We start from the raw sequence: 54589 nt of genomic DNA, 5'->3' as shown, positions 1-54589 counted from the left end.
CCGCGGCCGGTGCGGCGGTGAGCAGGATCTGGTGGGTCCTGGGTGCGGTCAGCGGGGCCAGGCCGATTTGGTCGGCGAGGGCGCGGATCTCGGCCCGGCGCTGCGCACCGGTCAGGCCGCCGCCGGACGGGGGGTGGCCGGTGTCCCGGTTGGTGCGCGGGCAGTGTTCTCACGCGTGCTGTGGCGTCGCGTGCAGTCCTTCGAGGAGTGTGGCCAGGTAGCGGTGTGCGGTGTCGATCCGGTCGGCGGGTGTGCCGCCGTGGACGTTGACGGCGTAGGCGATGCCGCACATGAGCGGGACGAGGTCGGCGGCGGCCAGGTCACGTCGGACCGCTCCGGCATCGCGAGCCCGGCCGAGGAGTGCGGTGCCGACCGACCGAAGCGTCTCTTTGAGTTCCGTGGTGCGCGGCAGGGTGTCGGTGGCTGCGGCGGCGACCGGGGCCAGGGACGCGTCGGTGACCTGCGCTTCGACGGTGCGGAGCAGGAAACCTTCGAGCGCGCGCCAGGGGTCGGTGCCGGTCAGAGCCTGCTGGCCGTGGTCGGCCAGGGCTTCCAGGCAGGGAGTGGCGACGGTCTCCAGTAGCGCCTCGGGGGTGGCGAAGTGCCGGTAGACGGTGCCGACTCCGAGTCCGGCGCGGCTAGCGACGTCGTTCAGTTGCAGGGGTATGCCCTGGTCGACCAGGGCACGGGCGACCGCGACGATCCGGTCCCAGTTGCGGGCCGCGTCCTTGCGCAGGGGCATCGTCATGGGGGACATGCTAACCGGATTCTCCATCCGGATGATGTCGCCGACAGCACCCGCACCGCCTGGCGGGTCAGGAAACCGTGAGAGGTGCGTACCGTTCACTGAGCCGGCGCACGTCCTGGGCGATGCGGGGGTCGGTCGCTGCTCGCAGCGGCGTCACCGGGTGCGCCTGGGCCCCGATGACGATGCCGGTCCGGCCCGCGAGGGCTTCGTCAGTGGCGGCGACGATCGAGGGCCGGGCAGCCACGGACGCCGGACCCGAGGTGGAGCGTTCGAACTTGCGACGCACCAGCGGCCACAGCAGCCGCAGGGCTGGTGAGACGACCTTCGGGTCGGTCAGGGTCCCGTTGGTCATGTCGGTCGCGGCGCCTCCCGGGTCGGCGGCGAAGACGGAGGCGGCCGTGCCCTTCAGCCGGTTCGCCAGGTCGAGCGTGTAAACGAGGTTGGCGAGCTTGGCGCGGCCGTACCAGTGGAAGCCGTAGTAGCCGCCGGGGGGCTCGACGGCGTCGAAGGACCTCTTCGCGAGCCCGACCGCGCCCGAGGTCACGTTCACGATCCTGCTCGGCGCCCCGCCTGTCAGCGTGGGCAGCAGCAGTTCCGTCAGCAGGTACGGCGAGAGGTGGTTGACGAGGAACGACGCCTCGATGCCATCCAGGGTCTGTCGCTGCGGGAACATCGCCCCGACGTTGTTGACCAGCACGGTCAGCGGGTCGCCGGATGCGGCGTGCTCAGCGGCGATCCGGTCGGCGAGCGCGCGCACCTGGTCCAGCGAGCCGAGGTCGGCGGGCAGGAACCGTCCGGGATGCGCCGGGTTCGTTGCGTTGATTCGGTCGACCGCCCGGGCACCCCGGTCGGCGTTGCGTCCGACCACGGTGACCGAGAACCCGGCGCCGGCCAGCCCCAGGGCCGTCTCCAGTCCGATGCCGGCCGTCCCCGCCGTGACCACAGCCGTCTTCGCCATGTGCTCCTCCACCCAGTCATGCGGATAGTTCATCCGCTTGTCGGGGACCGTAGCACAAAATCGGATGAGCTATCCGCTTAGTGGTGTCGGGTGGCGGGACAGGCAATGCCAGGCGCCATGAAGCCGCGCCGATCCGAGCACGCCGGACGGCCCGGGCCCCCATCGGCCACTGCCGCTTCACGCCTGCCCCAGGCCTCTGCCTCCTCCACGGCGTGTCACCGCACAAACAGCCCCACGGTCGATGACCGGCTGCCCACCCCAAAGCGGGCGTGCCGCATCGCAGGAGTCCGCCGGCGTCCGTCACCATGACAGGTCGTCCCCTCCGTGCCGGGGGGCACCTTCATTCGTCGCTATCCGGCCGGTGTTCGGATGCGCCACAACGACGTGACCGTGGCCCGGCTGCCCGACGTCGCCGCCTCCGGCACGATCCCGGACCTGCGCCCCTAGCTGCTGGCCTGGTCTATGAGCTGGTGTCTGCCGGGCACGTGGAAGCGTTCTTGTCCGCCGGGGCGGGGTCAGGGGGTGGTGCGGCCGGCGATGCCCCCACCGGGGTCGTCGGCCAGCGCGATCACGGCGGTGACGCGTTTGCCGACCGGTTCCCGGCGCACCTCGTACGCCTGGCTGACGGCGAGCGTGATCTCCAGGCCGTGCCGGCCCACGCGCCGTGGATCGGTGACGGCGACGTCCGGCAGATCCGGGCCGCTGTCCCACACCGACACCCGCACCGCGCCCTCGGCGATCTGCAGGTCGAGCACGAGCGGGCCAGGGGCGTACTTGACCGCGTTGGTGACCAGCTCGCTGACCACCAGCTGTGTCATGCCCATCGCCCGTTCAGACACCGGCAGGCCGTGCACGGCTTGCACCTCGGTGAGGAAAGTGGTCGCCAGGTGGCGAGCAGCCCCGATGCAGGACGGGTCGCCGTCGTAAGCGGCGGACGCCGACAGCACGCTGTCGGCGTCCGCTTTTTGTCCCTCGTCTCCCGCGGCCTGCTCCATGCGCCCCGCCCCGCCCTGTCGCACGCGATCGTCACGCGAGCTTCACATCGTGTCCGCGAAGCATCGCACGGTCCCATTCCGGCTGCCCCGATCCGAGAGCTTTGAGACTTGCCTGACACAGTTGACACCGTGCTGGGACATACGTTTGCGTAGACAGCGTGGCAGCAGATGCCCGCCCAGAACTGAAGGAGGAGACGGTATGAGTCAGGCCCTGCTGTCCGTCTCCCAGCACATCACCGCCAACGGCGTGCGCGTCGTCGCCCTGGCCGGGGACATCGACCACACGACAGCCAGTACTCTCCGCCAGGCTCTCACCGCGCCGGACGGCTCCGCTCCGCACATGGTCGTCGACTTCCGCGACGTCACCTTCATGGACTCCAGCGGCATCAACATCCTCGTCGCCGCCAACAACACCGCCCGCTCACACGGCGGATGTCTGCGCCTGGCCCGCACCCCCACACCGGTGCTCGACCTGCTGCGCATCGTCGGCCTCGACACCCTCCTCCCACTGCACCCCACCCTTGAGGACGCCCTCGCACCCCAGCCCGCCCCCTGACCCCCGGCTCCCGGCTCCCGGCTGTGCCGTTCGGATGCCGCCGTCGCGCTGGCGTCCATACCGGCATCGATTCGCGCGCCCATCTGGCCTGACCGGCTGGTTCGCCCCGCTGACGGCTTGCAGCAGCGCGCATCGGCAGCGCCCTGAGCAAGGCACCCTCCGGGCCGGCGCCGTCTGCGCGCCGTAGATGCGAGACCCCGGCACGTTCGAAGATGACGATCGACCGGCTCATCGCGTGTTTCGGTTCAACCACCAGTGCCATATTGGCTGATAAGGTGCCCAGTGCAGGCGAGCCACTGGGAACAGCGCGATCCAGACGGTCCCGATAACGATTGCCGATGCGCTGATCTTGGCCTCTGTCTGGTCGGGGCCCGCATGGGGTGTGCTCAACCAGTTAAGTGCAAGCACCTCTGCCAGGACTTGCGCCAGCATCACGAGACTCCACACCAATCCAAAGGTGGCCCTGGCGAATTGAGTCAATGCCTTCGGCCACCGTCGGCGCAGCGATTCTCGTATTCGCCTTCTGGCTGATTCTTGCCGTGCGCCGGCCGTCGAGCCCTCACCGACGGAACCGAAAGCCTCCAGAACGGGAATAGCGGCCTGCCGACTCCAATCGCGCAAGTGGTTCCCGTAGATAGCCAGCTCCACTGATCCAGCCACGATGATGACTGGGGCAACTGCTGCAACAGTCGCAGCGAACGGCTCGGTCATCTGCATGACTTCACCATCTCAGATGATCGTTGAGCGTCGCAGGTGAATCATGCCGCTGCCTGGCCCGCCGATTCCCCTGACCGCCACGGCAGTTCACTGACGGGTACCTCCGGCACGACGGTCGAGGACGCTTGGCACAGTGGCGACCGCGAGCCCGCCTCACGCCCTCTACGGTTCCCCCGCTATCGCCGTGTCGTCCCCAGACGAGATGTCTGAGCGCGACGCGCTCCCCCGCTGGGCATTTACCGGATGTATATATGCGGTTGATGTACTCCTATCCTGGTCTGGTCAGCGGATAAGAGGCCCTGTTCGAGAAAGGCGCGAGTCGGATGAGGAGTGGACATGCTGATCGAGAAGGTGTTCCGGAGCAACGACGTCCCCTCGGCCGACCGCGTCGATGCCTGGCGCAAACGGTTGGGCAGGGACATCTCCCCTCTCGACTCCGGCCGTGACCAGGGGGATGGTTTCCGGGCGGAGACACGCTCGCTCAGGCTCGGTGGCTCGCGCGTGTGGTCCACAGCCGTGGATCCAACCACCGTCCGGCGCACACCCGAACTCGCCCGGCAGTTCGGCCCTGGCCTTTACACGCTGATCCTGCCGATCAGCGGCCGAATCGAAGTGGCCCAGGCCGACCGGGAAGCTGTCCACGGTCCCTTCGACATGCACGTGCTGGACTCTTCCCGGCCCTTTCAGCTTCGTCTCCTCGGCAGCCCATCGGTGTACCTGATCGGGGCCGACGTGCCCAAGGCCGGACTTCCGCTGCCTGCTCCTTGGATGGACCGGCTCCTCACCCAACGATTACCGGGCCGGGAAGGAGTCGGGGCCCTGCTGTCGGGATTCCTCCTGCAGCTCACCAACGACACTGGCTCCTACCGGCCGTCCGACGGTCCGCGACTGGGGGCGGCACTCCTGGAGCTGCTGACCGCGCTGTTCGCTCATCACCTCGACGTGGACGACAGCAGCACTTCCGACCGCGCCCGGCGCGCCCTGGTCCTGCGGATCCAGGCGTTCATCGGCCAACACCTCCGAGATCCCCAACTGACCCCGCCAGCCATCGCTGCCGCCCACCACATCTCCGTCAGCTACCTGCACCGCATCTTCCAGGGAGAAGACATCACCGTCTCATCCTGGATCCGCGAACAACGTCTGGCCCACGCTCGTCGCGATCTCGCCGACCCCACACTGCGCAGCACTCCCATCCACGAGATTGCCTCTCGGTGGGGCTTCCCGCGAGCCGCCGACTTCAGTCGGGCGTTCCGTAGCGCCTATGGCATCCCTCCCAAGCACTACCGGCACCACGCCACTGCCCGGGATGAACTCACCTTCGACGGCCTCCCCACAGGTGGCACACATGAGTAGACGCGTCGCTCACTCCGGCGTCCGTGTGCGATCCCTGGGGCCGCCGCTGCGCCTGTTGCTCCAGGCGTAGATCGTGATCTTGCTGGTTGTCACTGAGCGCGGCAGTTGGCAGGTTAGTGCTTCAGTCGGCGGACAGGAGAACCTCAGAGTCCCATGGCCTTGGTTGCCGGGCGACGCATGAGGTGGTCGGACTCCCGGCGAACGGAGGGCCGGGAAACTGTGCTTTCGCCCAACAGCACCTGCGCCGACTTCACCCGCGCCTTCCGCACTGCCTACGACATGCATGTCAGACATGCCGCCCCGCGACTACCGCCGCCACGCACCCGACAGCTGAGTAGACGTAACTCCAAGCAGGTGTGGACTCTCTGCTGACGACACGCTGATGGTTGACCGGCACGCTGAGGGTGACGCCGATGCAGGGGTTCAGCGTCGATGACAGCGACTACCAGAAGGTGGCTCTGACCATGAAGATCTTACGTTTGCTGACCGCTCTCTCCGTGACTGCAGCAACTGCCCTCGGCACCGCGACAATCGCGTCGGCAGCAGCTCCCAGCCAGGACTCCGAGCGGATCATTACGCACCCCTTCTACATACGCAACGCTCACAGCAACAAGTGCCTGGAGATCGCGGATGGCAGCCAGGCCAATGGGGCAAGGGCGCAGCAGTGGAGCTGTAACAAGCAGGAGACGTCCAAGTGGGTCAGCGCGCACTGGGGGGACGGTCTCAACTACCAGATCCAGAATTTGAACAGCGGTAAGTGCCTGGAGGTCGAGAACTCCTCCAAGGCCAACGGTGCACGGGTCCAGCAGTGGACATGCACCCGCGTGGGGGGCCAGATGTGGCGCAGCATCGATGCCGGCGACGGTACCGATGTCCTCTACAACGCCCACAGCGGGAAGTATCTGGAGATCTCGAATTCATCCAAGGCCAACGGTGCGCGAGCGCAGCTGTGGGAAGGCGTCGGCCAGGGTGGGGCCTACTTCACGTTTCTGAGCGCCAGGTGATCGGTTGCTGTCTGCCAGATGCACTGCGACAGGGGTGAAGACGGCAACCTCGGCGTGCGGCGCGGGATACACAGGGGATCTATCTATCAGCGCCGCGATGGTTCATGCGGCGTTCCACAACTGGCACTCTGCCCCGCCCGATTGAGTGGAATTGATCCCAGTCGGGACCGCCCATTCGTGTACGCCGGCATCAACGTCACCGACACACCCCTCTTCACCGGCGTGAGAGGTGCCCAGCTCGCCGGCCGCGCCACCCTCATCACCTGCGGCCCCCTACCCGCCCGCCACGGCACCTGCCAACCCTTCCGCGACGTCATCACCGACATCGAGAACGCCCTCGCCACCACAAACCCGGCACCCTCCCCCGCCACACCCCCTACCTCCACCAGCGCACCGCCGCCCGTCTCGGATCCCTCACCCGCCTCATCCGCCAAGCCGCCATCACCGCCATACAACCCCAGCTCACACCCCGAACTGCCCGCCGGAACCGCACACCCGGCCACTCTCGACGAACCCACAACACACCAGGCCGACAAGCCGGCGAGACACCAACAAGCCCCCCCTCCGAGCGTTATCTCTTGACCTTGCGGTGTGGGGGTGCCGCCACCCGCCCGCCCGTCTGCGCGCTCATTGCCTGGTAACCGGCGTTCGCGCGCCGAACCGGTCGGCCGCCAGTGCGCCGGTGGCCGTCAGTGGCGTTCGGCGGCGAACGGCCCCTCGTCGACGAAGCGGCGCAGCTGGCGTGCGAAGGCTTGGGCGTCCTCCTGGGGCCAGGTGGCGAGTGAGGACTCGATGCCGGCCGCCAGTCGCTGCCTGGTGACCGACACGGTGTTGTGACCCTCCTCGGTGAGTGCGAGGAGGGTCGCGCGGCCGTCGGCCGGGTCGGGGTGGCGCTGGATCAGGCCGGCCTGTTCCAGTCGGTCGGCTCGGCGGGTCACGGTGGTGCGGTCCAGCCCGATCTCACGGCCCAGGTCGGCGGCGCTGCACGCCCCGGTACGGGCCAGGCCGCTGAGGACAGGGTAAGTGAGGTCGTCGACCGCTTCCCCCAGCCCCTCGGTCAGCTGGGTGTAGAGGCTGGCGCGAGTGCTCCGCCGCAGGAGCAGGCCCAGCGCATCGGCGATGTCGTGTCCCGTCGAGTTCTTCACCCCTCCAGATTAGCGTGCGCCGCGCACGCTTTTCCTATACGGTAATAAGCGTGCTTGAGGCACGCATCTCCGGCTGATCCGCGCCGGGCCACTCCCGCACCCGCCGAAGGGATTCCCATGAACCGCACCGACGTCCGCACTGCCCTCACCGACCTGCTCCTCACCCCGGGCCTCGACCTCGACGAGGCCGCCGACCGGCACTTCGCCCCCGACTACCGCCAGCGCACCGACGGAAGCTGGGACAACCGCACCGAGTTCCTCGCTCACATCGCCCACCTGCGCACGGTTGTCGCCGGCGGCTCGGTCGAGGTCCACGACGAGCTCTTCTCCGGCCACCACTACGCCGACCGCCACACGATGGAGGTCATCAAGACCGACGGTTCCACCGTCCGCATGGAGGTCTACCTCTTCGGCGAGTTCGCCCCCGACGGCCGTTTCCGCCGCATCGAGGAGACCACTCTCATGCTCGAAGGCACCGACGCCGACCGGAACCTCGGCAGCGCCCGATGAGCCGCACTGCCCACCTGACGCCACCGGGCCCCTGCCCCAGCACATCGGCGCGCCGCCGTCACGGCGCAGCATCCGAAAAGTGAGAGGAAGTGGTCGTCGTGCTCGACGTGCTCATCGCCGGGGCCGGCCCGGTGGGGCTCTGGCTCGCCGCGGAGTTGCGCCTGCACGGGGTGGAGGTGACCGTCGTGGAACGCCGGACGGCCCCGGACGGACGGTCCCGCGCGGTCGGCATGCAGGCCGGCACGCTGGACACCTTCGCCACCCGCGGGCTCGCGGAGAGGTTCATCCAACGCGGCACCCCGGTGCCGACCGGCCACTTCGGCGCGGCGACCACCCGGCTGGACTTCTCCACGGTCGGGGCGGTGCACCCCTTCATGCTGGCGCTCGGTCAGTCCGTCACCGAACAGCTCCTGGAGGAGCACGCACTCGCCGTGGGCGCCCGAGTGCTCCGCGGGGAGGAGATCGTCTCGCTCACCCAGGATCCGGACGCCGTCGAAGTGGTGATCCGGGCCGGCGGCACCCACCGGACCGTGCAGGCCCGCTGGGTGGTGGGCTGCGACGGCACCCGCAGCGCGGTGCGCCAGGCGGCCGGCATCGAATTCCCCGGTCAGGACACCACCCTGACCGGGTGGCTCGCCGACGTCGAACTCGACGATCCGCCCACCGCGCCGCTCACCGCCACCGGGCCGGCCGGTTCCTTCCTGGCCGCCCCGATCGGCGACGGCGTCCACCGGCTGGCGGGCCTCTCCACGGCCACCATGCACCGCGGCACCGGCGAACCGCTGACCCTGGAGGAGGTGCGCGAGCAGATCCGCACGCTGCTGGGACGGGACCTGGGCATCCGCACCCCCCGGTGGCTCTCGCGCTACGGCAATGCCAGCCGCCAGGCCGCGCGGTACCGGGCCGGACATGTGCTGGTGGCCGGGGACGCGGCGCACATGTTCTTCCCGGCCGGCGGGCAGGGCATGAACCTCGGCATCCAGGACGCCACCAACCTGGGCTGGAAGCTGGCCGCCACCCTCCAGGGCCGGGCGCCCGACGGACTACTCGACAGCTACGACACGGAGCGCCGGCCGGCCGGCCGCGCCGTCATCGACAACACCCGCGCGCAGCTCGCCCTGTTCGCCGCGGCGAGCCCGGAGCAGATCGCGCTACGCGAGGTCTGGTCCGCCGCGCTGACCGAACCGCGGACCAACCGCCGGTGGGCCCGCCGGATCGCCGGATTCGACGACCCGCTCCCCGCCGAAACCGAACCCGGCGCACACCCTCTGAACAGCACCCGACTGGCCGGCCTCGCCCTGGACACAGCCGGCGTACCCACCGCCCACCCGTTGATGCACCACGGCCGACCACTACTGCTGGACCTCGGCGGGACGCGGACACCGTGCCCCGCGGATGGCCTGGAGCGGAGGGCCGGAAAGATCAACGCCGAGGCGGCGCATCCGATCTGGCGGAACGTCACCGCCGTCCTCATCCGGCCGGACGCCCGGATCGCCTGGGCCAGCACCGACACGGACCCGCAGCGGCGGGCCGCGGACTGCCTCACCACCCTGCGCACCCTGTACCGCTGAACGGCGCTCGGTGAGCCCACCCGCCGGCCCCTCAAGGGCCTCCGCTGCCATGGTGGACGACGACCGGGACGGGTGGTGGTCGCTCCCGACGGTGCTGGAAGACCACCCTGTGCGGGGAGCGAAGACCCACAGCCCGACGACATAGCCGGCGACGGTCCGCTGACGGAGGCACTGGAGGCACGGCGCACGGGACGGATGCGTGCGGCGGTGGCGACGCTGCAAGCGGAGCAGGACGCGATCGTCCGCTCCCCGCACCAAGGGCTCACGGTGGTGCAGGGCGGCCCCGGCACAGGAAAGACCGTCGTCGCCCTGCATCGAGCAGCCTATGTGCCGTACGCCTTCGCGAGGGCCGCCGAGCGCGGTGTCCTGGTGCTCGGGCCGAACACGCGGTTCCTCGACTACAACTCCCAGGTGCTGCTCGCGGGTGCGCTGTCTGACCAACCGGGTCCCGCGCGTTGGCGGGGTAGCGCGAAAGGTCAGGCCGCTGTGGCGAGTGCCCGGGCGGGCTGCGTCTGCTCGTAGGCGTGGCCGATCCGCAGGAGGGTGGGCTCACCGAGGGGCCGGCCGAGCAGCTGCATACCGATGGGCATGCCCGCCGAGTCGTGGCCGACCGGAACAGTCAGAGCGGGCACTCCGGTGATGTTGGCAGGGGCGGAGAGGCGAACGTAGGCATCAGAGACGCCCTCGACCGTGCCGTCGGGCCAGGTGACCGTCTCCTCGTCGGCCCCGACCGCGGGCATCGGGACGCTCGGGGCGGCGACCACGTCGACCTCCTCCAGCATCCGGGCCCACTCGGCGCGCATGAGCGTGCGGGAGCGTTGAGCGCGCACGTAGTCACCGGCGCTCATCAACTCGCTTGCCTCCAGGAGGACGCGGACGTCCTCCTGGTACAGCTCGGGCACCGTTCGCAGGCTGCCCTCGTGGTAAGCGCCGGCCTCCGGCACCATCAGGCCCCACTGGGTGGCCTGAACGTAGCGGGTCATCGGGATGTCGACCTCGACGAGCTGTGCGCCCAGGGCTTCCAGCTGCCCGATGGCGTGCCGGACGGCGCTCTCCACCTGCGGCTGGACGTTGTCGAAGTAGTAGGTGCGCGGCAGGCCGATGCGCAGCCCCGTCAGGTCCGTGTCGGCACAGGGCCGGTAGTCCACGACGGGAACGGACAGCGAGGCGGGGTCGCGCGGATCGTGTCCGGCCAGCGCGGTCAGGACCAGGGCGGCATCCCGGACGCTGCGGGTGACCGGACCGACGTGGTCCAGCGACCAGGACAGGGAGGTGACGCCGTGACGGGGCACGAGACCGTAGGTCGGCTTGAGACCGACGACTCCGTTGAGCGCGGCGGGCACCCGGATCGACCCGCCGGTGTCGGTGCCCAGGGCGAAGGTCGCGGTGCCCGACGCGACGGCGACCGCCGAGCCGCCGCTGGAACCACCCGCGACCCGGCTGCGGTCCCAGGCATTACGGGTCTGCGGAGTGGTCAGGCCGAACGCGAACTCGTGGGTGTGGGTCTTGCCGAGCAGGATCGCGCCGGCTGCGCCCAGCCGCTCGGCGACCGTGCTGTCCGCCGTCGCGCGATGGTCGGCGCGGACCCGGGAGCTGGCCGTGGTGGCCATCCCACCGACATCGATCAGGTCCTTGAGCCCCATCGGGATGCCGTGCAGGGGTCCCCGGTAACGGCCTTGCGCCACTTCGTGTCCGGCTGCCCTCGCCGCCCGGCGCGCCTGCTCCGCGGCGACCGTGACGTAGGCGCCGAGGTGCGGCTCCACCTCCTCGATACGATCGAGGACGGAGTCGACCAGTTCGACGGGGGACAGTCGCCGGCAACGTATCGCGTCCGACGCGGCGTCGAGGGACAGCTCATACGGCTGCATCGTGCTTCTCCTCTCCGGCGCGGTAGGCGGCGGCGGGCGGGACGTCCGCGAAGTCCAGCTCTCGCAGTACCGCGACGACACTGTGGATGTGGTTGGCGACCGCGGCGACCGCGGCGTGGCGCTCGGCGGGCAGCACAAGTCCGGCGCGGGCGGCCCAGCGGGCGGCCTCCGGCGGTGTGAGTTCGGCGGCGGACATGGATGTTCTTCCTCTCGGTGGACGGTGGAGCGGCGGAGTGGACCGACGCACTGAAGGCCAGGAGTTCGCTCGGGACAGCTGCAGACGCCGCGGCAGCTCGGCGGCCCGTGCAGGAGCGGTCGAGCGGGGCCGGTCGCGCGGTCAGGCCGTGGAGGCCGGGATCTCGACGCCGTGCTCGGCGAGGAGCCGGTAGCGGCCAGCCTCCCGGCGGACGGTGCCGGCCGTGGGCCGCGGGAAGTGGGTGCCGAGGAGCAGCGCGTCGGTGTCCGCCAAGGCGTCGAGCAGCCGGGCACGGGTGCGGATCGCCTGCGCGGGGTCGATGTCGACGCAGCTGTTCACGTGCGGGTGGGACAGCTGCACGGGGTGGTGGATGCTGTCGCCGGTGATCAGGGCGCGGCGGTCGCTGCCGCGCAGTTCCACGGCGACCTGTCCCGGGGTGTGGCCCGGGGCGGGGATCAGGAGGACGCCTTGCGCCACCTCGTACCCTTGCGCGTGCACGTCCACCAGGTCGTACTGTCCGGCGTCGCGGATGGGGGTGACGGAGTCGCGGAACATCTGGCGGCGGGCCTCGTCCAGATCGGTGGCGGCCCAGTGGTCCCATTCGGTGCGGCTGGTGAGGTAGCGGGCGTGGGGGAAGGTGGGAACCCAGTCCTCACCTGCGAGGCGGGTGTTCCAGCCGACGTGGTCGGTGTGCAGGTGCGTGGTGATCACCAGGTCCACGGACTCGGGCGGGAAGCCGGCCGCCGCCAGGCGCCCAAGGAAGTCGGTGTCGAGACCGTTCCAGGCCGGGTTGGCGCGCGGCTTGGCGTTGCCGATGCCGGTGTCCACGACGATCCGCAGCCCGCCCGCCTCCACCGCGAAACCATGGCTCGCCAAGCGGGGAACGTCGGCGTCGGCGAAGTCGGGACGCAGCCACGATGCCTCGTCCAGCACCTCCCTGGTGGCGTCCGGCAGCAGCCAGGGTCCGGTCTGGCGCGGCAGTTCGATCTCCTCGACGCGGCGTACGGTGATGTCGCCGAGGCTCCATCCCGTGCTTGTGGAGAAAGTGGCCTGACGGGGCGTGGCCGTGCTCATCGGTGGGTCCTTTCGGATGGGGCGGGGCGGTGCGGGAAGGCGGGACTCGGTCAGCCGGTGCTCGGCTGCCGCACGGCGCGGGCGAGGCCGATCAGGGTCAGCAGGACGACCGTCACCGCGTAGAGCGAGACGGCGGTCTGCAGGCCGTACAGGTTGGTCAGCAGGCCGGCGAGGACGGCGGGGATGCTCATGGCCAGGTAGCTGAGGACGTAGTAGGCGGCGAGCGTGCCGGCGTGTTCGCCCGGGGCGGCCGGGGACATCAGCAGGCGCAGGGCGCCCTGGGTGACGGCGCCGAAGCCGGTGCCCGCCAGGGCGGTGCCGGCGAACAGGGCGAGCAGGCTGTGCAGGTGGGGCCCGCTCAGGGTCAGCAGGGCCCCCGGGATCAGGACCGCGGTGCCGGCGGAGCTCGCGGTGTGGGCGGGCAGTGGCCGAGCGGCGTGGACGGCGAGGCCGGCTGCGGCCGTGAGGGTGAAGAAGACCAGGCCGCCGGTGGCACGGGCCGTGTGCGGGGCGATGAGCTGGGCGAGCGAGGGACCGAGGGAGGAGTAGAACCCGCCCAGACCCCATGCGGCGACGACGCCGGGGGCGAGAAGCCTCATGGCCGGGCGGGAGGCGGGGGCGACGGCGATGCCGGGACGCAGGGACCGCCACGCGCCGGCGTGGGGATGTGCGGTCTCGGTGGTGAGAAGCACTGCGGCCGCCTGCGCGGTGAACAGCAGGAGCAGCAGGAGGTAGACGGTACGGGTGGGAGCGGGGGTGTACTGCACGAGGACGGTGGAGGCCAGCACGCCGGCCGCCATGCCGGCCACTGGGGTGATGCCGTTGGCGAGCATCGCCTGCCCCGGGCGGTCGGGGTCCTCGAAGTCGAGCAGGGCGGCTCCGGCGGCGCTGGTGGCCACGCCGGTGGCCAGACCCTGCAGGATCCGGGCGGTGATCAGCGCCGCCACGCCCTGGGCGGTGGCGAAGACGGCCATCGCTGCTGCCTCCGCGAACAGCGCACCGGTGAGGACCGGGCGCCGGCCCAGGTGGTCCGAGAGAGTGCCCGCAGTCAGCAGTGCCCCGAGCAGGGTGAGCGCGTAGGCGCTGAAGACGACGGTGACCGTCATCGCCGATAAGTGCCATTCGGCCTGGTAGAGGGCGTAGAGCGGGGTCGGCGCACTTGAGGCGGCCAACAGGCCGACGAGGACGGTGGCGTGAAGGAGGAAGGCGCTGCGGCGGCCCAGCACGGGCCGGCGACGGGGCGGGGACGGCGGGGCTACGACGCTGAGCACGGAGCACCTCTCACACCTAAAGGCAAACGCTTTGCGTTAGGCAGAGTAGACCCCACGTCTCCCCAAACGCAAACTCTTAGCTTTTAGGGGTGGGGGGAGCGGGACTCCGGCCGAGCACCGTCGCCACAAGGCGGTCGGTGTAGGCCGCCGACAGATCCGAGGGGCGGAACAGGATGCGGTACATCAGCGGGGCGACGACGACGTCCAGCAGGGTCTCCACGTCGGGCACGGCCTCCCCGCGCCCGGCCGCGCGCACACCGATGGCCTTCAACTGCTCGGCGGCGTAGTCGGAGCAGCGAACCGCATTGCCCTGCTCGGGGTCGCCCAGCAGGGCGTCGCGGATGTACGTGCGGCCCGCCGTCGAGGACATCTCCTCCGCGAACTGCACTGCCCACGCCTCCAGGTCCGCCCGCAGGCTGCCGTGGTCGGCCGGGGCGCCATCGGGGCGCAGCCGTTCGACGGCCACGTCGGACAGCAGTTCCCGCAGGTCCCCCCAGCGCCGGTAGACGGTGGACGGCGTCACTCCCGCGCGGGCGGCGATCAGCGGCACGGTGAGGGCATCTCGCCCCACCTCCGCCTCCAGATCGCGGACGGCCTGGTGCACGGACTGCTGGACGCGGGCGCTGCGCCCGCCGGGGCGTGTGGTCGCTCGGGCACTCATGCACCCAGCTTAATGCGAAAAAGTTGCGTTCGCCCGACCAGGTCCCCAGAGCTCTGTCCGTGCAGAACACAGGTCGGTACGGCGAACTCTCCCCCTACACCCGAGTTCGCTCCGAAGTGTGATCGCCGAGCGCGAGTGGCTGACAGTGTTCCGGCCCACGCGGTGCGGAACCGCCTTCCCTGCCGTCTGCGCGCTGTCTTCGTCGACGTGCCGCTGGTGTCAACCTGCCTCCGTCTGCGTACCTCACACACCACGATGTACAGCCAATCCCCGTCCAGAAGTTCAGCGAACATCACCCTGCCGAGCCGAAGTCAGTAACCGTCGTCCTCGCCCTGTACCACCCGGTGCTCGGAGCAGCGATCGGCGTCGGCGTCGTCGTTGTCACCCTGCTCAACGAGCTGATGGGCAGGTAGCCGCCGGCCATAACCCTGCGGACACGGGAGCGAGGCCCTGACCAGCTCTGGTCCGGGTCTCACGACTGTTCGGGCGCGGCTGCTACAGGTCGGACTCGAGGTGCTCGATGTCCGTGAAGCGGACTTCCTCCAGCTGGCCGGCGCGGTGGCCGCTGTCCTGGAAGTACACCTCCTTGAGCCCTTCGGCGGCGATCTCCCGCAGACGCTGCTCGGTGGCGCTCTGCTCCTGGGCCTCGAAGAGGCGGGCGGCGTAGCGGGGCGGCAGCGCGACGGTCAGGTGCCGGAGGCGGTCCTCGTCGCCCGGCCGCCAGCCCTCACCGCGCGGGCGCTCGCGCGGCTTGCCCAGACCGCCCTTGACCGTCGCCTTGATCGCCGAGACGACGATCGCCAGCTGCGGGTCGCGCTCCTTGCAGCCGTCCATCGCCGCCAGGAACGGCCGGCGCCATGTCCGCGTGCACGCCGAGGTCGGCCATCGTGGCGAGGAAGACGTCGCGCAGCCGGTTGTACCAGCCGTCCAGGTAGCGGCCGTTCTCGTACCGGACGTACGCCTCGATCGGCGCGACGTCGTAGCCGAGCTCGACCGCGTATGCGACGGTGGGCGTGGCGTACCAGGCCGGCCCCTCGGGCCGCTCACCCTTCGGGGTGAACGGGCTGGGCAGCAGACTCGCGTGGCCAACTGAAGGCACGGCGGCCGGGCGGGAGTCAGCGCCCCTCGCCCGGCCGTGGCAGGTTCAGCTTCAGCGGGCCGCAGCCGAGGCGGGCGGCCTCGGCCTCGACGTAGTGGGGGAAGAGTGTGCGCAGGTCCGCGCTCGTCCCGCCCTTGTTGATCTGTACGAGGAACACCGTCTCACCCGTCTGACAACGGGTCCGGAAGATACCGAGGTTGGGGCCGAGGCCGCCGTAGCCGACGGCAGAGCGCACCCGGTCGCCCTCGTATAGCGCCATTCTTGTGAAGATCGCGGCCAGCCGCGGGTCCTCGACGGTCATCAGGCGCTGCTCCGGCTGCGAGCCGGTGATGTTGCGGTCGCAGGTGCGCACCGGGCCGTGCCCGTCGGTGATCAGGGGGTAGTGGTTCGGCTTGCGCTTCTTGCCCAGGGTCAGCCCCTTGATGCCGCAGAGCGCGTCCGGCTTCTCTGTGCGGGTGTAGCGGGCGGCCTTCGGCAGGCGTTCGACCGGATCGGCGATCGTGCCGGTGCAGCCCAGGTCCGCGCTGACCTTGTTGACGAGCTTCACGACCATGCGGGCCATACCGTCCCGTTCCTTGGTACGCGGCTCCATGTCGCTGATCCAACTGCCCTGGGCGATGTCCACGACGGTCGGCCCGCCGAAGTCAGCGGGGCGCCCCAGGCAGCCGTCCGGGATGGCGAGCCAGGCGCGGTTGTCCGAGGCCATGCCCGGCAGGCCGCCGCCGAGCGGGGTGAGACGGGCGGAGAGGAACTCGTCGGCCCACTGGCCGTCGTCGCCATTGCGGTCATCCAGCCGGTGGACCCGGGCGGTGAGCGCCCATGCGTCACCGTCGCTGTTCGTCAACTGACAACTGCCGGTGGGGCCGTCCATGGATCGCCCACCGTGCAGCACGGGAGCCTCGACCGCCTTGACGTCCTCCGGCTCGCGGAACGTCTCGGCCAGGTCGTCGCGGGACAGGGCACCCCAGCACACCTCGTCCGGCGCGAACGGCCCCGCCTGCGTCTGCCAGGCCATGCCGCCGACGCCGAGCAGCATCCCGGCGAGACCCGCGGCCAGCAGCGGCCGGACCCGACCGCGCAGCAGCCTGCGCCAGTGCCACCGGCGCAGGCGCCGTTCGCTGAGCAGTTCCCGCTCGGCGGGCACGGGCTGCTCGTCCCGGTTCGGCTCGTCCGCAGTGCTGCTCACCGGCCGGCTCCCTTGGGGGCGATGGGGGCGCAGCCCAGGCGGGCCGCGGCCGCGTTGGCGAAGACGGCCAGGTGGCCGGGGTCGGTGGAGACGCCCATCAAGAAGATGACGGGCCGGCCGGCGCAGTCGGCCCGTACGATCGCGTGCTCCTTGCCGAAGGTGCCCGTGCCGCGCCAGCCACGGGCCGCGGGCCGCTCGCCCGCGATGCCGTCGAACACCGCGGCCAGCCGGGGCTGCGCGACCATCGCCAGGTTCAGGTACGGCACGCCGTCGCGATCACCACGGACACTGCACGTCTGCAGGTCGCGGGTGACCGCGCCGATCTGGTCCTCGATGTCCTCCGTGTCGAGGCGCAGGCCGCGGATACCGCAGACGTCGTCAGAGGTGCTGAAGACGCGCTCCTGCTTGCCCGGCAGGTCGAAGAGCGGCGAGCTGACCCTCAGCGGCTCGTCCGGCGCGCAACCGGCCGCGGCCATCGCTCGGTTGGCCGCCGCGACGAGCAGCACCGCCGCCTGCCGGGCGCCACCCAGGTCGGCCGGATCGTCCTGGGTGTACGAGGGGCCGCTGGCGTACGTGCCGGACGCGTGCATGGTGACGACGGTCGGCCGGCCATCCTGCGTATCGCAGGACTTCGGGAGCACCAGCAGGCCACCGCGCCCGTTCACCGTGCCCGGCAGGCCGTCCGGCAGCGGGACCATGTCACCGCCCAGGAAACCGTCCTGGACGATCGCGAGCCGGGCATCCGCGGCCTTGGGGACCGGGCCGTACTCGACGGACACCTTCTGATCGGTGGTGACCTTGTCGCCGTCGTAGCTGCTCTTGTAGTCGCTGGCGATGGCGACCTCGCAGCTGCCGGTCGGACGCTCACGGGTAGGCGCCGTCTCCCTGCCGGTGCGTGACCCGTCGTCATCATCACCGAAGGCCTCGTCGCCGAGGAAGCCCGGACCGCTGTCCTCTTCCCAGGCGCCCCAGCAGTAGCGGTCCTTCGGCCACGGCCACGTGTCCGCCGCCCATGTACCGAGCCCGGTACCCGCAAGCACGAGCACCAGCGCGGATATCAGCAGCAACGGACCGCGCCTTCTGTGCGACAGCACCCGGCACAGCCAACCAGGCTCCGCAGGCGCCTCGTCTATCTCACTCACCCCGTGATCCCCTCCGGCGCTGGAGTGTACCCACCGTCCCGTCATCCCCCAGGGGCAGCCCGTCCCGTCCATGGAGATCGTGCCGTTCAGCAGTAGTCGTCCGCGGCGGGCGCAACGCGGCTGGGTTGGTCGTACGCGCCGTGATGCTGGCCCCTATGCGTCAGCTTCACCGTGGTCTTGCCCTTCGGTGGGAGCGCGTGATCTTCCGCGATCCCACCCGCGGCCTCGTCTTCGCCGGGATCAACAAGACCCCGCCTTCCGTGCCTCGGACCGGTTGGCCGGCGTGCGCGGCCACGCGCAGGACGACTTCCGCTTCGTTTTGGTGCTGGTCTGCGTCCATGCGCTCAGCGGCACCGAAATCCGCCGCTGGCCGGTGACGACCAACCAGGGCACCGCTCCTGCCGGCGGCACAGTGAGAGTGACCGTAGCCGGACAGACGCCCCTGAACAGTCGTGTTTCCGTGCCTCCCGGCGGAAACCGCACGCTGACGGCTACGGCGACGAATACCGCACCGCCCGGCCAGACGATCCACGTGAACTGGTCCGCAGTCTTCTACGAAGCGAGCGTCATGGGCGACGACCCCGCGCTCGTCACACGGCTGATGGGCCGCGGCTTCAAGCTCAATGAGCCCCTGGGCGACCGGCGGGCCAACGACAGCAAGGGCAAGCCCGTCCTGCAACTCCTCGACGCCATGACGGCCCGCGAACCAGCCCCGAGGTCCGCGAGAGCCGGCTCAGCAATGTCGGCAAGACGGTGGCCGATCTGGAGCAGCTGCGCGATGGCCTGGTCGGCGCCCTGAGTCGAAGGCGCCACTGCCTCGGACCTGTCCGGGACACTGACGATTCAGCTGGTCAGCCGCACTGCCTTGTCCGAGACAGCCGACCACCGTTGCCGCCGGGTGCACCGACACCGAAGAGTCGTTCCCGGCAGACCTTCGCCGGTTCACGACCGGCCTGCTGCCGGCACACCCGCCCACAACCTCAAGGAGAACGATGCGTATCCGTTATGCCATCGCAGCCGCATCGGCCGGCGCGGCTTTGGCTTTCGGTGGCCTGGCCGTCCCCGCACAGGCCGCGCCCGGCGACTGCGTCAGGGGGAACTTCTGCCTGTGGACCGGCTACAACCAGACGGGGAACATCTACCCCTACAGCTACCGCGAGGACACCCTTCCGTCCGGTATCTCGAACAACGACCGGTCGTCGTACAACGCGATGACCACCGCGGGCATGGAGATGTGGTCCGACCCAAATGGCCGGGGCACCCTGCTCGGCTGCTCGAGGCCGCGCGCTGACTGGAACTACCACTCCCCGGAGCGTGACGTCGAGTCGCTCAGGAAGGTCTCCGCGACCTGCTGACCGGAACACCGATCCGTCCGTCACACCGCGGGGCGCGGGCCACCCAGGCCCGCGCCCCGCGGCGCCAACCATGGGAGGGAACATGCCGCGCCGCCCCTGGGCAGCCGCTGTCGCGCTCGCTGTCGGCCTAGCACTGCCTGTCACTGCCTGCTCCGGTAACGGCACGCGGGACACAGCACGAACGCACGCTACGGCCTCCGACCTCACCGTGCCGGAGAGAACGAAGACGCTGCTGCAGAACACGGAATTCCGCCTGGTGCACGCATGCATGGGCCGCCAGGGATTCCAGTTCTTCTATCAGGAGGTCAACGCCGACGAGGTCGCCGCTGATGAACGACGCAGGCTGCCGGACCTCTACGGCGACGACATGAAAGCTGCCCGCGCCCTGCCGCCGCCCGCAGCAACAAGCAGTACCGCCGAACAGCAAGAAGCCGACTACCTCCGATCTCTGTCTCCCCGACAGCAGCGGCGATGGTCCGATGTCCTCGACGGTTCGGGCACCGCGCTCAGGATCAAGGTTTCCGTGCCTGGTGTCGGCACCCTGTCCATGGCCACCACCGGTTGCTTCGCCGAAGCACGCACACGCCTGTACGGCGACTACCGCACATGGGTACGCGTGGACACGCTCGTCAACACCCGCTATGCCGCCATCACCGACGACATGCGCAAAGATGCCCGGTACACAGCCGCGACGCGCGCCTGGAGCAGGTGCGTAAGCGCCCACGGCTACTCCTACGCGTCACCGCAGGAGGCAGCCGTCGACGTCGAGAAGGAGCAGCGACGCGGATCAACGAGGACCGCAGTCGACCTGGCACGCTGCGACCGGGATGTCGGCCGCTCCGCTGTAAATCGAAGACTGTGGAACGAGTACACCGAAGCATGGGTTCGGCAGCATGTCGGCGACGTGTCGGACTTCAGGCAGATCAATGCTGCGGCCACCACGCGAGCGCAAGAGCTCGACTGACGCCGTCAGCCATCACACCCGGTGAATGGGGCTACGAGCCGGTCGGGATGCTGCCACGAGTGATCACACTGACCAGAGCTTCGGGTATGGCCGTCAGCGGGGCCGTCGTCCAAGGTGGGGCGATGAGCGGCTCTCCGACCCGGTGACATCACGGACGAGATGATCCAGGCCGATGCCGAAGGCCGGTACGACAGCGCGGAGCCTGGGTGGCGGGCCGGTGTCGAGTGGACGCTGCTGTGGATCGAGAACACCGCTTCCCATCTGACCGAAAGCAGGCCGTAGGCAGCGGTGCCGCCGGGCGTCAGGGTGTGTCGCCGGAGTAGTAGAAGCGGCAGCTCACACCCGGGCCGGGCGTGCGGGGTTCGCCGGGGCGCGGGTCGTACAGGGCGCGGCCGCCGGGCCACCGTGACAGCTCGGTGGACAGGGCCGCGCCGTCGTCGACTTCCTCGGTCCGCCACCCGTGGATGTCCAGCAGCAGGCCGTCCAGCGGCCCGCCGACCAGTTCGGCGTAGGTCCGGTGTGGGAGCGGGCCCGGGTGGGGGTCGTCGTGCTCCGCGCCGTAGACCCGGCCGTTCAGCAGCTGCTCATCGCCGTTCATCCGACCAAGCCTTGCAGCCGCCACCGACAACGCGGGCAAGCCCAAGGCAGCCTTGGGCTTGCTCGCGCGGTCGGTCGCCGCGGCCTGCCCGGGTCAGACGCGGAAGCGGGAGAGCCGGCCGCCGGCCTTCTGCACGGCGGCCTGTTCCTCTGCCTCCCGGCGCGGGCGCTCCTGCTCCCGCTCCTGGCGCTCACGTTCGTCGGCTTCGGCCTGCGCTTGCGCTGCGACGGCCCGGTCCTGGCAGTCCTCGCACAGGTGCGGGTGCGACTGCCGCTCGCTCCGGTCCCGGGTGTGGCCGATCGCCTCCCACCCGGCGTCGGTGAACTTCTGCCGGCAGTCCGCGCTGAGCTGGGATGATTTCCCCATGGAAACTGGCTTCCCTTGGGGTTCGACGCCGACTACCGATCTCCGCCTGTGGCGGTTGGACGCCATCGTGCTGTTCGACTGGCTGATGAACACCGACCTGAACACCGTGCCGATCACGCACCCGGCTCAGAAGCAGGCGCTCACAGACCTGTTTGCACGCTTGGAAGAGATGGACGTCGCCGAGTCCACCGAGGAAGAGATCGCCGCAGCCCAGGAAGAGGTTGCCAGGAACATGGGCTGGTAGTGCACCAGCGGCGACCAACCTTGAATGGCACGCGCTCAAACTTCGATGTCACAGGACAGCCGTGGCCGGGGTCGCTCCGGGCACGGTCGGCCCGTGGTCACCCTTACCACGGCGGTCCGGCCCGGTCCGCGGCGGCTCCCGACGGGTGGTCACACGGCCTGGGTGCGCGCGGTCTCGAGGCGGTCCAGGCGTTCGTAGAGGGCGCGGACGAGGCGGGTGCGGTTCTGGACGCAGCGCACGGTGCCCTCGATCGTCACGGACAGCCGGCTTTCCGCCTCGCGCGCGACGACGTCGGCGAGCGCCCGGGGCAGCTGTCCTTCGGCAGCTGGGCGGCGCGGCGGCGGACGTCGGAGGCGACGGCGTGGGCGTGGCCGGCGAGCGATCTGCTACCGCGAACACTTCGCGCCGGACATCGTGATGCAGCAGACTCATTTCCCCACGGCCTTCGTACCGGTCAAGTGCCTCTTCGAACAAGATCTTGAGCGGATGATGTCGCCCGGCCTCGGCGAGGTCCGTGGTGCCGGGCGGGTACGGTCCTGAGGGCGGCGAGAGTGGCCGCGGCGGTCCGCCGCACGGGCGGTGATGTGCGGCCGGCGCGTTGCGCACTTTTCGGTAGCGTGGTCCTTGGTGCCGCGCCGGCGCATGCCGCGCACTTGGTCATGCAGCTTCCAGGCGTACAGCGATGCGGTCCGGTGCCGTGGCTCCGATGGCGCAGATGGTGGTGGCCAGGGAGGTCGGGCAGGTCGAGGTCGGCTCGCGGGGTCGGCTCTGGCGAGCAGGCCAGTTGGTGGTGACCGTGCAGTGACAGCTTCGTCTTACTGATGTCCCTCGTCGGCTCGGCGCGCTGTGCTGAAGCGGCGCTGATAGGCGGCGGGGCTGAGGGACAATTCCCTCACGAAAACTCTCCGCATACTCTCGTAATTCGGGAATCCGGCAAGAGATGCCGTCTGCGTCGCGGTATGCCCCTGGTCGAGCAGAGCTTTCGCCATGTCGAACCGGATCATCTCCACGTACCGGGCCGGCGTGGTGGACAGCTCTTCGCGAAAGAGCCGCGTGAGATGCCGAGGGCTCACATTGAGGTGCTTGGCGAGTTCGCCGAGCGAGTGGTTTCCCCCGGGGTTCGCCGTGATCACGTCGGTGATTCTGCGGAGGGCCGGTGATCGGGGCGGCGGTCCCTGCAGTGGCGCGGAGAACTGTGACTGGCCGCCCGAACGCTGCAAATAGACCACCAGGGCGCGGGCGACGTCGCGGGTCAGATCAGGGCCGTGATCCTCCTCGACGAGTGCCAGTGCCAGGTCGATGCCGGCGGTCACGCCTGCCGAGGTGTAGGTGGTGCCGTCACGGACGTAGATCGCGTCGGGTTCGACGCGGCTGGCCCGGCAGCGGGCGGCGAGCTCGTGCGCGACCTTCCAGTGCGTGGTCGCGCGCTTGCCGTCCAGGAGGCCGGCGGCGCCGAGGATGAATGCTCCGGTGCAGACGGACGCGACCCGGCCGGCCCGGCCCGCCAGCGTTCGCGTGGCCTCGGTCAGATCAGGGGGCACAGGTGTGCGCGGGTAGAGGTCTGCGCCGGCCACCAGGAACGTGTCAGGAGCAGGCTCCGTGGCGGCGGCGTCGACCGCGATCCGGATCCCGATGGAGGAGGTGACATCGGTACCGGTCGGTGACACCAGCACGATCGTGTAGTCGGCACCGAGCCGGTTCGCTTCCCCGAATACCTCCGCGGGGCCGACGACGTCCAGGAGTTTGACCCCGTCGTAGACGAGGATCGCGACCCGATGCGTGGCGGAGCCCACGATCCCGCGGCCCGCGTGTCCGGATTCGGGTGACTCATGGCCGGACCGAGGGAGCGCCGGACGCCGGGTGGTTGGCAGGGTGGAAGACGGACGCACCGTCCATTCGTAACACAGCGACATCGGAAGGAGCACAGGTCATGAGCGAGATCATCGCGGGGGTGGAGATTCCTGAAACGGCGGCGGTCGCCGAGGCCACCGGCCTCATGCAGGAGATGACCAGCCCCCTCATCTACCACCACTCCCGGCGCGTTTTCGTCTTCGGCGTCATGCATGCTCACCGGCTCGGCCTGGAGCCCGACCCGGAGCTTCTCCACCTGTCCGCCCTGTTCCACGACACCGGCCTCCTGACGCCGTTTTCCGACGTCGAGCAGCGTTTTGAGGTCGATGGCGCCGACCACGCACGCCATTTCATGCTCGCCCGCGGTTTCCCGGCCACGGCCGCCGACGTGGTGTGGACGGCGATCGCGCTGCACACCACCCCGGGAATTCCCGGGCGGATGGGCCCGGAGATCGCCCTCACGCATCTGGGGGTTCTGACCGACGTGCTCGGCCTGGGCCTGGACGAGCTGGACCGCAGCCAGGTGGACGAGATCACCGCCGTCCATCCGCGGGGTGACTTCAAGAACGAGTTTTTGCAAGCCTTCGTCGAGGGACTCAGGCACCGCCCGGAGACCACGAACGGAACCGTGAATTCGGATTTCCTGGAGCATTTCATTCCCGGCTTCCAGCGCACCACCACGGTCGAGCGCATCATGGGCGCTCCCTGGCCGAGCTGACTCAAGGCGCCGAGAACGCCCAACCGGCGGCGAAGGAAGGCCCCGGAGCAGGTGAGATCGATCATGCGGCACGGCATACATCCACCTGCAGCCGCTCTGAGCCCTGCGCGCGAACGCTGTGCACTCGGCTCGCCCCTCCCCCGTAAGGACCTCTATGCAAGCCATCACTGTGCGAGACCGTGACGCCGGCCTTGCAGGGATGTCCCTGACCGACATGCCCTACCCCCATGCGGCTGAGAACGACGTCATCGTCCGGGTGCACGCCGCCGGCTTCACCCCTGGCGAGCTGGACTGGCCCGCCACGTGGACCGATCGGGCCGGCCGCGATCGGACGCCGAGCGTGCCCGGGCACGAACTGTCCGGCGTCGTCGTTGAGCTGGGATACGGCACCACCGGCCTGAGCGTCGGACAGCGGGTGTTCGGCCTGGCCGACTGGACCCGTAACGGCACGCTCGCCGAGTACACCGCAGTGGAGGCCCGCAACCTCGCCCCGCTGCCGGCGGGCATCGACCACGCCGTGGCCGCCGCGCTGCCGATCTCCGGGCTGACGGCCTGGCAGGGTCTGTTCGACCACGGCCGCCTCAGGACAGGCCAGACCGTCCTGGTCCATGGTGCCGCGGGCGGCGTCGGCTCGATCGCGGTACAGCTCGCCCGCGAGGCCGGCGCCCGCGTCATCGGCACCGGTCGGGCCTCCGGCCGGGACAGGGCGCTCGCCCTCGGCGTCGACACCTTCCTCGACCTGCGGACCGACAAGCTGGAGGACGTCGGCGAGGTCGACGTCGTGCTCGATGTGATCGGCGGCGACATCCTCGACCGCTCGGCCGCCCTGGTCCGCCCCGGTGGCACGCTGGTCACCGTTGTCACGCCCCCCGAGGTGCGGCCCAAGGACGGGCGGGCGGTCTTCTTCGTCGTCGAACCCGACCGCGTTCGGCTCGCCGATCTCGCCGCGCGGCTGAGAGACGGCCGGCTCAAGCCGGTCGTCGGCGCTGTGCGGCCGCTCGCCGAAGCCCCCTCCGCCTTCGCTCCCGGCAAGCGCACCCCGGGCAAGACGATCATCCGCGTCACCGAAGACCGAGCAGGAGACCCATCGTGATCGGAATGCGCATCGCCGCCGGCCTCCTGGCCATGGCCACGCTGACTGCGGCCACGGCCTGTTCGGCCTCGGACCAGCCCACCCACGCCACAGGGACGGCCGCAGCCGTGGCATCGCCTGCGGCCATGGCCTCGACGCGCCCCGCCGAGACCTTCACACCGCTGCTCCAGCAGGCCCTTGCGAAGGTGAAGGGCAAGACGTTCACCTCAGCGATCGTCGCCTTCCCGCCCCACGCGAGCGCGCTGCCGCACCGGCACGGCCAGGCGTTCGTCTACGCCTACGTCCTCGAAGGCACCGTGCGCAGCAAGCTCGACGACAAGCCGGTGACCACCTACCACCAGGGCGAGAACTGGGTCGAGCAGCCCGGTGCCCACCACGTCCTCACAGAGAACGCCAGCCGAACCAAGCCAGCCAAGCTCCTGGTCGTCTTCGTCTCCGACACCGGAGCCAAGCTCAAGGTCGACGACCAGCAACCGTAGCCCCGGGGCATCCACGGGGCGGCACCACCCTGTACCACCCCGCCGAAGTCATCCGCTGCGGCGGCCTGCCGCAGTACCTGCGGGTGGTTCCGAGGTGATCGATCAGGCCGGCAGATCGGGTCCTGGGTGCGCATATGATCCGCCCGTGACCCATCCGATGCAGCTGTTCGGGGAAGAAGACACCCGCAAGGTCCAGACCGCCGTGGCAGGACGTCCCGGATCGGACGAACCGGTTTTCCTCCCGTTCGATCACGGTGAGTTCTCCGACTTCCTCGCGCGCTACCCGCACGTCGACTTCTTCTGCGGCTCGCTCCTTGGCGGCTGCGGGAAGAAGCTGTCGGCGAAGCGTTACACCAGCAAGAAGTGCCACTTCGCGCATCACCCGCCGGTCCGGTGCCGGCGCACCGCGAACAACGAGGCCAGCGCTGACCACCTGTATGTCGGGCAGGCTCTCAAACAGTGGCTTCAGCGGCAGGGCCAGCGTGACGTGACCGTCTCGTACGAACTGTTCGGCGCCGATTCCGACGGCTGCGTCACCGTCTCGTTCGACGGGGGGCGTCGCGCTGTCCGAGTTCAACTCGACCGCATGGAGTGGAAGTCCTGGCTCGCCCGCCGCGAGAAGCTGAACCGGGCGGCCCGTGGCAAGGCGGACTGGATCTACGGTCCGGACAGCATGCTCGCGCACAACGAGGTCAACGCTGCGGGCTATGCGCTGCGGGTGCAGTGCCGCACTGTGGGTGCGACACGCGAGGTACAGATCGGAACGCAGCTGCCCGGGCACACCATCGAGTGGACCACTCTGGACCACTGTCTCCTCTCCGACTCCAAGATCCTCACTCCGCACCTGGAGGAGACGGATGAGGGCGTTCGGGTACGCAGGCCGGGCGCCGCCCCGACAGCACCCACCCCTGCGGCCCAGGGTTCACCGGTGCACTTTCAACTGGCGCCCGGCACGGTGGCGTTCACCGCTGCCGTGGCCGTGGCCGGCACGGAGGGCCCCCGGCGCCTCTACGACGCCGAGGTCCAGTGCTCGGGATCGGCGGTGGCCCCTGGCCGCATATCACTGCCTGCCGAAGCGGCCGTACCCGACCACGACCAGCTTTGGGTACTGCTCGGTCCGGCGACCCTCCGGCTGCCCCTACCAGGCGACAGCCCCACGCCTGATTCCCGCGTCATCATCACAGCGGAGAGCATCGCCCGACTGGAGGGCAACGCGCGTGAGCCGTGGCAGGGCCTGCATCCACTCAACGCACCGGCCCCCACCGCGCCCCCCTCACCGTCAAGGAAGGTCTCGGACAACACCCGCACAGCACCCCCACCCGCACCGGCAGTCCCCGATCTCGACGACGAGCATGCCGTCCCAGCGATCCGTGAAGGCTGGGAAGGCGACCTCTCCGGTGATGCGCCGGCACGGATCCGCACGCGAGAGCAGGTACGCGCCTACCAGGCGTTCGGCACGGCGCAGTCGCCGTCAGGCGCTGAGCCGCCCGCCCAGGCGCCCGCGCCCGGTCCCTCGGCCTCGCGCGTCGCCGGCCCTCCCGCCGCCGCACGGCGGTCCGGGCCCGAGCACGAGGCCCGGGCGGCTCTGGAGGCGCTGCTCGACCAGAGCCGCGAGGCGAGGGACGCCGGCGACTGGGGCGCCGTACGGGAGACCGCGCGATACCTCGCCATGCTGCGGGACAACCCGACCGTCGTCGAAGCCGTACGCAGTGCCGCCGCAGCCGAGTACGAACTGCTGACGGCCTGGTCCGGTGGAAGCCCGACCGTCTCGGGTCACCGGCTCGCCAGCCTGCTGAAGCATCTGAAGGAGGAGGGCGAGAACCTGCCCCTGGCCGCTCTGCGCCGCCTCGTCGACGACGCCGAGGCGGAAGCCGACAAACTCGACCGCTACCTCACCACCGACGAACTCGACGAACTGAGGCGCTGGGGCGACGAGCTGGCCAGAAGGTCAGGACGCCTCACACTGGACGCCCTCCAGCGGCTCGGCAGTGAGGTCCGCTCCGCCCTCGAGTCCCACGCGCGCGCGGGAACCGTCGTGCCCTGGTCGGTCCTCAGCACCGAGGTGGGCGAAGGTGTCCTCGGCCTGCACCCCGATGACCAAATAGAACTACTCATCCAGGCGGACGGCGACACCGCCCAGGACGCGCCCCTGCTGTCCGCCCTCGTCACCGACGACGACTTCCAGGTACATCCGTTCTACGCCAGGATTCTCGACCATCTGGACCGCCCTCTGTACGCGGAGGCCGAGTTCCGGACACAGTGGCGCCGCGACGTCCTGCGACTGCATGAGGTCTGGGAAGGGTCGACCGTCGACGACGGGTAGGTGCGTCTTGCGGCTGATGTACGTGCCTGACGGTTCTTCGCATCGTGGGGTGTCAGAGGCGCGGCGGGGGCGTCTCGAAGGCTTCGTCGCGCTTCCGCGCCGTCGTCCTTCGTGCACTGTCCGGCCGGGTGCCGGAGAAGGGGCTGCTGCCGCTCGCGGGGTGCCGCTTCGGGGGAGGTGACCGCTCATTTCCGGCGGCGGGCGAGTCACCGACGTCAGGTGTACTGGCCGTACATCCCTGTTGTGGGCCCCCTACCGCCGCCGGGACGGACTTCCGCATTCCTGCGCCGGGGGGGGTCGGTCCCTTCCCGGAAGGCCGAGAATGCCGGAGAGGTGTGTCCTGCGGTCGAAGTCCTGCGCGAGCAGAAGGGCCTGGAAAAAATCCGGTCCGACTCCTTGTTTATGCCCTTCGGGTTCTCCTTCAGTGGTGGGGTCCGGAGGTCTCGGTCCTCCGGGGCGGGCTCCGTCCTTTCCCTCCTCGAGGCCGTCGCCGGCATGAGGACCGCCGTGGTGGCCGGCGCCGCGGCCCAAGGAGCCGCCGCGACGCTTTTTCGCACGCCCTTCCGAGCGCCATTCCCGGGGCGTTCGGAGAACGTGACGAATTCCCTGGCATGTCACAGGTTCCGCTGGTGACGGCGAGACCGCAGTGGATAGGATGTCGCGCGCTGCTCGCGATGGCGGTCGGCGAGGTCGGCGGTGGGGGCGGGAATACCGTGGTTGAGCTGCGGAAAAACACGGCACAGAGGGGTTCCGCCCGAGTTTCTGCGCGCGCGTTCGCCTTCTTCGGCGCGTTGTGCTTACGACTCGTCCACGGCATCTTCGAAGGATCATCGCAAAGCGGCCCACGCGACAGCAGTGGGCCCTTTTTCTTTTCCGTGGCGTTCACGGACGGCGTCCACGCCTGAGCCGCAAAAAGGACAAGCAGCGAGAATCGGGGGCTTCGTTCTCATGACCAGAGAAGTGGGGAGTGTGATGCCATGAACCGAGTCGGCAGAGACTCGCGCCGGCCGGCCTGGAGGGCTGTGGAGCCGCTGGCGCGCATAGGGTTGTCCGGTCTCTTGGTGGCGGGCGGCGCCGTGGGGGCGACGGCCGGAGAGGCCGCCGCTTCGGCCGCCGACGGCACGCTGACGGTCGAGGTACTGCGCGACTTCTTCGGCACCGGCGTGATCAACACGACGATGGACGTGCCGCAGCGGGGCATGAAGGTGCGGATCACCGACCCCGCCGGGCACGAGATCACCGGCGTCACGGACACCACGGGAAAGGTCGTGGTGTCGCCGTCGCCCCAGCTCAGCGGCGGCCGGTACCGCGTCGACGTCAGCATCCCGGCGCCGTACAGCGGCTATCTGCGGGCGGCGCCCGCGTCGACGGCGGAGAACCACTTCGACAGCTTCACGTCGTTCGTGGACGTGGCGGAGGGCAAGGACGCCTCCGTGGTGACGGCGGTGTGGAATCCGGCCGACTACACGCTGCCGGACACACGGTACTTCGTACCGGTCCACAACGGCGCCAACGGGACCGACACCCGGGCCCTGGTGGCGTTCGGGACGAAGACCCGGGGCACCTGTCCCACCGATGTGGCGTGCCCGGCCACGCTGGCCACGCAGGAGCAGGTGGGCACGACGTTCGGACTGGCGTACGACAAGGACCGGACCCGGCTGTTCCAGAGCGCGTTCGCCCGCCGGTACGCCCCGTACGGGCCGCAGGGCGGGGGCGCGATCTACACCGTGCCGGTCAACGGCTCGGGTGCGCCGCAGCTGTTCGCGCGGGTACCGGACGCCGCGGTGACGCGGCACGACAGCGCCAACATGATCAAGGATGCCGGGTTCACCGACACGCCGGGCAAGGAGAGCATCGGCGGCTTGGCCCTGTCGGAGGACGGCTCCACGCTGTACGCGGTGAACCTGCGGACCCGCAGCCTGGTGAGCTTCGACGCGACCGGGGCCACCGCCGCGGCACCCAAGTCGACGGTCACGATCCCGGACCCGGGGTGCGCGAGCCCCGACGACTGGCGGCCGTTCGGCCTCCAGGTCCACGACAACACGCTGTACGTCGGCGGCGTGTGCAGCGCGGAGAGCACGCAGCGGCGCGCGGACCTGAAGGTCTTCGTCTCCGCCTATGACGGCAAGCGGTTCACCACGGTGCTGAGCCACCCGCTCACGTACGAACGCGGCACCGTCTTCGGCTCCGGCGACAAGGCCACCCACTGGAACCCGTGGAACACCGGCCTGGACACGTGGGACGACCGGAAGGCAGGCAACGTCTTCATCGATCCGCAGCCGGAGCTGAGCTCCCTCGCCTTCGGCCGCGACGGCTCCATGGTCCTGGGTTTCCGCGACCGGTTCATGGACGTGCTCAGCTGGGGAGGGCTGGACCCCCGCCCGGGGAACGACACGGCGGAGAACGGCATGTCCGGTGGTGACATCACCATGGTCTGCGCCACTCCCACCGGTGAATACCAGTGGGAAGGCACCGGGAACTGCCCCAACCACGCCACCCCCGCCACCAATGGCGGCCAGGCCGCCGATGTCGTCGAATACTTCCCGGGCGACTTCTACGCCAACGCGCACCAGGAGACCGCGCTGGGGTCGGTGGCCTACATCCCGCAGCAGCAGTGGGTCGTCAGCACGGAGTTCGACCCGGTCGTCAACGTCGCGACCTCCGGGACCGGGTACCACGACATCACGACCGGTCAGGGCCCGGGCAACAACCCGGCCGCCAACGGGTTCCAGTTCGTCAGCCAGGCACAAGGCGGGTTCGGCAAGGCCGGCGGACTCGGTGACATCGCCTACGCGGCGGCGAACGCGCCGATCCAGATCGGCAACGTCGTGTGGTTCGACGGCGACCACAACGGGATCCAGGACCCCGGGCACGTGCTGCTGCCGGGGGCGACGGTCAACCTGCTGGACAAGGACGGCAAGCAGGTCGCCACGACCACCACCGATGCCGCCGGCGAGTACTACTTCGGCGGTGTCGGCGCCGCGTACGAGCTCACGCCGGGCGCGAAGTACACGGTGCAGTTCGACGTGTGCACCGCGGACACCGGCCAGGTACCCGGTCAGCCCCCGGCGAGCGCGCTGCGGTTCACGCTCCCGCGCGCCGGTACCGACCGCGCGCACGACTCCAATGTGACGCCGCCGACCACCGGGCGGTTGTGCAACGGCTACGCGCCCGTCACAGCGCCGGACAAGCCGGGCGGGGTCGACCACACGATCGACGCCGGGGTGTACCTCCCGAAGAAGACGCCGACCCCGACGCCGACCCCGACTCCGACGTCGAGTTCGACGCCGTCCTCCAGCCCGACGCCGGTGCCGTCCTCGCCGCCGGGGGCCACGCCGCCCCCCGCGCCGCCCGCCCACCCGGCCCCGGGCGGTGGGGGCGGTTCGATGGCGGACACCGGTATGACCGGGCTGCCAGGGATGATCGCCCTCGCGACGCTGCTGGTGGGCGCGGGCCTGGCCGTCGCGTACATGAGCCGCAAGCGTCGCGCCCGGCAGCACTGAACCGACGGAACGAACAGAAAGACCCGGACAACAGCAGTGATCTGCCTGCCCGCGGCCCCCAGGGCGCGGGCAGGCAGATCACGTCTCGGCCGGGCGGTGGGGTGACGGAGAGGGTGAAGCGGAAGAGTGTCAGCGTCGAGCCGCGTGCGCAGCGGGAGAACCCAGCAAGCTCTATCGGGCGGTGCGGCCGGCCGGCGCCGATGGCCGCGGCCACGCCGGCCGGCGGCCGTCGTCGCCCTCACGGCCGTCGTCGTCGCGGCCGTCGCGGGGACCGCGTTCCTGCTCGGCCGTTCCGGCTCCGGCCCCGACGGACCGCGCGCGCTGACGTCCGGCGAGGCCAACCGGCTGGCGCTCACACGGTTCCGCAACTACGAGGCGCGGGGCCGAGCGGTCACCATCACCGTGCCGGGCACCGCCGGCGCGCTGACCGTCACCGCGTCCGTCGACTACCGGGGCAAGCTCGGTTACGGCGTGGTGCACGGCACCGGGCGCGACACGTCCAGCGACGGGCTGATCGGGTGGACGGCCACCTCGGTGTCCGTCCACCCGATGACGCACGCACCGACGCACGCACCGGCGTCACCGCCTCGCTCGGGCTGGTACAGCCGTCCGCTGCGGTCGTCCGGCGGCTCACTGGACAGCTCGCTGGCCATCGCACTCCGTCTCGGCGCCGACCGGCCGGACAACGCCGAACTGCTGCCGCAGAACGGCGCCCTCTGGCGGGGACGGGACCGGGTGCACGGGCACCGGGTGGACGTCATGACCGGGCCGTCCTCCCGGGACCGCTCCGGTACGGCGGACACCGTGCGCTACTGGATCGGCTCGGACGGCACCATGTACCGGGTCCGCGTCGACGTGCGCTCCGCGCCGCAGCCGGTGTTCATCGACTTCGACACCCAGACGTACGGGCCGGTCAAGGCGGTACCCGGAGTCACCCCGGCGCCGTGAGCGCCGTTCAGGACGTGCGCACCCGGGCGCCCGCGGCGAGCAGGGACGCCGGCGGCAGCGGGATGCCCTCCGTGTCCGGCAGGGCCGGAACGGCCGGGACGACGGTGGCGCCCGTCGTCCCGGCGTGGGGGAACTCCGGCTGCGGTGCGGGCGCCGCGACCTCGGTGAACGGGATGCCACCGGGTGCCGTCGGCATCGTCCACCTGCCGACCGGCGAAGCCGCCCCGGCCGGCACGGGGCAGGACGCGGTGGTCGCGAGCCGGGCGGGCACGGTGCTGCGCAGCTCGTTGCCGCGCAGGCAGTTGCCCCGTCCCCGTGTCGCGGTGGGGAACGTCCAGCCGACGTCGACGCCGTTGCCGGTGAACGTGTTGTCCACGATCTGGTTGCCGAGCGGCGGCAGGTCGGCGGTCGCGGTGATCACCACCCCGGCGTTGCTGTTGTCGGCGATGCGGTTGCGGACGAACCGGTTGTCGCTGCCGCCGTCGACGCCGATGCCGGTGCCCCACCCGCCGTCGGCCTGCTCGGGCGTGGCCGTCTGCTGGTTGGCGGCGATCAGGTTGCCCGCGATGACGGCCCCCCGCTGCGGGAGCAGCTTCTCCTGGTGGTCGGAGTTGGTGGTCAGGCCGACCCGGTTGCCGACGAGACGGTTGCCGACCACGTACATGTCGCCGCTCGCGTTGGTGCCTTCGTAACCGACCGCGTTGAGTTCGGCGACGTTGTCCCGCACCACGATGTGACACGGCTTGCACTGCCCGACGTAGATACCCGAGTCGGCCCCGCCCGACGCGTACGAGTGCTCGATGGCACCGTTCTGCGCGGAGAACGCGTAGATGCCGTAGAGACCGTTGCGGGTCGCGGTCACATGCGAGACCAGGAACGACTTCAGGAAGGTCACGGGCTCGTCGCCGGTGTCGTATCCGCCGCTCTGCCCGGGCAGCCCGGCGGCGGCCGCCGCCGAACCCGTCACCAGCACGCCATTCTGCGTGTTGTTCCGCACGGTCAGGTTCTCCACCGCCACCCCGGGCGCCGCGACGACGACACCGTTCGGCTGCCGCAACCGCCCGTCGATGACGACCTTGTCCCGGGACGCGCCACGGAGAGTGATGCGAGCCGTCTTGATCCTCACCGATTCGTGGTACACACCGGGTGCCACCAGCACCAGGTCACCGGGCCGCGCCAAGGACACCGCGGCCGAGATCGTCGGGGCGTCGGCGGGCACGCGGATCGTCACCCGCGCGCCGCTCGGTCGCCGGCCTTCCCCCGCTCCGCCGCCGTCGTCGCCGCAGCCGGCCACCAGTGTCAGCGTGCCCACCACCGCCGCCAGCACGCGAAGAGCTAATCGAGGCATGATCACAGTCTGGCACGACGCCCAATTCCACGCCAGAATCGCCTGGTTGACCGGCACACGAGATCCCGGTGTGGCACTCTGCACACCATGCACCGAGCCGATCAGCAGCCGTCGCGCCGCGCGTTCCTCGATGTCACCGGCACCATGGTGGCCGCCGGTCTGGTCGCCGGGTGCACAGCGGACTCCGCCCGGCCGGGCCGGCCCGCCCCTTCCGCGGCGACCACGCCGATGCCGGTCCCGGTGACCGGCCGGCATCAGGCGGGCATCACGCTCCCCCAGCCGGCCCAGCGCAACCTGCTGGCGGTGGTGGCCGACCTGGCTGCCACCGTGCCCGCAGGCCCGTTGCTGGCCGACCTCGGCCAGGCCATCCGCGCACTCGCCGCGGGGACCGACCCGCGGCTGCTGGGCCTGCCGCCGGGGGACCTCACCGTGACCGTCGGCGTGGGCCCCCGGCTGGTGCGCGCGGCCGGTGCCTCACTGCCCGGCGCGACCGACCTCCCGCGCTTCTCCCGCGAGCGGATCGCCCCGCGGGCCCGCGGCGGTGACCTGCTGCTGCAGATCTGCGCCAGCGACGCGCTGCTCCCGCCGGTCGTCGCCGCCGCGCTCCTGGACCAGGCCGGTGACCGCGTCCGCGAACGCTGGCGGCAGTCCGCGCGCCGCGGTACGCACGTGCCCCTCGGCAACGGCCTCACCGCGCCACGGAATCCGCTCGGCTTCATCGACGGCATCGTGGGACCGCACACGGCCGCCGAACAACGACGCGACCTGTGGCTTTCCGGACCCTCCGCGGTCGCCGGCGGCACCCTTGCCGTACTGCGGCGCATGGAACTCGACCTGTCGCGGTTCGCCGCCCTGTCCGTGGCCGAGCAGGAAGCGGTCTTCGGGCGGCGCCGGGCCAGCGGCGTCCCCCTCTCCGGCGGCACCGTCGCCTCCGGCCCGGACCTCGGCGCCAAGACACCGGACGGACGCTATCTCGTCCCCGTGGACGCCCACGCGCGCAGGGCGAACCCCACCGCGGTCGGCGCCGGCCTCATGCTCCGCCGCTCCTACAGCACCGACGAGCCCGCCCCCGGCCTGCTCTTCATCAGCTTCCAGAACGACCTGCGGACCTTCACCGCGACCCTCACCCACATGGACACCTCCGACGCGCTGCTGCGCTTCACCACCACGACCGCCGGCGCGACCTTCCTGATCCTCCCCGGCTTCGACCGACGACGCCCGCTCGGATCCCAGCTGTTCGGCTGATCACGCCGCCACCCGACAGGAGGCGCCGCCATGCGCATCCCCGGCCCCGAACACCAGAAGGACGACGGACCGAGCGCCGTCGCGGCCGCGGGCGGGCTGCACCGGTACCAACTGCAGCTGCACGACACGTACGGGCCCGTCGTGCGCTTCCAACTGCCGGGCGCGAACGCCGCCGTGTCGATCGCCGACCCCGTGCTCCTGGAGGCCACGGCGCACATCGACGAGCGGCCCGCGGCACTGTTCGCCTTCCTGGACCCGCTGTGCGAGGCGGGCAACCTGCAGGTGCTCCCCGCCGACGAACACACGCCCTGGCGTCGGCTGCTGCTCTCGGTGCTCGCCGGGCGCCCGGCCCACGGACGGCACTTCGCGCGCTTCACCGAGCTGACGCTTGGGCTCGCGGACCGCTGGAGCGGGCGGGGCGGGGGCGAACCCGTCGAGGTGCAGCAGGAGCTGACCGCGCTGTCGCTCCGCATGATCTGCGGGTTCGCGCTCGGCGACGCCGGCACGGACGCGGAGCGGGTCGCCGCCGCGTTCGAGGAGGTGCTCACCGAGCACCTCGGACGGCTCTACCAGGTACCGCGAACCGACCCGCGCTCGGCGGAACGAGCCGAGGAGGCCCTCGGGTATCTGCGCGCGACGGTCGACCGTGTGGTGGCGGCACACCGCTCGGGCGGCCGCACCGACCGCAGTGACCTGATCGGGGCGCTCGTCGAGGCCGGGGAGAGTCCGGCGCGCATCCGGGACACCGTGATGGTGACGCTGCTCGCCGCGCACCACACCACCGGCGTCGCCGTCTCGTGGACGCTGCACCTGCTGGGCCGCCACCCCCGGGTGGCCGACCGCGTCGCCGCCGAACTGGACCGGGTGCTCGGCGAGCGCGCCGCGCCACCCGGAGCGGTTCGACCCCGAGCGGTTCACGCCGCAGGAGGTGGCCGGGCGGCCGCGGCTCGCGTACATCCCTTTCGGGATCGGACCGCGCGGGTGCGAGGGCGCTGCCCTGGCCGTGGTCGAGGCCCGGCTCGTACTGGCCGTCCTTCTCAAACGCCTGCGCTTTCGGCCTGCGCCGGGGCCACGAGGTGACACCCGTGGAACGGTTCGTGCTGTGGGCACGGGACGGGATCCGGATGACGGTGGGGCCACGGGACGTCCAGACCCGGCCGGCGCCGCCGTAGACGACGCGTCACCCCTATGACGACGCGTCACCCCTGTGGATGGCCATGCCGTTCAGTCCTCTGGAGGGCAGGCCGTCCATGGGGCGGGGCCAGCCCGGCATCCGTGGCCGGCCGCGGTGGTCCCCGGCCGTACGGGTGCGGGCTGCGACCGCCCGGTGCCGCCCGCACACCACCGCGCCCGGCACCCGGCATCGGCGTCGGCGTCGGCGTCGGCGTCGGCGTCGGCGTCGGCGGGTGCTTCTGCCCTGCGGCGACCGGTCAGCGCCAGCCGAGCTCCGGAGCGACGTGGGTCAGGACGCTCTCCAGCACATGGGCGTTGTAGTCGACACCGAGCTGATTGGGCACGGTGAGCAGCAGGGTGTCGGCGGCGGCGACGGCCTCGTCCTCGGCGAGCTGCTTGACGAGTACGTCCGGCTCGGCGGCATAGGACCGGCCGAAGATGCTGCGCGTGGCCGCGTCGATGTAGCCGATCTGGTCCTGCGAGTCCTGGTCCCGGCCGAAGTAGGCGCGGTCCCGGTCGTCGACGAGCGGGAAGACGCTGCGGCTGACCGACACCCGCGGCCGGCGTGTGTGGCCCGCGGCACGCCATGCCTCGTGATAGGCCTCGATCTGCTTGCGCTGCTGCACGTGGAGCGGCTCGCCGCTCTCGTCGTCCTTGAGCGTCGAACTCTGGAGGTTCATCCCGAGTCCGGCCGCCCAGACCGCGGTGGCGTTCGAGCCGGAGCCCCACCAGATCCGGTCCCGCAGTCCCTCGGAATGCGGCTCGATCCGCAGCAGCCCCGGCGGGTTGGCGAACATCGGATGGGGGTCGGGCTCCGCGAAGCCCTCGCCCCTGAGCACCTCGAGCAGTTTCTCGGTGTGCGCGCGTGCCATGTCGGCGTCGGTGCCGCCCTCCGGGGGCCGGTGGCCGAAGTGCCGCCAGCCGTCGATCACCTGCTCCGGTGATCCCCGGCTGAGACCGAGCTGGAGACGGCCTTCCGAGATCAGGTCGGCCGCGCCCGCGTCCTCGGCCATGTACAGCGGGTTCTCGTAGCGCATGTCGATCACGCCCGTGCCGATCTCGATCCGGCTGGTACGCGCGCCGATGGCCGCGAGCAGGGGGAAGGGAGAGGCGTGCTGCCGGGCGAAGTGGTGGACTCGGAAGAAGGCGCCGTCCGCCCCCAGTTCCTCCGCGGCGACCGCGAGGTCGATCGCCTGGAGCAGGGAGTCCGACGCGGAACGCGTCCGCGAGTGCGGTGACGGCGTCCAGTGCCCGAAGGACAGGAACCCGATCTTTTTCATGCAGGTTTCAACAATTGGGGGGCGCATTCATTCCACGGTGGGGGCGGCCCGGCCCACGGGGGCGGGTGACGGCCGGGCGGGTTCGGGTGCCGGGGCGCCCGGGCCGAGTGGCCGGATCGCAGCCGGGGCGACACGGCCGACGCCTCACCCGCGACGCCGCCCGCGACGTGTTCTGGCGCCTGCGCCTGACCCAGCCGCAGGTCACCCAGATCTGGGCCGACCGCGGCTACTCCGGCCACCTCGTGGACTGGGCCCGCGATCGCCTCTGGCTCACCCTGCGCATCGTCTCCCGGCCTGCCCCAGCACTCCGAAGCCCACCTGGGCCCTCATCACCACGATGACCCCCGAAAGAGCCCCCGCACCGACACCTGGACCAGTGGGCTGATCACCGGCAACACGCTCCGGAAATCACTTGCAGTGCCCGCTTAGAGTGCGGACATGCCAATGTCGCTGCACCTGCAAGAGATCACCCCCGACAACTTCGAGACCGCCATCAACCTGAGAGTCCACCCCGACCAGGAACACCTGGTGGCACCCGTGGTGAAGTCACTCGCCGAGGCATACGTCCACCCCGGCATCGCATGGCCCCGGCTCATCTGCGATGACGACGAAGTCGTCGGGTTCCTCATGGCCTTCTTCGACATCGACTGGACCGGCAAAGGCACCGACTTCCGCTCCGGACTCTGGCGTCTGAACATCGCAGAGGGAAAGCAGGGCCGAGGCTACGGACGCTTCGCAGTACAGTCCGTGGCCGGCGAGATCCGGCGCCGAGGAGGCACACGACTGACGACCACCTGGCATCCCGGAGCAGACGGCCCCACAGGCTTCTATCTGGCGCTCGGATTCCAACCAACCGGAGAGACCAGCGGAGACCAAACGGTGGGCGTGCTGAAACTGAACTGAACCCGCGTTTCTGCCGCACCTGCACGGACCACGCACGACGATCTCCGGCCAGCCGAGAACCCCGTCGATGGCTCCACCCGCAGCTTGATTCACAAACACTTACTCAGGCGGCCCCGCAGCGGCGGCTGTTCGGAACCGCCCCCGCCGCCGCACGTGAGAAGGTCCTGGCGTGGCAGCGGCACGTAAGGGAAGCCGCATGTGGCCTGCCCCGCGGGCCCGGCAGCGAAAGAGCGGTGCGCACCCCCGCCACGGTGCTGCGGCCCGGTGAACAGGTCCAGGCCGCCACCACCCGCCTGGACGTCCTCGCCCTCTTCAGCTGTAGTTGCAGCCGAGGTCGACCAGGGTGGCCTGCGGCGAGGCGTTTGGTCTTGGATAAGTGGAGCTGTGGGCCGACTGGCGGAGCAATCAGCGTCTCGACGAAGGCAGCGGTTCTGCATCGGTGTGCCGGTGAGAACGACGGGCGGCGAGGCCGAAGGCCAGTCCTCCCGCGATGAACCAAGGGTTCCAAAGGGCCAGCGTCCAGGCCCGCTGCCCCGTGCTCACGGAGGTGTCCAGGTGCGTTGGGTTGATCAGCAGCAGCACCTCGACACCGATACCACGGGCCAGCAGGAGAGCACTCACACCCCACCCCAGCCGCCTGGCCGGCAGAGCGGGAACGCCGCGGAGTCTGGACCCGGCAAGTAGCCATGCCAGCAGAGCGCCGAGGAGACAGAGGACGCCCACGCCCCACAAACCGATCACGACGAACCACAACGGCCGCTCGGTGGCCAGCGGACCGGCGGAGAGGTTCAGCCCCACGTCACCGCCGACGGCCCAGTAGAAATGCAACGCGGCGAACGCGACTGCCCATACACACGCAATACGCCCCCACAGCATGGACGGTTCTGTGTCCAGCCCCTCCTGTTCGCGGTTCATCGCCGACCTTCACGTGCATCGCGCCTGTCAGCGCGGGGGCTACCCGCTTCCCGGGGCACCACGATGAACGCGGTGCCCTTGATCAGGTCGATGTCGGAGCGGGGCGGCGCACCGTCGCTCTCGTCGTCCCGCAGCAGCAACTCCACCCGTCGCTGCTCCATCTCCACCGTCTTGTTTCCGTTCACGGTCGCCGTGAATTCATCGAAGGCGATGCTCGACAAGGACCGCCCCGTGCGCCTGCGCAGCCACGGGATCAGGCCCAGCCCCGTGAACCATCGCCACACGCTCTCCATCAGGGCGAACAAGATCAGCAGACACGCCAACGCCGGGAACGACATAGCCCACATCGCCACACCTGACCCCCCATCATCCGCAACACAGTCGACGGTCGGGAAACGACGGAGGCATCGGCGTCGTTCCCACCGGAGGGCGCGGACCGGTAGGAGGTGGTCACTGCTGAGCACAGCCGACGGTGTTGACCGCTCGGAGCGGATCGCTCGGCAACGGCACGAGCCGCGGCCGGGGTCCGTCGCGGACCGCACCGTCGGCGAGGAGCGGAGCGCTTGCCGGGAACGGCCCGGAGACGGTCCGAGGTGTGAAGCCGTCCTGCCGGGCAACTCGGTCGGACACGTGCGCAGGCACGCAGACCGTCAGGCAGGGGGATGACATGTCGGTCAGGGCTCGGAACGCCTTCGCCGTCACCGCGGCGGCGCTCGCGGGCGGCTGTCTGGGCGTCAGCGCCGTCCGCTGGTGGTCGCGCCACGCACCGCCTCGGCCGCAGACCTGGCCCCCGGTCCCCGAGCGACCGCTCGAGCCGATGGCGCCCCAGGAGGTGCTGCGCCGCTACTGGAGCGCACTGCAGCCGCTCGACCTGACGTCGTAGACCTGGTGCGGTGCGGTGCGGTACGACGCCGGCGGATGCCGCCGGCGGGCGCACCCCCCCTTCAGGCCCAGAGGTCCTGGCTTGCGCATACCCGGGCACCCATGTTCCGCTCCATCATCCGCAGCGCCGCACGGGCGAGGTCCTCGTGGATGTGCGCGACGGCGTCCTCGGGAACGATCACCTCGAAGTGCCGGATGTGTGCGTCGAGGGCCGAGTAGAGCACGCACTGCTCGGTCACCTGCCCGGTGAGCACCAGCCGGTCGATGCCCTGCTGGTGCAACAGGTACTGCAGCGGGGTCTCGAAGAAGATCGAGTGACGGGCCTTGAGCACGAAGAGTGAGTCGCTGTCGGGCCGCAGAGGTTCGACGAGCCGGGCATGCGGAGTGTCCAGAGCCCGTGCCAGCAATTCGCCGTGGTGGGAGCGCCATTCGCCGAAATTGTCATTGACGTAGATCACCGGGGCCTCGTGACGGCGTGCGCGTCGCAGCAGACCCGCGACGACGGGCACGATCGGTTCTGCCGAGCGGATCAGCTGGTCGGCGTCCTTGTGGTCATACGTGTTGATCATGTCGATGACGATCAGCGCAGTCTTGCCCATACGGTCAGCGTTCCACCGATGGCCACACAGGCAACTCGGCCCCCGGTGCGCCTCACGCCGCAACGTCCGCCTGGCCGCCGAGGGGCAGGCGCAAAAGAGCGCCGGTGACGCCCGTGAGGCGAAGGAGAAGGCCAAGGACGTTCCAGCACGGGCGCTTCGCACTCACCGAGGGCCTTCCCGGTCCCGTCCGGGAAGGCCCTCGTTCTGTTGCGGACGGGACCGGGGTCAGGGCCGGGTGGCGGAGAAGCTGTCGGGGTGGACCGGGAAGATCTGGTCCAGGCCGACGATGCGCAGGACGCGCAGGGTAGGGGAAGGGACGGCGGCGAGCGCGATGTCGGCCTGGGCGGCGTGGGCATGGTCGCGCGCCGCGATCAGGGCGGTGAGACCGCTGGAGTCGCAGAAGTCCATGCCGGCCAAATCCAGGACGAGGCGCTGGCCCGGCTGGAGAGTGAGGGTGGTGAGCACTACGCGCAGGTCGGGTGCGGTGGTGTAGTCGAGTTCGCCGGAGATCTCCAGGACGGGACCGGTGACGGCATCTCGGGTTGTGATCTTCAGCGGGTTCATCGTGTGTTCGTCGTCTGGGGATGAAGGACGGTGGCGCCGAGGGCGAGCAGGGCGGTGTCGTCGTCAAGGCCGTCCCCGAAGCCGTTCAGCAGGCCGGTCAGGGCCTGGATCAGGGCGTGCGGAGGGCGGCCGGCGTGCTCAGCGGCGAAGGCAAGCAGGGCCTCGTCCCCGAACAGGGTGGTGCGCTCCTCACCGGTGCGGGCCTCGGTGATGCCGTCGGTGTAGAGCAGCAGCACGTCGCCGGGGGCGAGCACGGTGGTGGCCGTTGCGAAGCGTGCGGAGGGCAGGATGCCGACCAGGAGGCCGCCCGGGGTGGGCAGGAAGTCGGCCGTGCCGTCCGTCCGCACGATGAGGGCCGGCGGGTGGCCGCCCGAGGCGAGGCGGACGGTGACCTCCCCCGATGCAGGGTCGGGTTCGAGGGTGCCGAATATGGCAGTGCAGTAGCGCGGGTCGCCACTGCCTGTGTAACGCTCGTGGAGCGCTGTGTTGAGGGTGGTCAGGGCGGCGACGGGATCGGGGTCGTGCAGGGCGGCGGCGCGCAGGGTGTAACGGGTCAGCGAGGTGAGCGCGGCGGCCTGGGGGCCTTTGCCGCATACGTCGCCGAGGAAGAAGGCGAAGCGTTTGCCGTCGATGGGGAAGACGTCGTAGAAGTCGCCGCCGAGCCGGTCGGGATGGGCGGTGTGGTAGTAGGCGGCCGTCTCCATGCCGGTGACCGGCGGGAGGGTGTCGGGCAGCAGTGACTGCTGGAGCACGGCGAGGGCGTCCTGCAGCCGGGCGCGGTCGGCCTCCGCCTGCTTGCGTGCTTCCTCGGCTGCTTTCCGGCCGCGTAGGAGTTCCTCCTCGTAGGCGCGGCGGTCGCGGGCGTCGAAGACGGTGGTGCGGATCAGCAGCGGCTCGCCGCTGCTGCCCTGCTTGACCACCGATGACACCAGGACGGGCATCCGTGCACCGCCGGTCTGTTTGATCTCCAGAGCTATGCTGCTGATCTCGCCCTGCATCCGCAGCAGCGGCGCGTAGTGCGTCTCGTGGTACAGCTTGCCGCCCACGGTCAGCAGGTCGGTGAACCTCATCCGGCCCACCACCGCTTCCCGCTCAAGGCCGAGCCAGCCCAGCAAGGTGGTGTTGATCTTCGCGATGGTGCCGTCCATCAGCGTGGACAGGTAGCCGCACGGCGCGCTCTCGTACAGTTCCTCGGCGCTGTCCTCCAGTAGCGCCGCGAAGGCCGCCACCTCGTAGGTCTTGTCACCGTCAGCGTCACGCGGGTCGGGCTGCCGCCCGGTACTGCACATCACCGCAGACCTGCCAGGAAGCTCTGTATCGCTTCGTTGGTGGCCTCGGGTGCGGACAGGTGCGGGCAGTGCCCGGTCGCGTCCAAGGTGACCAGGGTCGATCCGGGGATCGCCTGGTGGACGAAGGCGCCGACTTCCCGGGGGGCGATGACGTCCTGGTTGCATTCCAGCACCAGTGTCGGCACCCGCACGGTCTTCAGGTCGTCCCGGGAGTCCGACAGGAAGGTGGTGCGGGCGAAGACGCGGGCCATGTCCGGGTCGGTGGCGCAGAAGCTGTTCGTCAGCTCCTCCCCCAGTTCCGGGCGCTCCGCATTACCCATGATCACCGGGGCCATCGCCGCTGACCAGCCCAGATAGTTCGACTCGAGCGATGCCAGCAGCTCGTCGATGTCCTCGGCGCTGAACCCGCCCCGGTAGTCGCCGTCGTCGATGTACCGCGGGGAAGGGCCGACCATCACCAGGGCCCCGATCCGTTGCGGCGTCATGTCGGCGGCCAGCACCCCGATCATCGCGCTGACCGAGTGGCCCACGAACACCGCATCCCGCAGGTCGAGCTCTTCGCAGACCTCCACCACGTCCCGGGCGTACCCGTGCAGCGAGGCGTAACGTTCCTCCGAGAAAGCGGACGGATCCGCGCGGCCCGAACCCACGTAGTCGAACAGCACCAGCCGGTACTCCTCGGCCAGAGCAGGCACCGTCAGCCGCCACATGTTCTGATCACAGCCGAAGCCGTGCGCCAGCACCACCGCTCGCCCCTGCGGGTTGCCGACGACGCTGACGTTGTTCCTGCGGCCGATATCCATCCGGCCAGTCTTGCAGGCCCCGCTCATCGACAGGCCACTCCTGCGGCCTCACCCACCCCCGGCCCACACATCGTGTCCGCAAACACCGCCGGTCAGCGCCTCGCGGACCACCGCATCTGTGAACAACCACCCCAGAATGAGCGGTGTCGCAGCTCACGCGAAGGCCGATCCCTGAGGCGGCACCGCATCCCCGTGCACGGGGCGTGAAGCGCACGGTGCGCGGAGGGTAGTCGCCTGGCGGTGGCGAGCCCGTCGCCGACAGCGTCGGTCGTCGACCAGCACGCGTCACCGGGACTGCGACCCGTGGTCTTGCCGGTGGCTGGTCTCCTGTCATGCACAGGTGTGAAGATGTCGCCATGCATGCGATCTTCGAGAGGGAGCTGCACGTCACGCGGCGCGAGCAGGTTCTAATGATCACCGCCAGCGGTGAGGTGGACTACGGAGACGCCGAGGAGTTCGCGGCCGTCTGAGGCGCGGCCGACCATGCCGGGCTCCCCACCACGGCAGTGGACCTGTCGCGGGTCGCGTTCGCCGACAGCATGCTCCTCAACGCCCTCCTGGAGGCCAGGCGCCGTCATGCGGCCGCAGGCCGGGACCTCATCCTCCTCGGTCCCTTGCAGCCGGCCGTCACTCGCCTGCTCACCGTCAGCGGCACGCTCGGACTGTTCATGATCGCCGGCATGGGGCCCGCACCGATCAGCTAGGACCCATGGGCGGCACCCATGGAGCACGGCGACAGCGGGTAAGCGAATACGCGATGACGACAGTCTGTGATGAAACGGCAAGGAACCCACAGAAAGAGTTCTATGGTCACCCCGCTGAAGAATCGGGCATCGGATGAACAGGAGCCTGCGCCGTCGCTGCGGTACAGCGTCTCCTGGGAGACTGCAGATGTCTCGATCGCCGAGGCCCGAGCAGCCATACGCACGCTCCTGGCCCAGGCCGGCCACGAACCCCACCACCGGTCGAGCCAAGACGCTCAGCTCATCGTCAGCGAGCTGGTCACCAACGCGGTGCGGCACGCCCCCGGCCCGGGCGGATTGGTGCTGGATCTGACTCCCGACGCCGCCCTGCTGCGCATCAGCGTGAGTGACTGCTCCTCTCACCTTCCTGAACTGCCGGCCCACGACGCCCGCCGCGTCGGCGGACACGGTCTGCACCTGGTCAACCGACTCTGCGACCAACTGCACGTCATCGCCCAGGACACCGGCAAGAAGATCGTCGCTCACCTTCGCCTTCACACGGCCGCCCGCTAGACGGCGTCTGCCGCAACAGCCCATCCTCGACGCTCCTGTGAACCGCCGAGCCCGAGAGCGGGCAACTGCGTACCCGCTCTCGGCGCGCGCGTTCAGTGACTGGTGAGCATGCCTTCGCGCAGCCGGGCCAGGCAGCGCGAGAGCAGTCGGGAGACGTGCATCTGGGAGACGCCCAGGGCTTCACCGATCTGGGCCTGGGTGAGTTCCTCCACGAACCGCATGTGGATGATCTGCCGGTCGCGTGCGTCGAGTTCGGCGATCAGCGGGGCCAAGGCGTGGAAGTCCTCCACCAGCTCGAGTGCGGTGTCCTCGGTGCCGATGAAGTCCTGCAGCGCGGCTTCGCCCTCGTCGCTTCCGTTGAGCGTGGCGTCCAGGGAGGTGGAGTTATAGCCGTTGGCGGCCAGGCGCGCCTCACGCACCTCGTCCTCGGGCAGGCTCATCAGCTCCGACAGCTCCTTGACCGTCGGGGTACGGCCCAGACGGCTGCGCAGCTCCTCCGTTGCCCGCGCGAGCTGCACGCGGGCCTCCTGCAGGCGTCGCGGCACGTGGACGGCCCAGGTGGTGTCGCGGAAGAATCGCTTGATCTCACCGACGATGTAGGGAATGGCGAAGGAGGTGAACTCCGCCTCCCTCGCCAGGTCGAACCGGTCGATGGCCTTGATCAGGCCGATCATGCCGACCTGGACGATGTCCTCCATCTCCTCCGGCCCCCGGCTGCGGAACCGGCCGGCCGCGTAGCGGACCAGGGACATGTTCATCTCGATCAGCGTGTTGCGGGCGTAGCTGTAGGCGGGCGTGCCCTCTTCCAGCACCGCCAGCTGGTCGAAGAAGACCTTGGACAGCTCGCGGGCATCCTTCGGCGCCACCTGGGAGGGATCGGCAACCCGCGGCAAATCGACCATCTGCGCGTCCGTTGCTGTCGCACTCATGAGCGCCATGACCTGTCCCTCCCACAACCGAAGCCAGCCGTCGCCGCCAGCCCCATACCGCCGACCCGCGAATACCCCTTCATCTTGCATCTATGCCTGCGTGCGTACGAACCGGGGGGGCTGACCGAACGGCCCGGCACAAGATCCACGGCGAGCGGGACGGCACGCGCGCGCTGATCGAAGGTGCTTGCCACTCGGACGCCACATGACGCGCGAGCATGTCCTCGCCAGGTGCGAGGATGCTGTCGTGTGGGATGCGATCGACGCAGTGGACTGGGGCGCCATACCGGGCCATCCCGACTGGTATGAGCCGGCTCGTGCCGCCCGCGGTCTGCGGGCGCTGGCTGATGCGGCGAACCTGGTGGAGGCGGCGAAGGCCGGCTCGCTGCTCGGCGGCGGTGGCATCGTCCATGGTCACAGTGCCGCGGTGTTTCCGGCGGCTGCGGTCGCCACCCCGCTGCTCCTGGACATCGCTCAGCAGGGTCACCCGGCGGCCCGGGACACTGCGTTGGGGCTGGTCGATGAGGCCCTGTCGTCCTATCCCCACGCCGAGTACACGCGGGTGACGACGTCCTCCGGCACAGCAGTCCCGATCTGCTGCGCCATCGCCCACCAGCTGCGAGCCCGCACAGCTCTCCTCGCTGGATGGGGCAAGCGGGGCAGGGCGCTGCTTGCCGATGCGGCCGAGCACTGGCGTTTCGAGATCCGAGAGTGCGTCGCCGACGGCAATGACACGGCAGCCTTCGGGGCCCTGGCCGGCTGTTTCCCGGGTGGCGTGCACGCGGTGGAACTGCACCTCGGCGGTGAGATCACCGCGCTGGACGAGGTCGCCCTCGAATACCCGCCCGTGGACGGCTCGCTTGAAGCGTGCCTACGGGTGACGGGACGGCGTCCGGGCGAACTGCCGCCCGGTGCCGTCCTGTTTCCGGCGGAGTGCGGTGAACGCGTGCACTGACCGGCCTCCATGGTTCCCGGGCCATGCGATCCAGGGGCCGTCTGCCGTCGTGGCGCGGTGAGACGCCTCCAGAGGTGAGGAAGGCTTCGGGGATGTCGTCGCGTATCTCCCAGCGGATCCCGTAGGCGGCGGAACCGGTGCAGACGGGGGGAACCGGTGCAGGCGGCGGAACCGGTGCGGGTGGGGGCATCGGTGATCAGGTGATGTGTGCCGCCCGTCCTGCCCCGGTAGGCGGTGATTCATCCGGTCTTGGGGCCCCCTTTTTCGCGCCCGGATGTGGGAGCCGTCGACCTCCGCCCGGGAGAACTACAGGGCGTTCGCGCCGCGAAGCGTGGTGAGGAGGAACCCGCGCAGAAGGCCCCCACTTACGGGTGAGCTGGTCCGACATTCTCACCGCCTTGTTGCTTCTGCGGAACTGGAGGGTGCGCGTCGGTCGTGCCGCGTGCAGGACGGGACCTGTCACTGTGCCGACGGAGTACGTCCAACAGCGGTTGGCGGGGGTGGGGTCAGTTCGATCAGGAAGTCCTGGTCGGTGGCGCCGGAGCAGCGGCCCTGGACAACTTCTGCTCCGTCCTGGGTGTCTTGGTGGCGCAGGCTCAGACATCGGCCGGTGATGACCGGGCGGATGCGGAGGTGGGCGGTGGCAGGCGGGCCGAAGCGCTCGATGGGGAACTGCTGGGACATGCGCTGGGGCCGCCGCGCTGGCGGCAACCGCTGTGACGGCTGTGCTGGGTCCCGGCGGCACTGCCCACGCGAACTCCTCCTGGACGGCCCAGGCACGGCAGGCCGGTCTCACCGCTTCAGAGGCCACGGCCCGGCAGCTGTGACTGTGTGAAACACCCGGCAGGCGGCCACTTCGCAGCCTGGGAGCAGCCCGAGGCCTACGCCGCCGATGTACGCCGTGCAGTCAAGCTGGGCGACTGAGACGGAGCTTGCGCATGCTCCACCACTGCCAGGCCATGCGCCCGGAACCCCATGGCGTGGCAGCCGGCACCGTGAACGTTCGTGGTCGCGGTGCCGGCTCAACGCGATCGCGTGATCGACCGGACGGCTCCTAGGCTCCCAGCTGCTCCGCGGCGAGTGCGGTGCCTCCCACGCGGGCGCGGATCTTGGCGAAGGCCGTGTCGCGGGAGGTGGAGGTGTCGTCGGCGAACGGTGCGAAGCCGGCGTCGTCGCAAGTGCCCAGCTGGTCGACCGGGATGTGGCGGGCGGCTTGCAGGACGCGGTCGCGGACCTCCTCGACCGTCTCCACGCGAGGATCGATCGGGTCGGTCACTCCGACGAAGACGCGGATACCGGACCGCAGATGCTCGGCTACGGCGCGCAGGACACGGTCCGGGTCGGGCTCGCCGGCCAGTGCGAGGGAGAAATTCCCGGCGCTGAGCTGGAACAGGTGCGGCAGCAGTTCGGCGTAGTCGACGTCGAGGCTGTGGAAGGAGGCATGGTCGGCTCCGGGGCCGGTGTAGACGCCGATCCGGGTGCGCTCGGCGTCGGTGAAGCGGGACAGCACCTTGTTGTTCAGGGCGATGAAGTCGCGCAGCAGCTGACCGCTCGGGTCGACCTTGAGTGCCAGGCGGCCTTCCTCGAAGTCCAGTTGGACGACGTGCGCGCCTGCGTCCAGGCAGCCGCGGATGTCCGTCTCCGCCTCGCTCACCAGGTCGTCGAGGAACTGCTCGCGCGGGTAGCCGGCGATCCCGTCGGGCGGGTAGAGCAGGCTCAGGGCGGAGGGGGCGACGACGGCCTGCTTCACGGGGAGCGTCGTGTGCTGCTTCGCGGCCCGCAGGTACTCCTCCGCATGGATCTTGTAGCGGAAGGGTCCGGAGACCAGGCGGGGCAGCTGCCGGGTGTGGCCGTCGTCGAAGGGAATGACGACGCCGTCAGGGTCCAGGTCGGACAGCCCCTGGAGCGGATAGGTGAGGAAACTGGGCTTGGCCTGCTCGCCGTCGGTGACCACCGGCGACCCGGTGGCCTCCAGAGCCTCGACGGTCTCGCGGACGGCCTCTCTTCGACGCGAGGCCAGCTCGGTGTCGTTGATCCTCCCGGCCTGGAAGTCCGCGGTCGCAGCCTGCAGTGCGGGGGGACGGGGGATGCTGCCGATGAGTTCGGTGGGGATCACAGTGGCAGCCTAGGAAGAGTGGGGGCACGAGCCCCGCCCCGACACATGCGAGAGGGTCTCATCAGCCACTTTCGAGGTACAGAGCATCCCGGCGAGCGGGCCGCCCGGGAGTCGGGGGATCGCAGCGGTGCCTCCGTCCGGCGGGGCTCTCCCGCCTGCCCCTTGGTGGGGCTCGCCGCCTGAAGGACAGCACCGGGGCATCGGCGACTTCCGTTGTCCGGCAGCCGGCACCGACTCCGTGAGTGCCGCGGACCGGCCGCCGACGCGGACACCGCACACCTCGCACCGGTCTCACCAGGTGCCCCGGGATGGAGTGGTGAACATCGGGTGGTCTGCGTCGAGGGCTCTGTGGCCGACGGTCGGGCCGTGGCGCGGGGCTGCCGCACGGTGGTTCAGGCCCTACCGCCACCGGGTGCCGGAGGCCGGCTCCGCCTGGCCGCCCCGACCGAGGCCGTACTGCGCATCGTCCGGATCGCCGGGGCCGACGTCATCGACTGCCGCGGCAACCTCCGACACGCACTCACCGACGGAAGCCGCCCGGTGGGGAAGTCCTCCGCCGGGCGGGGCACGTCTGCGGCTGGCGGCGGCTCTGAGCGGTGCCTGTGGCCCTCTTGCAATCCCAGCGGTCACGGTGGCGTGGCTGCCTGCTCCGGCAGATCGCCGTGGCGTGGACGTGTGGGGGAAGCGGCCGGACGGCGCCGGCTACGACGCTCCGCACATGGCCAGTGCGGTTCGCGCCAGCCCGCGCAGCCAGGCGTGGGCGTGGTCGGTGTCGTAGCGCTGATGCCACGACAGGTATACCGGTGCCGACGGCAGTTCGAGCGGGAGGGGGAGCACGACCAGGCCGAGGTCGGTGACCGCTGACCGCGTGGTGGCTTCGGGGACGCTGATCAGGAGATCGGAGCCGCGCGCGAACTCCAGCGCGGCCGCTTCGGTGGGCGCGGTCGCCACCACGCGGCGGGTGAGGCCGAGCCGCGCGAGGGCGTCGTCGAGGGCATTGCCGAGGTTTCCCCGTCGCGAGACGGTGACGTGCTCAGCGGCGGCGTACCGCTCTGCGGTGACGGTCCTGACGCGAGTGAGGGGGTGCCCCTGCCTCACGACGATGACAAGGCGGGTCTCGCCCACGTTCTCGGCACGGATGTCCGGTGCGGTCGGGCGGTTGGCGTTCGCCTCCAGGTCGACCTCGCCGCGCCGCAACTCGGGGGTGTCGACGCTCGATTCCGCAACGAAGCGCAATCGCACGCCCGGCGCCTGTTCGCGCACGGCCGCGAGCAGTGCGGGGCCGCTCAAGGCGACCAGGGAATCGTGCCAGCGGAGTGTGAAAGTGCGCTCCAACGTCGCCAGATCGAGTTCACGGCTCGGTGCCAGGACCCCCTGGACCTGATGCAGCAGCTCGTGCACCTGTTCCCGGACGGCGATCGCATACGGCGTCGGGGTCATCGTGCGGCCGGTGCGCACCAGGATCTGGTCCCCGGTCGTGCGCCGGATCCGTCCCAGACTCCGGCTCATCGCGGGGGCGGTGACGTGCAGGCGCGCCGCCGCCCCGGCCACGCTTCCCTCCTCCAGCAGCGCGTCGAGCGCGGCGAGCAGGTTCAAATCCAATTGCATGTGAGTAATCCTAGGCGTGCTTTACATGCATTTGAAGTTAATTAGAGTGCTGTATACCTTCGAGACGAGAGCGCAAGACGGAACACACAGCTTGGCCCGACCCGCCTCAACACCCCTCCTCACACAGGAGCACCCCCATGCCCGAAACGCTTCAGACCACTGACGTCGCCGCCTCCGACGCCGACCTGCTCGGCCAGACCGCGATCGCCGTGCGCGCGGCCGGTTCGGCGCTGCGCGAGCGCTTCGGCGAGGTGGTCCGCTACCAGGCCCGTGAAGAGCTGATGCGCGCGCTCGCCGCCAACGACGACACGGCCCTCGATATCCTGCGCCCCCGCCTCACACGCCTGCGCCCGGACGCCGGCTGGGTGGAGGACGAACTGGACGGCGGGGCGCTGCCGCCCGGCGAATGGTGGGTCGTGGATCCGGCCGAAGGCAACGTCAACCACCTGCACGCCCTGCCGGAGTGGGCGGTGACCGCCACCCTGGTGCGTGAGAACCAGCCGGTGCTCACCGCGGTCCACCTGCCGTTGACCGGCGAGACCTACACCGCGCTCACCGGCGCGGGCGCACACCTCGACGGCCGGCCGCTGCACGTCTCCCAGAGCGCGGACCTCGGCCTGAGCATCGTGGCCACCAGCCAGGCCCGGCCGGACGAGGACGAGAAGGTCGTGCGGCGCGTCGGCTCCTCGATCACCGCGATGCTCTTCGACGCGCTCGTCGTCCGCACCGCCGTGCCCGCGACCCTGCACCTGCTGAACGTGGCCGCCGGCCGGATCGACGCCTTCTGGCAGTTCGCCGGCGCCCGCGCGGACCTGCTGCCCGGGGCACTGCTCGTCACCGAGGCCGGCGGACAGATCTCCGACGCCGAGGGCCGCCCCTGGACCCCGCGGAGCGAGAGCTTCCTGGCCGCCGCGCCGGGCGTCCACGCCGAGGCCGTCGCCACGCTCTCCCGCTGACCGCGCACCACCGCACCACCACGACCTGCACGCACGGAAAGGACCAGATCATCATGACCACGATCGCCGTTCTCGGAAACGGCCGCGTCGGCGGCAACCTGGCCACGGCCCTCACCCGGGCAGGGCACGAGGTGACCGTGGCGGGCCGCGCACCGGGCGTCGCCGCCGACGCCGCCCGGACAGCCCGGATCGTCATCAACGCCACCCCCGGCGCCGGCTCGCTGGACCGGCTCGCCGCCCTGCGCGAGGAACTGCGCGACAAGATCCTCGTCGACGTCTCCAACGCCACCGTCGACGGACCGGACGGACTGCCCGCCGACCTGATCTACCCCGGCTCCAGCCTCGCCGAACAACTCCAGGAAGCGCTCCCCGAAACGCGCGTCGTCAAGACACTCAACACCATGCTCTTCCCGGTGATGACCGCGCCGGCCACGCTCACCCAGGCGCCCGACGCCTTCCTCTCCGGGGAGGACCCGCAGGCCAAGCAGACCGTCCGTGAACTGCTCATCGACCTCGGCTGGCGCAAGGAGTGGATCACTGATCTCGGCGGGATCCGGACCGCCCGCGCCACGGAGGCCGCGATACTGTTCGTACCGCACGTGATCCGGACCAGCGGATTCGCGCCCTTCGCGCTCTCGATCGCACGCTGATTCGCACACAGCGCCCCATACTCAGAACGGGGCCAGGGATTCTGCGCCGGACGGCGAACCATGGTCACCCTTGCGGCGGGACCTCGGTCGTACCGGGCCCCGGCCCGGAGGGACGCGTGTCGGTCTACGAGGGCACGGTGCTCACGCGGGGTTCGCCCACTCCTCGCGAAGCATGCCGAAGAGCACGCGGTCGAAGCGCTTCCCCTCCACCAGCACAGCCGACCGACGGCGGCCTTCCTCACGGAAGCCCAGCCTGGTGAAGGCGCGTACGGCACGCTCGTTGCCGCTCCAGGTGTCCAGCTCCAGCCGGCTCAGGCAGTACGCACCGAACAGGTGGTCCACGAGCAGCCGCAACGCGTCACTGCCGTGGCCGCAGCCCCAGAACTCCCGCTCGCCGATGGTGACTCCCAGTGTGGCCACTCCGGCGTAGGGGTCCAGGTCCCGGTAGTCGGCCATGCCTATCACCCTCCCGCCTGCCAGGTCCTCGACCGTGAACACGGCCGACTCCCGAGGGCTCAGTCGCAGCATGGTGTCGAAGCCGAGCCCGATCGCCTCCGCCGTGACCGGGCCGAAGCAAGGGTCGCCGCCTGCGGCCCAGCGCACCACCTCCGGGTCATTGCGCCACCGGACATGGTGCTGGGCGTCTTCGGAGCGCAGCGCGCGCAGCCTTACCAACTTTCCTTCGAGCATCGGGCAACCCTATCGATCACGGAACCGCTCAAGGCCGGCGATTCCTTGCGGGGATGTCCTCGGCACCGCTGCGTCAAGGGGGCCGGGCGGTCGCACTGCCCCCTTGGCATTGATCATCCAGGCTCAGCGCACGCTCACGGTCTACGGCTGGAACGCCAGGTCGCGCTGGTACCAGGTGCCGGCCTTACCGCCGAGGTCCACGGGGTCGGCCGGGCCGACCGGAACGAACCCGGCTTTGGCGAGCACCCGCTGGGATGCGGCATTGTCGTGGGAGGTGGCCGCCCGCAGTGTGCGCAGCCCGTGCCGCGTCGCCGCCAGCCGGCACAGCTCCCGGACGGTCGCGGTCGCCACACCGCGGCCGGCGACATGCTGCGCGACCCTGTAGCCGAGCTCAGCGGTGCCGTCCTCGAAGTCGTACAGGTTGAACCGGCCCAGGACCGAGCCGTCGTCGGCGACGAGCACGTAGAAGGCGCTGATGCCCGCCTCCTGTTCAGCCAGCAAGGCGCTGTACCGGGCGGCGAACTGGTCGAAGAACGCGTCACCGCGGTCGGAGATCGAGGCAGCGAAGTAGGCGCGGTTCGCCAGCTCGAAGGCCAGGACCGCGGGGGCATCGTCGGCATGCAGCCGTTTCAGCTCAGGCACTGCCCGACTGTACCCGGGTGGTGTGCTCAGGCCACCCGGGTTTCCCCCCGGCGGACGGGCACATAACGAGTGCGGGACGTGCCCGCGGCGGCTCCCCGGGCGGCGCCTCAGGGGCGGGGGGTCAGCACCTCCAGGGCGCCGGTGTGGGTGTCGTAGCTGCGCAGGGTGGTGAGCCGGGCCGACAGCGGCGGCGCCGGAAGCAGCTCGGGGATCCGCCGGTCGGTGAAGGCACCGGATCGCCGGGTCCTGCCGAGGGTGATGTGCGGGCTCCAGTGCCCCGGCTGGTGGAAGGGACTGAGTGTCTCGGGCGGGCTGTCCGAGGCCACCGCCTCCCACACCCGGTGGTGCAGGCCGGCCAGCGCGGGGTCGAGGTCCAGCGCCCACGCCAGCACCGAGGTGGGCCGCTCGAAGCGGACCACGCCGGTGAACCGCACCGCCAGTGGTAGGGCGGCGGCCACCTGGGCGAGCTCCCAGCGGATCGGGGCGGTCAGCTCCGGGCAGGCGGCCAGGGTGAGGTGCGGGCTGTTGGTCGGGGAGCGGTGACGCGCCTGACTGGGCAGCCCCGCCTGCGCGAGCCGCCGCCAGGCCTCCCGGACCGCCAGCTCTGCCGCCTCGTCCAACAGGAGCTCGACCGTGCGCATCCGCGCAGCCTACCGGCGATCAGTCGCGGCTTCGCCGCCGGCCGTACCGTCAGGCCGCGGCTCGGCCGGGGCCAGGGGACGGCGTGCGGGACTCGTCGCGTCACGGAGCGGCGGGGAGGGCTTCGGTGAGATTCCGGCCCTTCGTACGGGGTGCGCAGGAGACGGACGCGGGGGTGGGCTCGGCGTGCGGTGCCCTCTGAGTAGCCGTCCGGGCCGGGTGTCCGGTCCTGCGGATCGCCCTGTTTTCGTCTGCTTGACGATATCAAGTCTCTCCATTATCGTCTCGCTGACGAAATCAAGGGGGGTCCACCATGGCCGACATCACCCGGCGCTTCGGATGGCGCCATCTGCGCTCCGCGCCCACCGCCCACATCCGCCACCACAAGCGCGGCCGGCTCGCCCACGACGGCCGGGGGCTCAGCTTCTGGTACCGGTCGCTGTCGGCGGCACTCTCCGAAGTGCCGGTCGACGACCGGGAGCTGGCCATGGCGTTCCACGCCCGTACCGCCGACTTCCAGGACGTCACCGTGCAGGCCACCGTCACCTACCGGATCAGCGACCCGGCCGAGGCGGCGAACCGGATCGACTTCTCCGTGGACCCGGACAGCGGGAACTGGCGCGGCTCACCCCTGGAGCAGATCGCCACCCT

54 protein-coding genes and 7 pseudogenes (1 of these 61 cut by a window edge) are annotated in these 54589 nt (G+C 70.3%); 30 read left to right on the top strand and 31 right to left on the bottom strand.

The window, feature by feature from the left end; genetic code table 11:
- Nucleotides 1-169: 169 nt before the first annotated feature.
- Entirely contained in the window at nucleotides 170-748 is a 579-nt protein-coding gene (locus ACZ7KF_RS34110) for a TetR/AcrR family transcriptional regulator (RefSeq protein ID WP_471083963.1), read from the bottom strand.
- A 67-nt stretch (nucleotides 749-815) separates the two neighbouring features.
- A complete protein-coding gene (locus tag ACZ7KF_RS34105) occupies nucleotides 816-1706 on the bottom strand; it encodes an SDR family NAD(P)-dependent oxidoreductase (protein WP_471084064.1) in 891 nt (296 codons plus the stop codon).
- A 324-nt stretch (nucleotides 1707-2030) separates the two neighbouring features.
- Here ACZ7KF_RS34105 and ACZ7KF_RS34100 point away from each other — a divergent pair, with 324 nt between their 5' ends.
- Nucleotides 2031-2153, top strand: coding sequence for a hypothetical protein (locus ACZ7KF_RS34100; protein WP_471083960.1), 123 nt, complete (start codon nucleotides 2031-2033; stop codon nucleotides 2151-2153).
- Between the two features lie 68 nt (nucleotides 2154-2221).
- Here ACZ7KF_RS34100 and ACZ7KF_RS34095 read toward each other — a convergent pair whose 3' ends face one another.
- The gene (locus ACZ7KF_RS34095) at nucleotides 2222-2701 is read right to left on the bottom strand and encodes an ATP-binding protein (protein ID WP_471083957.1); all 480 of its coding nucleotides are present in this window, start codon (nucleotides 2699-2701) and stop codon (nucleotides 2222-2224) included.
- A 199-nt stretch (nucleotides 2702-2900) separates the two neighbouring features.
- On the opposite strand from ACZ7KF_RS34095, the gene ACZ7KF_RS34090 reads away from it, so the two are divergent.
- Nucleotides 2901-3257, top strand: coding sequence for an STAS domain-containing protein (locus ACZ7KF_RS34090; protein ID WP_471083955.1), 357 nt, complete (start codon nucleotides 2901-2903; stop codon nucleotides 3255-3257).
- Between the two features lie 228 nt (nucleotides 3258-3485).
- Here the strand turns inward: ACZ7KF_RS34090 and ACZ7KF_RS34085 are convergent, their stop codons facing one another.
- Nucleotides 3486-3974, bottom strand: coding sequence for a hypothetical protein (locus ACZ7KF_RS34085; RefSeq protein ID WP_471083952.1), 489 nt, complete (start codon nucleotides 3972-3974; stop codon nucleotides 3486-3488).
- Between the two features lie 336 nt (nucleotides 3975-4310).
- Between ACZ7KF_RS34085 and ACZ7KF_RS34080 the strand changes: the two genes are divergently transcribed.
- From ACZ7KF_RS34080 to ACZ7KF_RS34070, 3 genes and pseudogenes are all read left to right on the top strand, one after another.
- Nucleotides 4311-5327 carry a helix-turn-helix domain-containing protein gene (locus ACZ7KF_RS34080; RefSeq protein WP_471083949.1) on the top strand — a complete coding sequence of 339 codons (1017 nt, stop codon included), beginning with the start codon at nucleotides 4311-4313 and terminating at the stop codon, nucleotides 5325-5327.
- Nucleotides 5328-5713: 386 nt separating this feature from the next.
- A complete protein-coding gene (locus ACZ7KF_RS34075) occupies nucleotides 5714-6331 on the top strand; it encodes an RICIN domain-containing protein (protein WP_471083946.1) in 618 nt (205 codons plus the stop codon).
- Between the two features lie 174 nt (nucleotides 6332-6505).
- A pseudogene (locus tag ACZ7KF_RS34070) lies at nucleotides 6506-6783 on the top strand (TniB family NTP-binding protein); the annotation flags it as partial.
- Between the two features lie 237 nt (nucleotides 6784-7020).
- Here ACZ7KF_RS34070 and ACZ7KF_RS34065 read toward each other — a convergent pair.
- Nucleotides 7021-7476 (bottom strand): MarR family winged helix-turn-helix transcriptional regulator, encoded by a 456-nt coding sequence (locus tag ACZ7KF_RS34065; RefSeq protein ID WP_471083943.1) that lies wholly within the window; start codon nucleotides 7474-7476, stop codon nucleotides 7021-7023.
- 117 nt (nucleotides 7477-7593) lie between these two features.
- On the opposite strand from ACZ7KF_RS34065, the gene ACZ7KF_RS34060 reads away from it, so the two are divergent.
- The 3 genes and pseudogenes from ACZ7KF_RS34060 to ACZ7KF_RS34050 all read left to right on the top strand — a co-directional run.
- Nucleotides 7594-7986, top strand: coding sequence for a nuclear transport factor 2 family protein (locus ACZ7KF_RS34060; RefSeq protein WP_471083940.1), 393 nt, complete (start codon nucleotides 7594-7596; stop codon nucleotides 7984-7986).
- A gap of 98 nt (nucleotides 7987-8084) precedes the next feature.
- Nucleotides 8085-9557, top strand: coding sequence for an FAD-dependent monooxygenase (locus ACZ7KF_RS34055; RefSeq protein WP_471083937.1), 1473 nt, complete (start codon nucleotides 8085-8087; stop codon nucleotides 9555-9557).
- Nucleotides 9558-9683: 126 nt separating this feature from the next.
- Nucleotides 9684-10064, top strand: a pseudogene (locus tag ACZ7KF_RS34050) (ATP-dependent DNA helicase); the annotation flags it as partial.
- Here ACZ7KF_RS34050 and ACZ7KF_RS34045 read toward each other — a convergent pair.
- The 9 genes and pseudogenes from ACZ7KF_RS34045 to ACZ7KF_RS34005 all read right to left on the bottom strand — a co-directional run bounded on the left by ACZ7KF_RS34045 (nucleotide 10034) and on the right by ACZ7KF_RS34005 (nucleotide 17979).
- On the bottom strand, nucleotides 10034-11425 hold the full coding sequence (locus ACZ7KF_RS34045) for an amidase (RefSeq protein WP_471083934.1): 1392 nt from the start codon (nucleotides 11423-11425) through the stop codon (nucleotides 10034-10036). The pseudogene ACZ7KF_RS34050 and the gene ACZ7KF_RS34045 sit on opposite strands and share 31 nt — an antisense overlap.
- Nucleotides 11412-11621, bottom strand: a complete 210-nt coding sequence (locus tag ACZ7KF_RS34040; RefSeq protein ID WP_362267978.1) for a hypothetical protein — start codon at nucleotides 11619-11621, stop codon at nucleotides 11412-11414. The genes ACZ7KF_RS34045 and ACZ7KF_RS34040 overlap by 14 nt, the downstream gene beginning before the upstream one ends.
- 141 nt (nucleotides 11622-11762) lie before the next feature.
- Nucleotides 11763-12695: an MBL fold metallo-hydrolase gene (locus tag ACZ7KF_RS34035; RefSeq protein WP_471083931.1), complete on the bottom strand. Its 933-nt coding sequence runs from the start codon at nucleotides 12693-12695 to the stop codon at nucleotides 11763-11765.
- Nucleotides 12696-12745: 50 nt separating this feature from the next.
- Complete coding sequence (locus ACZ7KF_RS34030; protein ID WP_471083928.1) at nucleotides 12746-13966, bottom strand: MFS transporter; 1221 nt, start codon at nucleotides 13964-13966, stop codon at nucleotides 12746-12748.
- A 76-nt stretch (nucleotides 13967-14042) separates the two neighbouring features.
- Nucleotides 14043-14627 (bottom strand): TetR/AcrR family transcriptional regulator, encoded by a 585-nt coding sequence (locus tag ACZ7KF_RS34025; protein WP_471083925.1) that lies wholly within the window; start codon nucleotides 14625-14627, stop codon nucleotides 14043-14045.
- A 495-nt stretch (nucleotides 14628-15122) separates the two neighbouring features.
- A pseudogene (gene tpg / locus ACZ7KF_RS34020) lies at nucleotides 15123-15338 on the bottom strand (telomere-protecting terminal protein Tpg); the annotation flags it as partial.
- Nucleotides 15339-15705 (bottom strand): annotated as a pseudogene (locus ACZ7KF_RS34015) (telomere-associated protein Tap); the annotation flags it as partial.
- 37 nt (nucleotides 15706-15742) lie between these two features.
- A complete protein-coding gene (locus ACZ7KF_RS34010) occupies nucleotides 15743-16912 on the bottom strand; it encodes a hypothetical protein (RefSeq protein WP_471083923.1) in 1170 nt (389 codons plus the stop codon).
- Entirely contained in the window at nucleotides 16909-17979 is a 1071-nt protein-coding gene (locus tag ACZ7KF_RS34005) for a hypothetical protein (protein ID WP_471083920.1), read from the bottom strand. The genes ACZ7KF_RS34010 and ACZ7KF_RS34005 overlap by 4 nt, the downstream gene beginning before the upstream one ends.
- A gap of 358 nt (nucleotides 17980-18337) precedes the next feature.
- Here ACZ7KF_RS34005 and ACZ7KF_RS34000 point away from each other — a divergent pair, with 358 nt between their 5' ends.
- From ACZ7KF_RS34000 to ACZ7KF_RS33985, 4 genes are all read left to right on the top strand, one after another.
- Nucleotides 18338-18853 carry a hypothetical protein gene (locus tag ACZ7KF_RS34000; protein ID WP_471083917.1) on the top strand — a complete coding sequence of 172 codons (516 nt, stop codon included), beginning with the start codon at nucleotides 18338-18340 and terminating at the stop codon, nucleotides 18851-18853.
- Nucleotides 18854-19046: 193 nt separating this feature from the next.
- Nucleotides 19047-19409, top strand: coding sequence for a peptidase inhibitor family I36 protein (locus ACZ7KF_RS33995; RefSeq protein WP_471083914.1), 363 nt, complete (start codon nucleotides 19047-19049; stop codon nucleotides 19407-19409).
- Between the two features lie 208 nt (nucleotides 19410-19617).
- On the top strand, nucleotides 19618-20373 hold the full coding sequence (locus ACZ7KF_RS33990) for a hypothetical protein (protein WP_471083911.1): 756 nt from the start codon (nucleotides 19618-19620) through the stop codon (nucleotides 20371-20373).
- A gap of 159 nt (nucleotides 20374-20532) precedes the next feature.
- Complete coding sequence (locus tag ACZ7KF_RS33985; RefSeq protein WP_471083908.1) at nucleotides 20533-20655, top strand: hypothetical protein; 123 nt, start codon at nucleotides 20533-20535, stop codon at nucleotides 20653-20655.
- 19 nt (nucleotides 20656-20674) lie between these two features.
- On the opposite strand, the gene ACZ7KF_RS33980 is transcribed toward ACZ7KF_RS33985, so the two are convergent.
- Both ACZ7KF_RS33980 and ACZ7KF_RS33975 read right to left on the bottom strand, forming a co-directional pair.
- Nucleotides 20675-20971 carry a hypothetical protein gene (locus ACZ7KF_RS33980; protein WP_471083905.1) on the bottom strand — a complete coding sequence of 99 codons (297 nt, stop codon included), beginning with the start codon at nucleotides 20969-20971 and terminating at the stop codon, nucleotides 20675-20677.
- Nucleotides 20972-21064: 93 nt separating this feature from the next.
- Nucleotides 21065-21337 carry a hypothetical protein gene (locus ACZ7KF_RS33975; RefSeq protein ID WP_471083902.1) on the bottom strand — a complete coding sequence of 91 codons (273 nt, stop codon included), beginning with the start codon at nucleotides 21335-21337 and terminating at the stop codon, nucleotides 21065-21067.
- Between ACZ7KF_RS33975 and ACZ7KF_RS33970 the strand changes: the two genes are divergently transcribed.
- Nucleotides 21336-21581 carry a hypothetical protein gene (locus ACZ7KF_RS33970; RefSeq protein WP_471083899.1) on the top strand — a complete coding sequence of 82 codons (246 nt, stop codon included), beginning with the start codon at nucleotides 21336-21338 and terminating at the stop codon, nucleotides 21579-21581. The genes ACZ7KF_RS33975 and ACZ7KF_RS33970 overlap by 2 nt on opposite strands.
- An 815-nt stretch (nucleotides 21582-22396) precedes the next feature.
- Here ACZ7KF_RS33970 and ACZ7KF_RS33965 read toward each other — a convergent pair.
- Nucleotides 22397-23374, bottom strand: a complete 978-nt coding sequence (locus ACZ7KF_RS33965; protein ID WP_471083896.1) for a GlxA family transcriptional regulator — start codon at nucleotides 23372-23374, stop codon at nucleotides 22397-22399.
- A gap of 137 nt (nucleotides 23375-23511) precedes the next feature.
- On the opposite strand from ACZ7KF_RS33965, the gene ACZ7KF_RS33960 reads away from it, so the two are divergent.
- The 6 genes from ACZ7KF_RS33960 to ACZ7KF_RS33935 all read left to right on the top strand — a co-directional run bounded on the left by ACZ7KF_RS33960 (nucleotide 23512) and on the right by ACZ7KF_RS33935 (nucleotide 32496).
- A complete protein-coding gene (locus ACZ7KF_RS33960; protein ID WP_471083893.1) occupies nucleotides 23512-24150 on the top strand; it encodes an HD domain-containing protein in 639 nt (212 codons plus the stop codon).
- Nucleotides 24151-24304: 154 nt separating this feature from the next.
- Nucleotides 24305-25243 (top strand): NADP-dependent oxidoreductase, encoded by a 939-nt coding sequence (locus ACZ7KF_RS33955; RefSeq protein WP_471083890.1) that lies wholly within the window; start codon nucleotides 24305-24307, stop codon nucleotides 25241-25243.
- Nucleotides 25244-25248: 5 nt separating this feature from the next.
- Nucleotides 25249-25722, top strand: coding sequence for a cupin domain-containing protein (locus ACZ7KF_RS33950; protein WP_471084062.1), 474 nt, complete (start codon nucleotides 25249-25251; stop codon nucleotides 25720-25722).
- Between the two features lie 94 nt (nucleotides 25723-25816).
- Complete coding sequence (locus ACZ7KF_RS33945) at nucleotides 25817-28045, top strand: competence protein CoiA family protein (protein ID WP_471083887.1); 2229 nt, start codon at nucleotides 25817-25819, stop codon at nucleotides 28043-28045.
- A 1076-nt stretch (nucleotides 28046-29121) separates the two neighbouring features.
- Nucleotides 29122-31548, top strand: coding sequence for an SdrD B-like domain-containing protein (locus ACZ7KF_RS33940; protein ID WP_471084060.1), 2427 nt, complete (start codon nucleotides 29122-29124; stop codon nucleotides 31546-31548).
- A gap of 279 nt (nucleotides 31549-31827) precedes the next feature.
- On the top strand, nucleotides 31828-32496 hold the full coding sequence (locus tag ACZ7KF_RS33935; RefSeq protein WP_471084058.1) for a hypothetical protein: 669 nt from the start codon (nucleotides 31828-31830) through the stop codon (nucleotides 32494-32496).
- 7 nt (nucleotides 32497-32503) lie between these two features.
- Here the strand turns inward: ACZ7KF_RS33935 and ACZ7KF_RS33930 are convergent, their stop codons facing one another.
- Complete coding sequence (locus ACZ7KF_RS33930) at nucleotides 32504-33844, bottom strand: right-handed parallel beta-helix repeat-containing protein (RefSeq protein ID WP_471083884.1); 1341 nt, start codon at nucleotides 33842-33844, stop codon at nucleotides 32504-32506.
- A gap of 87 nt (nucleotides 33845-33931) precedes the next feature.
- Here ACZ7KF_RS33930 and ACZ7KF_RS33925 point away from each other — a divergent pair, with 87 nt between their 5' ends.
- Nucleotides 33932-35089 carry a Dyp-type peroxidase gene (locus tag ACZ7KF_RS33925; RefSeq protein ID WP_471083881.1) on the top strand — a complete coding sequence of 386 codons (1158 nt, stop codon included), beginning with the start codon at nucleotides 33932-33934 and terminating at the stop codon, nucleotides 35087-35089.
- 30 nt (nucleotides 35090-35119) lie between these two features.
- Nucleotides 35120-36261 (top strand): annotated as a pseudogene (locus ACZ7KF_RS33920) (cytochrome P450).
- 258 nt (nucleotides 36262-36519) lie between these two features.
- Here the strand turns inward: ACZ7KF_RS33920 and ACZ7KF_RS33915 are convergent.
- The gene (locus ACZ7KF_RS33915; protein WP_471083878.1) at nucleotides 36520-37542 is read right to left on the bottom strand and encodes an LLM class flavin-dependent oxidoreductase; all 1023 of its coding nucleotides are present in this window, start codon (nucleotides 37540-37542) and stop codon (nucleotides 36520-36522) included.
- A 438-nt stretch (nucleotides 37543-37980) separates the two neighbouring features.
- Here ACZ7KF_RS33915 and ACZ7KF_RS33910 point away from each other — a divergent pair, with 438 nt between their 5' ends.
- On the top strand, nucleotides 37981-38445 hold the full coding sequence (locus ACZ7KF_RS33910) for a GNAT family N-acetyltransferase (protein ID WP_471083875.1): 465 nt from the start codon (nucleotides 37981-37983) through the stop codon (nucleotides 38443-38445).
- Between the two features lie 405 nt (nucleotides 38446-38850).
- Here ACZ7KF_RS33910 and ACZ7KF_RS33905 read toward each other — a convergent pair whose 3' ends face one another.
- Both ACZ7KF_RS33905 and ACZ7KF_RS33900 read right to left on the bottom strand, forming a co-directional pair.
- Complete coding sequence (locus ACZ7KF_RS33905; protein ID WP_471083872.1) at nucleotides 38851-39360, bottom strand: DUF3995 domain-containing protein; 510 nt, start codon at nucleotides 39358-39360, stop codon at nucleotides 38851-38853.
- Nucleotides 39357-39698: a DUF6191 domain-containing protein gene (locus ACZ7KF_RS33900; protein ID WP_471083869.1), complete on the bottom strand. Its 342-nt coding sequence runs from the start codon at nucleotides 39696-39698 to the stop codon at nucleotides 39357-39359. Before ACZ7KF_RS33900 ends, ACZ7KF_RS33905 begins: the two co-directional genes overlap by 4 nt.
- Before the next feature lie 329 nt (nucleotides 39699-40027).
- On the opposite strand from ACZ7KF_RS33900, the gene ACZ7KF_RS33895 reads away from it, so the two are divergent.
- Nucleotides 40028-40243 (top strand): hypothetical protein, encoded by a 216-nt coding sequence (locus ACZ7KF_RS33895; protein WP_471083866.1) that lies wholly within the window; start codon nucleotides 40028-40030, stop codon nucleotides 40241-40243.
- Nucleotides 40244-40304: 61 nt separating this feature from the next.
- Here the strand turns inward: ACZ7KF_RS33895 and ACZ7KF_RS33890 are convergent, their stop codons facing one another.
- Nucleotides 40305-40841, bottom strand: coding sequence for a cysteine hydrolase family protein (locus ACZ7KF_RS33890; protein WP_471083863.1), 537 nt, complete (start codon nucleotides 40839-40841; stop codon nucleotides 40305-40307).
- 61 nt (nucleotides 40842-40902) lie between these two features.
- Here ACZ7KF_RS33890 and ACZ7KF_RS33885 point away from each other — a divergent pair.
- Nucleotides 40903-40983, top strand: a pseudogene (locus tag ACZ7KF_RS33885) (CsbD family protein); the annotation flags it as partial.
- 83 nt (nucleotides 40984-41066) lie between these two features.
- On the opposite strand, the gene ACZ7KF_RS33880 reads toward ACZ7KF_RS33885, so the two are convergent.
- From ACZ7KF_RS33880 to ACZ7KF_RS33870, 3 genes are read right to left on the bottom strand one after another with little or no spacing between them, the layout of a single operon-like run.
- A complete protein-coding gene (locus tag ACZ7KF_RS33880; protein ID WP_471083860.1) occupies nucleotides 41067-41405 on the bottom strand; it encodes an STAS domain-containing protein in 339 nt (112 codons plus the stop codon).
- Entirely contained in the window at nucleotides 41402-42694 is a 1293-nt protein-coding gene (locus ACZ7KF_RS33875) for a PP2C family protein-serine/threonine phosphatase (protein WP_471083857.1), read from the bottom strand. Before ACZ7KF_RS33875 ends, ACZ7KF_RS33880 begins: the two co-directional genes overlap by 4 nt.
- Nucleotides 42694-43497, bottom strand: coding sequence for an alpha/beta fold hydrolase (locus ACZ7KF_RS33870; protein WP_471083854.1), 804 nt, complete (start codon nucleotides 43495-43497; stop codon nucleotides 42694-42696). The genes ACZ7KF_RS33875 and ACZ7KF_RS33870 overlap by 1 nt, the downstream gene beginning before the upstream one ends.
- A gap of 497 nt (nucleotides 43498-43994) precedes the next feature.
- Between ACZ7KF_RS33870 and ACZ7KF_RS33865 the strand changes: the two are divergent.
- A pseudogene (locus ACZ7KF_RS33865) lies at nucleotides 43995-44201 on the top strand (STAS domain-containing protein); the annotation flags it as partial.
- 102 nt (nucleotides 44202-44303) lie between these two features.
- Complete coding sequence (locus ACZ7KF_RS33860; RefSeq protein ID WP_471083851.1) at nucleotides 44304-44753, top strand: ATP-binding protein; 450 nt, start codon at nucleotides 44304-44306, stop codon at nucleotides 44751-44753.
- 92 nt (nucleotides 44754-44845) lie between these two features.
- On the opposite strand, the gene ACZ7KF_RS33855 is transcribed toward ACZ7KF_RS33860, so the two are convergent.
- Entirely contained in the window at nucleotides 44846-45691 is an 846-nt protein-coding gene (locus ACZ7KF_RS33855) for an RNA polymerase sigma factor SigF (RefSeq protein WP_471083848.1), read from the bottom strand.
- Between the two features lie 238 nt (nucleotides 45692-45929).
- Here ACZ7KF_RS33855 and ACZ7KF_RS33850 point away from each other — a divergent pair, with 238 nt between their 5' ends.
- Nucleotides 45930-46637 (top strand): hypothetical protein, encoded by a 708-nt coding sequence (locus ACZ7KF_RS33850; protein WP_471083846.1) that lies wholly within the window; start codon nucleotides 45930-45932, stop codon nucleotides 46635-46637.
- A gap of 1054 nt (nucleotides 46638-47691) precedes the next feature.
- Here ACZ7KF_RS33850 and ACZ7KF_RS33845 read toward each other — a convergent pair.
- Both ACZ7KF_RS33845 and ACZ7KF_RS33840 read right to left on the bottom strand, forming a co-directional pair.
- Nucleotides 47692-48753: a uroporphyrinogen decarboxylase/cobalamine-independent methonine synthase family protein gene (locus tag ACZ7KF_RS33845; protein WP_471083843.1), complete on the bottom strand. Its 1062-nt coding sequence runs from the start codon at nucleotides 48751-48753 to the stop codon at nucleotides 47692-47694.
- Nucleotides 48754-49455: 702 nt separating this feature from the next.
- Nucleotides 49456-50361, bottom strand: a complete 906-nt coding sequence (locus ACZ7KF_RS33840; RefSeq protein ID WP_471083840.1) for a LysR family transcriptional regulator — start codon at nucleotides 50359-50361, stop codon at nucleotides 49456-49458.
- A 137-nt stretch (nucleotides 50362-50498) separates the two neighbouring features.
- On the opposite strand from ACZ7KF_RS33840, the gene ACZ7KF_RS33835 reads away from it, so the two are divergent.
- Both ACZ7KF_RS33835 and ACZ7KF_RS33830 read left to right on the top strand, forming a co-directional pair.
- Nucleotides 50499-51317 (top strand): 3'(2'),5'-bisphosphate nucleotidase CysQ, encoded by an 819-nt coding sequence (locus tag ACZ7KF_RS33835; RefSeq protein WP_471083837.1) that lies wholly within the window; start codon nucleotides 50499-50501, stop codon nucleotides 51315-51317.
- Nucleotides 51318-51370: 53 nt separating this feature from the next.
- Nucleotides 51371-51967 carry an NADPH-dependent F420 reductase gene (locus ACZ7KF_RS33830; protein WP_471083834.1) on the top strand — a complete coding sequence of 199 codons (597 nt, stop codon included), beginning with the start codon at nucleotides 51371-51373 and terminating at the stop codon, nucleotides 51965-51967.
- A gap of 141 nt (nucleotides 51968-52108) precedes the next feature.
- Here the strand turns inward: ACZ7KF_RS33830 and ACZ7KF_RS33825 are convergent, their stop codons facing one another.
- The 3 genes from ACZ7KF_RS33825 to ACZ7KF_RS33815 form a co-directional block, all read right to left on the bottom strand.
- Nucleotides 52109-52657, bottom strand: coding sequence for a GNAT family N-acetyltransferase (locus tag ACZ7KF_RS33825; RefSeq protein WP_471083831.1), 549 nt, complete (start codon nucleotides 52655-52657; stop codon nucleotides 52109-52111).
- Between the two features lie 141 nt (nucleotides 52658-52798).
- Nucleotides 52799-53299, bottom strand: coding sequence for a GNAT family N-acetyltransferase (locus ACZ7KF_RS33820; RefSeq protein ID WP_471083828.1), 501 nt, complete (start codon nucleotides 53297-53299; stop codon nucleotides 52799-52801).
- 107 nt (nucleotides 53300-53406) lie between these two features.
- Nucleotides 53407-53940 carry a 2'-5' RNA ligase family protein gene (locus ACZ7KF_RS33815; RefSeq protein WP_471083825.1) on the bottom strand — a complete coding sequence of 178 codons (534 nt, stop codon included), beginning with the start codon at nucleotides 53938-53940 and terminating at the stop codon, nucleotides 53407-53409.
- Nucleotides 53941-54251: 311 nt separating this feature from the next.
- On the opposite strand from ACZ7KF_RS33815, the gene ACZ7KF_RS33810 reads away from it, so the two are divergent.
- Nucleotides 54252-54589 carry the 5' end (the start) of an SPFH domain-containing protein gene (locus ACZ7KF_RS33810; RefSeq protein ID WP_471083822.1) on the top strand. 676 nt of this gene lie beyond the right edge of the window, so 338 of the gene's 1014 nt are visible here — the first part of the coding sequence; it begins with the start codon at nucleotides 54252-54254; its stop codon lies off the right edge, out of view.

Source organism: Streptomyces sp. NPDC038200 (assembly GCF_055600785.1).
Note: the sequence above shows the minus strand (reverse complement) of the source record. Positions and strands in the feature narration are given on the sequence as shown.

Coding starts and splice junctions, on each gene's coding strand:
- ACZ7KF_RS34110 (WP_471083963.1), bottom strand. CDS start 748: ATGACGATGCCCCTGCGCAAGGACGCGGCCCGCAACTGGGACCGGATC.
- ACZ7KF_RS34105 (WP_471084064.1), bottom strand. CDS start 1,706: ATGGCGAAGACGGCTGTGGTCACGGCGGGGACGGCCGGCATCGGACTG.
- ACZ7KF_RS34095 (WP_471083957.1), bottom strand. CDS start 2,701: ATGGAGCAGGCCGCGGGAGACGAGGGACAAAAAGCGGACGCCGACAGC.
- ACZ7KF_RS34090 (WP_471083955.1), top strand. CDS start 2,901: ATGAGTCAGGCCCTGCTGTCCGTCTCCCAGCACATCACCGCCAACGGC.
- ACZ7KF_RS34085 (WP_471083952.1), bottom strand. CDS start 3,974: ATGCAGATGACCGAGCCGTTCGCTGCGACTGTTGCAGCAGTTGCCCCA.
- ACZ7KF_RS34080 (WP_471083949.1), top strand. CDS start 4,311: ATGCTGATCGAGAAGGTGTTCCGGAGCAACGACGTCCCCTCGGCCGAC.
- ACZ7KF_RS34060 (WP_471083940.1), top strand. CDS start 7,594: ATGAACCGCACCGACGTCCGCACTGCCCTCACCGACCTGCTCCTCACC.
- ACZ7KF_RS34045 (WP_471083934.1), bottom strand. CDS start 11,425: ATGCAGCCGTATGAGCTGTCCCTCGACGCCGCGTCGGACGCGATACGT.
- ACZ7KF_RS34040 (WP_362267978.1), bottom strand. CDS start 11,621: ATGTCCGCCGCCGAACTCACACCGCCGGAGGCCGCCCGCTGGGCCGCC.
- ACZ7KF_RS34035 (WP_471083931.1), bottom strand. CDS start 12,695: ATGAGCACGGCCACGCCCCGTCAGGCCACTTTCTCCACAAGCACGGGA.
- ACZ7KF_RS34025 (WP_471083925.1), bottom strand. CDS start 14,627: ATGAGTGCCCGAGCGACCACACGCCCCGGCGGGCGCAGCGCCCGCGTC.
- ACZ7KF_RS33995 (WP_471083914.1), top strand. CDS start 19,047: ATGCGTATCCGTTATGCCATCGCAGCCGCATCGGCCGGCGCGGCTTTG.
- ACZ7KF_RS33985 (WP_471083908.1), top strand. CDS start 20,533: ATGATCCAGGCCGATGCCGAAGGCCGGTACGACAGCGCGGAGCCTGGG.
- ACZ7KF_RS33980 (WP_471083905.1), bottom strand. CDS start 20,971: ATGAACGGCGATGAGCAGCTGCTGAACGGCCGGGTCTACGGCGCGGAG.
- ACZ7KF_RS33970 (WP_471083899.1), top strand. CDS start 21,336: ATGGAAACTGGCTTCCCTTGGGGTTCGACGCCGACTACCGATCTCCGC.
- ACZ7KF_RS33975 (WP_471083902.1), bottom strand. CDS start 21,337: ATGGGGAAATCATCCCAGCTCAGCGCGGACTGCCGGCAGAAGTTCACC.
- ACZ7KF_RS33960 (WP_471083893.1), top strand. CDS start 23,512: ATGAGCGAGATCATCGCGGGGGTGGAGATTCCTGAAACGGCGGCGGTC.
- ACZ7KF_RS33955 (WP_471083890.1), top strand. CDS start 24,305: ATGCAAGCCATCACTGTGCGAGACCGTGACGCCGGCCTTGCAGGGATG.
- ACZ7KF_RS33950 (WP_471084062.1), top strand. CDS start 25,249: ATGCGCATCGCCGCCGGCCTCCTGGCCATGGCCACGCTGACTGCGGCC.
- ACZ7KF_RS33930 (WP_471083884.1), bottom strand. CDS start 33,844: ATGCCTCGATTAGCTCTTCGCGTGCTGGCGGCGGTGGTGGGCACGCTG.
- ACZ7KF_RS33925 (WP_471083881.1), top strand. CDS start 33,932: ATGCACCGAGCCGATCAGCAGCCGTCGCGCCGCGCGTTCCTCGATGTC.
- ACZ7KF_RS33915 (WP_471083878.1), bottom strand. CDS start 37,542: ATGAAAAAGATCGGGTTCCTGTCCTTCGGGCACTGGACGCCGTCACCG.
- ACZ7KF_RS33910 (WP_471083875.1), top strand. CDS start 37,981: ATGCCAATGTCGCTGCACCTGCAAGAGATCACCCCCGACAACTTCGAG.
- ACZ7KF_RS33905 (WP_471083872.1), bottom strand. CDS start 39,360: ATGAACCGCGAACAGGAGGGGCTGGACACAGAACCGTCCATGCTGTGG.
- ACZ7KF_RS33900 (WP_471083869.1), bottom strand. CDS start 39,698: ATGTCGTTCCCGGCGTTGGCGTGTCTGCTGATCTTGTTCGCCCTGATG.
- ACZ7KF_RS33895 (WP_471083866.1), top strand. CDS start 40,028: ATGTCGGTCAGGGCTCGGAACGCCTTCGCCGTCACCGCGGCGGCGCTC.
- ACZ7KF_RS33890 (WP_471083863.1), bottom strand. CDS start 40,841: ATGGGCAAGACTGCGCTGATCGTCATCGACATGATCAACACGTATGAC.
- ACZ7KF_RS33880 (WP_471083860.1), bottom strand. CDS start 41,405: ATGAACCCGCTGAAGATCACAACCCGAGATGCCGTCACCGGTCCCGTC.
- ACZ7KF_RS33875 (WP_471083857.1), bottom strand. CDS start 42,694: ATGTGCAGTACCGGGCGGCAGCCCGACCCGCGTGACGCTGACGGTGAC.
- ACZ7KF_RS33870 (WP_471083854.1), bottom strand. CDS start 43,497: ATGGATATCGGCCGCAGGAACAACGTCAGCGTCGTCGGCAACCCGCAG.
- ACZ7KF_RS33860 (WP_471083851.1), top strand. CDS start 44,304: ATGGTCACCCCGCTGAAGAATCGGGCATCGGATGAACAGGAGCCTGCG.
- ACZ7KF_RS33855 (WP_471083848.1), bottom strand. CDS start 45,691: ATGGCGCTCATGAGTGCGACAGCAACGGACGCGCAGATGGTCGATTTG.
- ACZ7KF_RS33840 (WP_471083840.1), bottom strand. CDS start 50,361: ATGCAATTGGATTTGAACCTGCTCGCCGCGCTCGACGCGCTGCTGGAG.
- ACZ7KF_RS33835 (WP_471083837.1), top strand. CDS start 50,499: ATGCCCGAAACGCTTCAGACCACTGACGTCGCCGCCTCCGACGCCGAC.
- ACZ7KF_RS33830 (WP_471083834.1), top strand. CDS start 51,371: ATGACCACGATCGCCGTTCTCGGAAACGGCCGCGTCGGCGGCAACCTG.
- ACZ7KF_RS33825 (WP_471083831.1), bottom strand. CDS start 52,657: ATGCTCGAAGGAAAGTTGGTAAGGCTGCGCGCGCTGCGCTCCGAAGAC.
- ACZ7KF_RS33815 (WP_471083825.1), bottom strand. CDS start 53,940: ATGCGCACGGTCGAGCTCCTGTTGGACGAGGCGGCAGAGCTGGCGGTC.